Annotated in this window: 54 protein-coding genes and 1 pseudogene (1 of these 55 cut by a window edge); 32 read left to right on the forward strand and 23 right to left on the reverse strand. The window is 70.5% G+C overall.

Features of this window, described 5'->3' with window-relative positions; translation table 11 throughout:
• Positions 1-41, reverse strand: the 5' portion of a protein-coding gene (locus AB0I71_RS03785) for a DUF4956 domain-containing protein (RefSeq protein ID WP_357581715.1). 559 nt of this gene lie to the left of the window's left edge; the window shows 41 of its 600 coding nt (coding positions 1-41); its start codon is at positions 39-41; its stop codon lies off the left edge, out of view.
• 602 nt (positions 42-643) lie between these two features.
• On the opposite strand from AB0I71_RS03785, the gene AB0I71_RS03790 reads away from it, so the two are divergent.
• The 4 genes from AB0I71_RS03790 to AB0I71_RS03805 all read left to right on the forward strand — a co-directional run bounded on the left by AB0I71_RS03790 (position 644) and on the right by AB0I71_RS03805 (position 7,087).
• Positions 644-2,314, forward strand: a complete 1,671-nt coding sequence (locus AB0I71_RS03790) for a cellulose binding domain-containing protein (protein WP_357581716.1) — start codon at positions 644-646, stop codon at positions 2,312-2,314.
• 244 nt (positions 2,315-2,558) lie between these two features.
• Positions 2,559-3,932, forward strand: a complete 1,374-nt coding sequence (locus tag AB0I71_RS03795; RefSeq protein WP_357581717.1) for an endo-1,4-beta-xylanase — start codon at positions 2,559-2,561, stop codon at positions 3,930-3,932.
• A gap of 437 nt (positions 3,933-4,369) precedes the next feature.
• Positions 4,370-5,536 carry a cellulose binding domain-containing protein gene (locus tag AB0I71_RS03800; protein WP_357581718.1) on the forward strand — a complete coding sequence of 389 codons (1,167 nt, stop codon included), beginning with the start codon at positions 4,370-4,372 and terminating at the stop codon, positions 5,534-5,536.
• 174 nt (positions 5,537-5,710) lie between these two features.
• On the forward strand, positions 5,711-7,087 hold the full coding sequence (locus tag AB0I71_RS03805) for a glycosyl hydrolase family 18 protein (RefSeq protein WP_357581719.1): 1,377 nt from the start codon (positions 5,711-5,713) through the stop codon (positions 7,085-7,087).
• Positions 7,088-7,496: 409 nt separating this feature from the next.
• Here the strand turns inward: AB0I71_RS03805 and AB0I71_RS03810 are convergent, their stop codons facing one another.
• Complete coding sequence (locus AB0I71_RS03810; RefSeq protein WP_357581720.1) at positions 7,497-8,273, reverse strand: IclR family transcriptional regulator; 777 nt, start codon at positions 8,271-8,273, stop codon at positions 7,497-7,499.
• A 46-nt stretch (positions 8,274-8,319) separates the two neighbouring features.
• On the opposite strand from AB0I71_RS03810, the gene eda reads away from it, so the two are divergent.
• Positions 8,320-8,958, forward strand: coding sequence for a bifunctional 4-hydroxy-2-oxoglutarate aldolase/2-dehydro-3-deoxy-phosphogluconate aldolase (eda, locus tag AB0I71_RS03815; protein WP_357581721.1), 639 nt, complete (start codon positions 8,320-8,322; stop codon positions 8,956-8,958).
• On the forward strand, positions 8,955-10,058 hold the full coding sequence (locus AB0I71_RS03820; protein ID WP_357581722.1) for a sugar kinase: 1,104 nt from the start codon (positions 8,955-8,957) through the stop codon (positions 10,056-10,058). The genes eda and AB0I71_RS03820 overlap by 4 nt, the downstream gene beginning before the upstream one ends.
• A gap of 19 nt (positions 10,059-10,077) precedes the next feature.
• Here AB0I71_RS03820 and AB0I71_RS03825 read toward each other — a convergent pair whose 3' ends face one another.
• Together AB0I71_RS03825 and AB0I71_RS03830 are read right to left on the reverse strand one after the other, a co-directional pair.
• Positions 10,078-10,920 carry an SgcJ/EcaC family oxidoreductase gene (locus AB0I71_RS03825; RefSeq protein ID WP_357581723.1) on the reverse strand — a complete coding sequence of 281 codons (843 nt, stop codon included), beginning with the start codon at positions 10,918-10,920 and terminating at the stop codon, positions 10,078-10,080.
• A gap of 66 nt (positions 10,921-10,986) precedes the next feature.
• A complete protein-coding gene (locus AB0I71_RS03830) occupies positions 10,987-11,976 on the reverse strand; it encodes a sigma-70 family RNA polymerase sigma factor (protein WP_357582005.1) in 990 nt (329 codons plus the stop codon).
• A gap of 178 nt (positions 11,977-12,154) precedes the next feature.
• Between AB0I71_RS03830 and AB0I71_RS03835 the strand changes: the two genes are divergently transcribed.
• Positions 12,155-12,655 (forward strand): DinB family protein, encoded by a 501-nt coding sequence (locus AB0I71_RS03835; protein WP_357581724.1) that lies wholly within the window; start codon positions 12,155-12,157, stop codon positions 12,653-12,655.
• A 118-nt stretch (positions 12,656-12,773) separates the two neighbouring features.
• On the forward strand, positions 12,774-13,631 hold the full coding sequence (locus tag AB0I71_RS03840; protein WP_357581725.1) for a DUF4253 domain-containing protein: 858 nt from the start codon (positions 12,774-12,776) through the stop codon (positions 13,629-13,631).
• 10 nt (positions 13,632-13,641) lie between these two features.
• Here the strand turns inward: AB0I71_RS03840 and AB0I71_RS03845 are convergent, their stop codons facing one another.
• A complete protein-coding gene (locus tag AB0I71_RS03845) occupies positions 13,642-14,493 on the reverse strand; it encodes an endonuclease/exonuclease/phosphatase family protein (protein ID WP_357581726.1) in 852 nt (283 codons plus the stop codon).
• Positions 14,494-14,676: 183 nt separating this feature from the next.
• Positions 14,677-16,071 carry a short-chain fatty acyl-CoA regulator family protein gene (locus tag AB0I71_RS03850; RefSeq protein WP_357581727.1) on the reverse strand — a complete coding sequence of 465 codons (1,395 nt, stop codon included), beginning with the start codon at positions 16,069-16,071 and terminating at the stop codon, positions 14,677-14,679.
• A gap of 215 nt (positions 16,072-16,286) precedes the next feature.
• Here AB0I71_RS03850 and aceA point away from each other — a divergent pair, with 215 nt between their 5' ends.
• Complete coding sequence (gene aceA / locus AB0I71_RS03855) at positions 16,287-17,558, forward strand: isocitrate lyase (RefSeq protein ID WP_281562635.1); 1,272 nt, start codon at positions 16,287-16,289, stop codon at positions 17,556-17,558.
• Positions 17,555-19,165, forward strand: a complete 1,611-nt coding sequence (aceB, locus tag AB0I71_RS03860) for a malate synthase A (protein ID WP_357581728.1) — start codon at positions 17,555-17,557, stop codon at positions 19,163-19,165. The genes aceA and aceB overlap by 4 nt, the downstream gene beginning before the upstream one ends.
• Positions 19,166-19,228: 63 nt before the next feature.
• Here aceB and sthA read toward each other — a convergent pair whose 3' ends face one another.
• From sthA to AB0I71_RS03880, 4 genes are all read right to left on the reverse strand, one after another.
• Complete coding sequence (gene sthA, locus AB0I71_RS03865; RefSeq protein WP_357581729.1) at positions 19,229-20,632, reverse strand: Si-specific NAD(P)(+) transhydrogenase; 1,404 nt, start codon at positions 20,630-20,632, stop codon at positions 19,229-19,231.
• Positions 20,633-20,763: 131 nt separating this feature from the next.
• Complete coding sequence (locus AB0I71_RS03870; RefSeq protein WP_357581730.1) at positions 20,764-21,735, reverse strand: ATP-binding protein; 972 nt, start codon at positions 21,733-21,735, stop codon at positions 20,764-20,766.
• A gap of 21 nt (positions 21,736-21,756) precedes the next feature.
• Positions 21,757-22,905, reverse strand: coding sequence for an LLM class flavin-dependent oxidoreductase (locus AB0I71_RS03875; protein WP_357581731.1), 1,149 nt, complete (start codon positions 22,903-22,905; stop codon positions 21,757-21,759).
• Positions 22,895-23,287 (reverse strand): SCO5389 family protein, encoded by a 393-nt coding sequence (locus AB0I71_RS03880; RefSeq protein ID WP_357581732.1) that lies wholly within the window; start codon positions 23,285-23,287, stop codon positions 22,895-22,897. The genes AB0I71_RS03875 and AB0I71_RS03880 overlap by 11 nt, the downstream gene beginning before the upstream one ends.
• 132 nt (positions 23,288-23,419) lie before the next feature.
• On the opposite strand from AB0I71_RS03880, the gene AB0I71_RS03885 reads away from it, so the two are divergent.
• Both AB0I71_RS03885 and AB0I71_RS03890 read left to right on the forward strand, forming a co-directional pair.
• Complete coding sequence (locus tag AB0I71_RS03885; protein ID WP_357581733.1) at positions 23,420-24,061, forward strand: biliverdin-producing heme oxygenase; 642 nt, start codon at positions 23,420-23,422, stop codon at positions 24,059-24,061.
• On the forward strand, positions 24,058-24,372 hold the full coding sequence (locus AB0I71_RS03890; RefSeq protein ID WP_357581734.1) for a DUF2470 domain-containing protein: 315 nt from the start codon (positions 24,058-24,060) through the stop codon (positions 24,370-24,372). The genes AB0I71_RS03885 and AB0I71_RS03890 overlap by 4 nt, the downstream gene beginning before the upstream one ends.
• A 20-nt stretch (positions 24,373-24,392) precedes the next feature.
• Here the strand turns inward: AB0I71_RS03890 and AB0I71_RS03895 are convergent, their stop codons facing one another.
• Both AB0I71_RS03895 and AB0I71_RS03900 read right to left on the reverse strand, forming a co-directional pair.
• Positions 24,393-25,352: a TIGR03557 family F420-dependent LLM class oxidoreductase gene (locus tag AB0I71_RS03895; protein ID WP_357581735.1), complete on the reverse strand. Its 960-nt coding sequence runs from the start codon at positions 25,350-25,352 to the stop codon at positions 24,393-24,395.
• Positions 25,353-25,396: 44 nt separating this feature from the next.
• Positions 25,397-26,191: a MerR family transcriptional regulator gene (locus AB0I71_RS03900; protein WP_357581736.1), complete on the reverse strand. Its 795-nt coding sequence runs from the start codon at positions 26,189-26,191 to the stop codon at positions 25,397-25,399.
• A gap of 56 nt (positions 26,192-26,247) precedes the next feature.
• Here AB0I71_RS03900 and AB0I71_RS03905 point away from each other — a divergent pair, with 56 nt between their 5' ends.
• The 5 genes from AB0I71_RS03905 to AB0I71_RS03925 all read left to right on the forward strand — a co-directional run bounded on the left by AB0I71_RS03905 (position 26,248) and on the right by AB0I71_RS03925 (position 30,938).
• Positions 26,248-26,967 (forward strand): hypothetical protein, encoded by a 720-nt coding sequence (locus tag AB0I71_RS03905; RefSeq protein WP_357581737.1) that lies wholly within the window; start codon positions 26,248-26,250, stop codon positions 26,965-26,967.
• A gap of 96 nt (positions 26,968-27,063) precedes the next feature.
• Positions 27,064-27,681, forward strand: coding sequence for a class I SAM-dependent methyltransferase (locus tag AB0I71_RS03910; protein WP_357581738.1), 618 nt, complete (start codon positions 27,064-27,066; stop codon positions 27,679-27,681).
• A 36-nt stretch (positions 27,682-27,717) separates the two neighbouring features.
• Positions 27,718-28,080 (forward strand): metalloregulator ArsR/SmtB family transcription factor, encoded by a 363-nt coding sequence (locus AB0I71_RS03915; RefSeq protein WP_357581739.1) that lies wholly within the window; start codon positions 27,718-27,720, stop codon positions 28,078-28,080.
• Positions 28,077-28,574 carry an SRPBCC family protein gene (locus AB0I71_RS03920; protein WP_357581740.1) on the forward strand — a complete coding sequence of 166 codons (498 nt, stop codon included), beginning with the start codon at positions 28,077-28,079 and terminating at the stop codon, positions 28,572-28,574. Before AB0I71_RS03915 ends, AB0I71_RS03920 begins: the two co-directional genes overlap by 4 nt.
• A 102-nt stretch (positions 28,575-28,676) precedes the next feature.
• Positions 28,677-30,938, forward strand: a complete 2,262-nt coding sequence (locus AB0I71_RS03925) for a catalase (RefSeq protein WP_357581741.1) — start codon at positions 28,677-28,679, stop codon at positions 30,936-30,938.
• Positions 30,939-31,019: 81 nt separating this feature from the next.
• On the opposite strand, the gene AB0I71_RS03930 is transcribed toward AB0I71_RS03925, so the two are convergent.
• Together AB0I71_RS03930 and AB0I71_RS03935 are read right to left on the reverse strand one after the other, a co-directional pair.
• A complete protein-coding gene (locus tag AB0I71_RS03930; RefSeq protein WP_357581742.1) occupies positions 31,020-31,766 on the reverse strand; it encodes a hypothetical protein in 747 nt (248 codons plus the stop codon).
• A complete protein-coding gene (locus AB0I71_RS03935; protein WP_357581743.1) occupies positions 31,763-32,320 on the reverse strand; it encodes an RNA polymerase sigma factor in 558 nt (185 codons plus the stop codon). The genes AB0I71_RS03930 and AB0I71_RS03935 overlap by 4 nt, the downstream gene beginning before the upstream one ends.
• A gap of 81 nt (positions 32,321-32,401) precedes the next feature.
• Between AB0I71_RS03935 and AB0I71_RS03940 the strand changes: the two are divergent.
• A pseudogene (locus AB0I71_RS03940) lies at positions 32,402-32,710 on the forward strand (SRPBCC domain-containing protein); the annotation flags it as partial.
• 3 nt (positions 32,711-32,713) lie between these two features.
• Here AB0I71_RS03940 and AB0I71_RS03945 read toward each other — a convergent pair.
• The 4 genes from AB0I71_RS03945 to AB0I71_RS03960 form a co-directional block, all read right to left on the reverse strand.
• The gene (locus tag AB0I71_RS03945; protein ID WP_357581744.1) at positions 32,714-33,940 is read right to left on the reverse strand and encodes a multidrug effflux MFS transporter; all 1,227 of its coding nucleotides are present in this window, start codon (positions 33,938-33,940) and stop codon (positions 32,714-32,716) included.
• A 234-nt stretch (positions 33,941-34,174) separates the two neighbouring features.
• Positions 34,175-35,428, reverse strand: coding sequence for a GMC oxidoreductase (locus AB0I71_RS03950; protein ID WP_357581745.1), 1,254 nt, complete (start codon positions 35,426-35,428; stop codon positions 34,175-34,177).
• A gap of 178 nt (positions 35,429-35,606) precedes the next feature.
• Positions 35,607-37,292 (reverse strand): sodium:solute symporter family protein, encoded by a 1,686-nt coding sequence (locus AB0I71_RS03955; protein WP_357581746.1) that lies wholly within the window; start codon positions 37,290-37,292, stop codon positions 35,607-35,609.
• Complete coding sequence (locus AB0I71_RS03960) at positions 37,289-37,642, reverse strand: DUF4212 domain-containing protein (protein ID WP_357581747.1); 354 nt, start codon at positions 37,640-37,642, stop codon at positions 37,289-37,291. The genes AB0I71_RS03955 and AB0I71_RS03960 overlap by 4 nt, the downstream gene beginning before the upstream one ends.
• Positions 37,643-37,946: 304 nt before the next feature.
• Between AB0I71_RS03960 and AB0I71_RS03965 the strand changes: the two genes are divergently transcribed.
• From AB0I71_RS03965 to AB0I71_RS03985, 5 genes are all read left to right on the forward strand, one after another.
• A complete protein-coding gene (locus AB0I71_RS03965; RefSeq protein ID WP_357581748.1) occupies positions 37,947-38,360 on the forward strand; it encodes a hypothetical protein in 414 nt (137 codons plus the stop codon).
• 144 nt (positions 38,361-38,504) lie between these two features.
• Positions 38,505-39,212 carry a hypothetical protein gene (locus tag AB0I71_RS03970; protein WP_357581749.1) on the forward strand — a complete coding sequence of 236 codons (708 nt, stop codon included), beginning with the start codon at positions 38,505-38,507 and terminating at the stop codon, positions 39,210-39,212.
• Between the two features lie 86 nt (positions 39,213-39,298).
• The gene (locus AB0I71_RS03975) at positions 39,299-39,817 is read left to right on the forward strand and encodes a sigma-70 family RNA polymerase sigma factor (RefSeq protein ID WP_357581750.1); all 519 of its coding nucleotides are present in this window, start codon (positions 39,299-39,301) and stop codon (positions 39,815-39,817) included.
• On the forward strand, positions 39,807-40,568 hold the full coding sequence (locus tag AB0I71_RS03980) for a hypothetical protein (protein WP_357581751.1): 762 nt from the start codon (positions 39,807-39,809) through the stop codon (positions 40,566-40,568). Before AB0I71_RS03975 ends, AB0I71_RS03980 begins: the two co-directional genes overlap by 11 nt.
• A gap of 176 nt (positions 40,569-40,744) precedes the next feature.
• Complete coding sequence (locus AB0I71_RS03985) at positions 40,745-43,564, forward strand: DEAD/DEAH box helicase (RefSeq protein ID WP_357581752.1); 2,820 nt, start codon at positions 40,745-40,747, stop codon at positions 43,562-43,564.
• 107 nt (positions 43,565-43,671) lie between these two features.
• Here the strand turns inward: AB0I71_RS03985 and AB0I71_RS03990 are convergent, their stop codons facing one another.
• Together AB0I71_RS03990 and AB0I71_RS03995 are read right to left on the reverse strand one after the other, a co-directional pair.
• A complete protein-coding gene (locus AB0I71_RS03990; protein WP_357581753.1) occupies positions 43,672-44,172 on the reverse strand; it encodes a hypothetical protein in 501 nt (166 codons plus the stop codon).
• 170 nt (positions 44,173-44,342) lie between these two features.
• Positions 44,343-45,515: an MFS transporter gene (locus AB0I71_RS03995; RefSeq protein WP_357581754.1), complete on the reverse strand. Its 1,173-nt coding sequence runs from the start codon at positions 45,513-45,515 to the stop codon at positions 44,343-44,345.
• 41 nt (positions 45,516-45,556) lie between these two features.
• Between AB0I71_RS03995 and AB0I71_RS04000 the strand changes: the two genes are divergently transcribed.
• The gene (locus AB0I71_RS04000) at positions 45,557-46,012 is read left to right on the forward strand and encodes a MerR family transcriptional regulator (RefSeq protein WP_357581755.1); all 456 of its coding nucleotides are present in this window, start codon (positions 45,557-45,559) and stop codon (positions 46,010-46,012) included.
• 99 nt (positions 46,013-46,111) lie between these two features.
• Here the strand turns inward: AB0I71_RS04000 and AB0I71_RS04005 are convergent, their stop codons facing one another.
• Both AB0I71_RS04005 and AB0I71_RS04010 read right to left on the reverse strand, forming a co-directional pair.
• Positions 46,112-46,918: an SDR family oxidoreductase gene (locus AB0I71_RS04005; RefSeq protein WP_357581756.1), complete on the reverse strand. Its 807-nt coding sequence runs from the start codon at positions 46,916-46,918 to the stop codon at positions 46,112-46,114.
• On the reverse strand, positions 46,915-47,763 hold the full coding sequence (locus AB0I71_RS04010; protein ID WP_357582006.1) for a fumarylacetoacetate hydrolase family protein: 849 nt from the start codon (positions 47,761-47,763) through the stop codon (positions 46,915-46,917). The genes AB0I71_RS04005 and AB0I71_RS04010 overlap by 4 nt, the downstream gene beginning before the upstream one ends.
• Positions 47,764-47,957: 194 nt before the next feature.
• Between AB0I71_RS04010 and AB0I71_RS04015 the strand changes: the two genes are divergently transcribed.
• From AB0I71_RS04015 to AB0I71_RS04050, 8 genes are all read left to right on the forward strand, one after another.
• On the forward strand, positions 47,958-48,422 hold the full coding sequence (locus tag AB0I71_RS04015; RefSeq protein WP_357581757.1) for a universal stress protein: 465 nt from the start codon (positions 47,958-47,960) through the stop codon (positions 48,420-48,422).
• A gap of 43 nt (positions 48,423-48,465) precedes the next feature.
• Positions 48,466-49,086 carry a M23 family metallopeptidase gene (locus AB0I71_RS04020; protein ID WP_357581758.1) on the forward strand — a complete coding sequence of 207 codons (621 nt, stop codon included), beginning with the start codon at positions 48,466-48,468 and terminating at the stop codon, positions 49,084-49,086.
• Positions 49,087-49,133: 47 nt separating this feature from the next.
• Positions 49,134-49,595 (forward strand): hypothetical protein, encoded by a 462-nt coding sequence (locus tag AB0I71_RS04025; protein WP_357581759.1) that lies wholly within the window; start codon positions 49,134-49,136, stop codon positions 49,593-49,595.
• A 122-nt stretch (positions 49,596-49,717) separates the two neighbouring features.
• On the forward strand, positions 49,718-51,253 hold the full coding sequence (locus tag AB0I71_RS04030; RefSeq protein ID WP_357581760.1) for an ABC transporter substrate-binding protein: 1,536 nt from the start codon (positions 49,718-49,720) through the stop codon (positions 51,251-51,253).
• Between the two features lie 18 nt (positions 51,254-51,271).
• Entirely contained in the window at positions 51,272-52,216 is a 945-nt protein-coding gene (locus tag AB0I71_RS04035; RefSeq protein ID WP_357581761.1) for an ABC transporter permease, read from the forward strand.
• Entirely contained in the window at positions 52,213-53,103 is an 891-nt protein-coding gene (locus tag AB0I71_RS04040; protein ID WP_357581762.1) for an ABC transporter permease, read from the forward strand. Before AB0I71_RS04035 ends, AB0I71_RS04040 begins: the two co-directional genes overlap by 4 nt.
• Entirely contained in the window at positions 53,100-54,083 is a 984-nt protein-coding gene (locus AB0I71_RS04045; RefSeq protein WP_357581763.1) for an ABC transporter ATP-binding protein, read from the forward strand. The genes AB0I71_RS04040 and AB0I71_RS04045 overlap by 4 nt, the downstream gene beginning before the upstream one ends.
• A complete protein-coding gene (locus tag AB0I71_RS04050; RefSeq protein ID WP_357581764.1) occupies positions 54,080-55,153 on the forward strand; it encodes an ABC transporter ATP-binding protein in 1,074 nt (357 codons plus the stop codon). The genes AB0I71_RS04045 and AB0I71_RS04050 overlap by 4 nt, the downstream gene beginning before the upstream one ends.
• 28 nt (positions 55,154-55,181) lie before the next feature.
• Here AB0I71_RS04050 and AB0I71_RS04055 read toward each other — a convergent pair whose 3' ends face one another.
• Positions 55,182-56,378 (reverse strand): epoxide hydrolase family protein, encoded by a 1,197-nt coding sequence (locus AB0I71_RS04055; protein ID WP_357581765.1) that lies wholly within the window; start codon positions 56,376-56,378, stop codon positions 55,182-55,184.
• Positions 56,379-56,636: the final 258 nt, after the last annotated feature.

Here is a 56,636-nt window from a genome sequence, read left to right on the forward strand (position 1 = left end):
ACCGCGCCGATGTCGATCGCGAACAGGATGAGCTGCGACATCTGGTGTCTTCCTCCTGGGTCGCTGTCGCGCCGGCCCGGCACCGTCCCACTCGTCGGCACGAGCTGCGGCCTGGCGACCGAACGCAACCGAAAGTCTCGGTAAACTTGCGGGAACTATTCCGAGAATAGTAATGGCGTCCATCGAATAAGGTCAATGGTTATCCGGGGTCAACCTGGACTTTTGGCGCACTCGACGCAGCCATGCCCCGCCGAATCTGGCCGATGTCGCTGGTCAGCGCTTGATTGCGTGCGGGCGGACCGAACGTGGATCGACGGTGAACCCAGGGTAAACAACACCTCCTGCCGCCACTCGCCGCGACGGCGGCCACCTCGCACGGCAGATGGTTGGCCAGGGCTGTCGCCTCGGGCGCGATTCGTTCGGGTGTGTCTCGACCGACGCCGGTCGGTCGATGCCCGCGCCGGTTCGCGCGGCGCGAGAGCCGGTCGCGGGTCGTGGTCGGGTGGTCGACCGGGGCGGGCCGATAGTCATCGAAACCGTATTGACATGTTTCGCTGTCAAGCTCGAAACTTACCCGTAGCCGGCAATCGATGTCCTTCGATCTGGCTGTCCATCCTTCGCCGTCTGCCCAATGAGGTCCCGAGTGATCACAAAGCTGGGCCGTTCCCGCGCTCGTTCGACGGTCGTCGTACTGACGGTGACAGCAATCGCTCTTGCCGCGACGACCTGGCTGGTGGCGAGGGTCGGTACGGCCCGGGCCGCTGCCGGGATCGCAGCCGCTTCGCCGGTGGAGGACGAGGGTGTCGACTGTCCGACCCCGATCCCGGGCTCGCCCACGGCGAACCCCAGGCTGCCCGACCCCTTCCGCAGGCTCGACGGGAGCCGGATCTCGACAAAGGCCGACTGGCGTTGTCAGCGAGCGGAGACCAGGCAGCTCGCGCAGCGGTACGTCTACGGCGACAAGCCGGCGAGACCGCAGACCGTCAGCGGCACGGTCTCGAACACCGCCATCACGGTGAACGTGGCCCACAACGGCCGCACCGCCAGCTTCTCCGCGAGCGTGCAACTGCCCAGCGGCGGCAGTGGACCCTATCCGGCAGTGGTGGTGCTGGGCGGGTTCGGCGCGGACACCGCCACCATCCGGTCCGCCGGCGCCGCCGTGATCAACTACGACCCGCTCGCGGTCGGGCGGGAAGGCACCCCACGCAACAACAAGCAGGGTGCCTTCTACAGCATCTACGGCTCGTCCAGCGGCAGCGGACTGCTGGTCGCCTGGGCCTGGGGCGTGAGCCGGATCATCGACGTCATCGAGCAGGCGGGCGGTGGCATCCTGCGCGCCGACGCGACGGGCGTCACCGGGTGCTCCCGCTACGGCAAGGGCGCCTTCGTGACGGGTGCGTTCGACCAGCGCATCGCGCTGACCATGCCCATCGAGTCGGGCAGTGCCGGTTCGCCGATCTTCCGCGGCATCCCGGGCGAGTCCGGCGCCCAACCGCTGAGCAGCGCGTACGGCGAGCAGCCGTGGCTGGGCGACGCCTTCGGCTCGTACACCGGCAACCCGGCCAACCTGCCGGTCGACACCCACCAGACGGTGGCCATGGTGGCCCCACGTGGCCTGCTCATCATGGACAATCCGCACATCGACTGGTTGGCGGCCCGGTCGTCAAGCGTCGCGGCACTGGCCGGAGCGGAGGTCTACCGGGCGCTCGGCGCGGGCGACAACATCAGCTACTGGTCCGACGTCCAGGACGGCACACACTGCGCCTCCCGGTCGGAGTGGCGTACCCCGTTGCAACAGCACATCCAGAAGTTCCTGCACAAGACGGGCAGCTCGGCGGGCGTCTTCCGGATCTCCAGCCGTAAGGCCGGCAACCTGTCCGAGTGGCGGGACTGGCAGACCCCGACCCTCGCCGACGGTCCGACGACGCCGCCGACCACGCCGCCGACCACCCCGCCCACCGCGCCTTCCACGACGCCACCCACCACCCCTCCGACGACGTCTCCCACCACGCCACCGGCGAGCGGCGCCTGCTCGGCGTCGGTGTCGATCAATCAATGGACCGGCGGCTTCGTCGCCACCGTACGGGTCACCGCCGGCTCCGCTCCGGTCAACGGCTGGACGGTGGCCATGACGCTGCCCTCCGGCGCCAGCGTCACCAACTCGTGGAACGCCCAACGCAGCGGCTCCAGTGGCGCGGTCACCTTCAGCAACGTCAGCTACAACGGGTCGATCGCCGCGGGGCAGTCGACCGAGTTCGGTTTCCAGGGCACCGGCACCGCCGGTGGGATGACTCCCACCTGCGCCGCCGGCTAGTTCCCCGCGCTGTGGGTCGAGCCTCTGGGCGCGACGGCGACCGCTGTCGCGTCCAGTGACGCTCCGAAACTTCCGGGGGAACTTCCGGAAATCATTGACGTGCATGAAATCTCGCTGCAATACTTCGGCCCAGTAAGACCGCTGCGCTCCCTTTGGCCGGGATCGCGTCGTCAACCCTTTTCGCACATACGCGTCCGGATTCATGCTGCCCAGAACGGGCCACCGGACCCGGAAGGAGCGTCAGATGGCCAACTCTTCCCGAGCACCCGGACGGTCGAGGCGACTGCGCACCGCGCTCGTGGTCTCAGCCGCCGTCGGTCTGCTCGCCACCGCGGGCGCCGTGGTTCTTCCCGGCAGCGCCAGCGCCGCGAGCACCCTCGGCGCCTCGGCGGCCGAGCGCGGTCGGTACTTCGGCACCGCCGTCGCGGTGAACAGGCTCAGCGACTCGGCGTACACGACCATCCTGAACCGCGAGTTCAACCAGGTCACCGCCGAGAACGAAATGAAGATCGACGCGCTCCAGCCGAACCAGGGGCAGTTCAACTACGGCAACGCCGACCGGCTGGTCCAGCACGCCCGTAGCCAGGGCATGCAGGTTCGGGGCCACACCCTGGCCTGGCACTCGCAGCAGCCCGGCTGGATGCAGAACATGTCCGGCACCACGCTGCGTAACGCCATGCTCAACCACGTGACCCAGGTCGCCACCCACTTCCGGGGTCAGATCGCGTGGTGGGACGTGGTGAACGAGGCGTTCCAGGACGGGTCGAGCGGTGCCCGCCGTGACTCGAACCTCCAGCGCACCGGTAACGACTGGATCGAGGCGGCCTTCCGCGCGGCACGTCAGGCCGACCCGAACGCCCAGCTCTGCTACAACGACTACAACATCGACAACTGGAACGACGCCAAGACCCAGGCCGTCTACCGGATGGTCCAGGACTTCAAGAGCCGCAACGTTCCGATCGACTGCGTCGGCCTCCAGTCGCACTTCACCGGCGGTTCGAACTACCCGAGCAACTACCGCACCACGCTGTCCAGCTTCGCCGCCCTCGGCGTCGACGTGCACATCACCGAGCTGGACATCCGTAACGCGCCGTCCGACGCGTACCGCAACGTGGTCAACGACTGCCTCGCCGTCGCGCGCTGCAAGGGCATCACCGTCTGGGGCATCCGCGACTCGGACTCGTGGCGCTCCAGCGAGAGCCCGCTGCTGTTCAACGGCAGCGGCCAGAAGAAGCCGGCGTACGACGCGGTGCTCGCCGCGCTGAACAACGGCACCCCGCCGCCCACCGGCAACCCGACGACCCCGCCCCCCACCGGCAACCCGACCACTCCGCCGCCCAGCGGTGGGTGCACCGCGACGGTGACGCCCGGTCAGGTCTGGGGTGACCGCTACAACACCTCCGTGACGGTCAGTGGGGCCAGCACCTGGTCGGTGGTCGTGGCCATCACCTCGCCGCAGAAGGTCTCCTCGACCTGGAGTGGCAGCTTCAGCTGGGACGGCAGCGGAAACATCATGACCGTCCGTTCCAACGGCAGCGGCAACACGTTCGGCTTCACCACGATGATGAACGGCAACTCCAGCGCCCGACCGCAGATCAGGTCCTGCACCGCAGGCTGACGACCGAGCCGAGCCACACCGGCCGTGCGGGGCTTGCCCCGCACGGCCGGTGCTCGTTCGTCCCGACGTCGCCTGGCGTCCGCGGGGATCGGGGGAGGCGAGCGTAGGCGGGATTGCCGGCGGGGCCGGCCATGGCCCCGGGTTCATTGACTGCCGTCCGGCCGCTGCCGTACCGTCGCAGCGACAGCCATCGATGCCGGACGTGGCGACCGAGCCGGCGCCGTGTCTGCCAGGCGACTCCTCGGGCACGGTCGCCGGGCGAGATGGGCCGCGATGGCCGGGTCGATGCCGCTGGCGCGCCCGGCCACGCACACGCCGCTGCCGGCTGCCGCCTCGGTACGCGATCACGACCTGTTGTGCGACGGAGGTTCCGTCGCCGTTGTGAGCGCGAACAGTTCCGGCCGCCCGGACCGCGGCCGGGACTGAAGGAGAGAGCAATGGTGAAACGGAAGCGCATCGCCCTGCTCGCCGCCGCAGCGGCCAGCACCGTCGTCACCGCCGCCGTCGGAGTGGCGGTCGCACACGCCGCGGCCGTCGGTTGCGCGGTTCGGTACACGGTCTCCGCACAGTGGCAGGGCGGCTTCAACGCCGACGTGACCATCACCAACCTCGGCGAACCTGTGTCGTCGTGGCGCCTGACCTGGGCGTACGCCTCTGGGCAGCGGGTGACGCAGGCGTGGAGCGCCACAGTGACGCAGGACCTCGCGCAGGTGACCGCGACGAACGTGTCGTACAACGGGGCGATCGGCATCAACGGCACCGCGAACTTCGGGTTCAGTGGCTCGTGGAGCGGCAGCAACCCGGTGCCGACCGCGTTCGCGCTCAACGGGGTGACCTGCACCGGCTCCAGCAACCCTGGCCCGACCCCGACCCCGACCCGCACCACTCCGCCGCCGGTGGCCGACTATCCGCCCACCGGCCGACTCTGTGCCAGCAGCGATCTGATCGACATCGGAAAGTACTGGATTCCCAACAACCAGTGGGGCGCCACCGGTGCCAGCGGCAGCCAGTGCATCTGGTCCAACGGAGGCCCGGGGGACCCCATCTACTGGGGGACCAGCTACACCTGGAGCGGCGACCCGAGCAGCGTCAAGTCGTACGCGGCGGCGATCCTCGGCTGGCACTGGGGCTGGCGGCGGCCGAACACCGGCCTGCCGGTGCAGCTCTCCGCGAACCGTGACGTCAACACCAACTGGCGCTTCAACGTCACCTCCAACGGTGCCTCGAACATGAACGTCGCGTACGACATGTGGTTCCACCCGATGGCCAACCCGGGTTCCGCGGACCAGCCCACCGACGAGCTGATGATCTGGCTCTACCGCTCCAACGCGTCGCCGGCCGGTACCCGCCAGGGCACGGTCACCATCGCGGGTACCACCTGGGAGGTCTGGCGTGGCTACGTGGGCACCTGGAACGTCTACTCCTACGTGCGGGCCAGCAACACCACGAGCGCGACACTGAACATCCGCGACTTCACGAACGACGTGGTCTCCCGGGGCTGGATGAGCAGCTCGAAGTATCTGACAAGCGTTCAGGCGGGGCCGGAGATCTTCACCGGCAGCGGCGAGGTCAACACGACGTTGTATCAGGTCACCGTCGGCTGAGCCGGACCGGCCGGGTCCGATCGAAGGACATCATTGACCACTACCGTTAAGACTCTTTAAGATTTGGCTGCCTCGAGGAACCCAGCACCCGTAACGCCACGGCCGGTCATCGGCGGCTCCACAGCGACCGGCCGTGGCGGCACGGCACCCTCACCTGCCATGGGAAGGTCCTCGATGTCCTCACCACGTCCCCGGCCACGCTCGGCCCTGGCCGCCGGTCTGCTCGCGCTGGTCACCGCCGGTGCCACAGTCGCCGTCACCCCGACCGCCGCGCAGGCGGTGGTCCTGCCCAACAACTTCAAGAGCGTGGGTTACCTGCCCTCGTGGACCGGCAACGTCAACTCGGTGCAGTACAACAAACTCACCCACATCAACTACGCGTTCGTGCTGCCCAACAGCAACGGCACCCTGCGCGCGGTGGAGAACCCGAGCAAGCTCACGTCGCTGGTGTCGCTGGCCCGGGCGAACAACGTGAAGGTCTCCATCGCCATCGGCGGCTGGAACGACGGTGACGACTCCGCCTTCGAGGCCCTCGCGGCCAACGCCAGCACTCGCACCACGTTCGTCAACAGCGTGGTCAACTTCGTCAACCAGTACGGCCTCGACGGCGTCGACATGGACTGGGAGTACCCGGACCCGGGTGCATCGGCCAACAATTTCAGCCTGCTGATGCAGCAGTTGAGCAACGCGTTGCGCCCGCAGGGCAAGCTGCTCACCGCGGCGGTTGTGGCGGAAGGCTACTACCGCGACGGCGTACCGACGTCGGTCTTCAACTATGTGGACTTTCTCAACATCATGGCGTACGACGGCGGCAGCCCACACGCCAACTACGACTGGTCGATCAACGCGGTGAACGGCTGGAAGGCCCGTGGCCTGCCGGCCGGCAAGGCCATCCTCGGCGTGCCCTTCTACAGCCGGCCCGGCTACTACACGTACACCCAGCTGGTCGGCATGGACCCGGCCAACGCCAACCGGGACTGCACCACCGTCGGCGGTGCCCAGCAGTGCTACAACGGTGTACCCACCGTCAAGCGCAAGACCCAGTGGGCGATGGCCAACGCCGGCGGGATGATGAACTGGGAACTGACCCAGGACACCGGTGGCTCGACCTCGCTGGTCAGCGCGATCTACGACACCGTGATGGGCGGCTCCCCGCCACCGACCGGCCGGACCGGCCAGATCACCGGCATCGCCGGCAAGTGCGTCGACGTCGCCGCCGCCAGCACCGCGAACGGCACCGCGATCCAGCTCTACACCTGCAACGGCACCAACGCCCAACGGTGGACCGTGGCCAGCGACGGTACGCTGCGCGCCCTCGGCAAGTGCCTGGACATCACAAGCGCCGGCACCGCCAACGGCACCCCGATCCAGCTGTGGGACTGCAACGGCACCGGCGCCCAGCTCTGGCAGGCCCAGTCCAACGGCACGCTGCGCAACCCGGCGTCGAACAGATGCCTCGACGCCACCGGCAACAGCTCCGCCGACGGCACCAGGTTGCAGATCTGGGACTGCTTCGGCGGCGCCAACCAGGTCTGGCGGCTGCCGGCCTGAGGTTCCCCGGCCAAGGTTCCGACCGGCGGCCGGCCAGTGAGGACGCTGGCCGGCCGCTCCCGACTGTGACGTTTCGTCACCGTAGCTCGCCGTCGTAGCGACTGGTAACGGATCGTGAGGATGTCGCTGACCCCGGGTATGCCCTCCACCGCCTTTGCTCTGCTTCACCCGACGCACTGACAGCTGAGCAGCGACGATCCGGCCGGCAGGGAGCCGGCGGAGGCCCAGCTTCGACACCGAGGGTCACCGTTGCGTGGGTTGAAGCAGAGCAAAGGCGACGAGGGGGTACGGGGAAGGGCGACGCATGGTTACTGAACGTGATGGATGCTGAGTTGCCTGCTCGAGGGCTGGCCAGGGGGCGGCTGGGCGGGTGGCGATCGGGTGAAGCGGCCGGGGTGGGGCGGTCGGCCTACCTGGTCAGCATGCTCCGGGCCTGGGCGAGGCCACCGACAAGTTCCCGCAGCGCCGCGACGATCGCCACTTCGAGATCCGGGCTGAGCCGGCTGACCGGCACCGAGACACTCACCGCGTCGACCGCCGGGCTGGTCAGCGGTACGGCCATCGCGAAGCACCGGATGCCCTCGGCGTTCTCCTCCCGGTCGACGGCGTGACCTGTGGTGCGCACTGCCGCGAGGGCAGCGTGCAGCGCCTCGGGCTCGGTGACCGTGTGCGGGGTGAGGCGGGCCAGCGGCCAGTTCAGCATCCGGTCGACGTCGTGGTCCGGATGCTCGGCCAGCAGGGCCTTGCCCAGCGCGGTGGCGTGCGCCGGCAGCCGGCGGCCGATCGCGCTGTAGAGCCGCAGTCGGTGCACCGACTCTCGTTTGGCGAGGTACACAACCTGGTCGCCGTCGAGCCGACCGAGGTGAACGGCTTCGCCGAAGCGACGGGACAACTCGTCGAGCACGCCGGAGAGCAGGCCGACCCGGTCGTCCCCGTCGAGGTAGGCGGCACCTACCCGCAGGGCGCGCAGGCCGAGCCGGAACCGGGTGCCGGTCTCGTCGGTGCGTACCCAACCGCGACTGGTGAGCGTGCGCAGCAGGCCGTGCAGGCTGCTCTTCGGGATGCCGAGCGCGCGGGCCAGGTCGCCGAGCGCCCAGGGCTGCGGGTGGTCGGCGAGCAGTTCGAGCAGGTCGAGGGTGCGCCCGGCCGACTTCACGGGCTGGAAGTCCTCGGGCGCGGTGGACACGGGGCCACTCTAGCGAAGGGTGTGCGCCTCCAGTAAGGTCACGTACGTGACCAACGTTCATGGTTCTGAACAGTTGTCGGTCGGTCGGGTGTTGCCCGTGGTGGTGCTCGACAACGCAGGGCTCGCCGACCCGCTCGGTGACGCCCTGGTCAAGGGTGGTCTGACCGCCGTCGAGGTGACCCTGCGTACCGCCGCCGGGCTGGACGCCATCGCGGCGCTCGCCGCCCGCGGTGACCTGACCGTCGGCGCCGGTACGGTGCTCACCGCCGAGCAGGCCGAACGGGCGATCGGGGCCGGCGCCCGGTTCGTGGTGACCCCCGGCTTCGCGCCGGCCGTGGTCCGCGCCTGCCAACAGGCCGGCGTGCCGGTGGTGCCCGGCGCCGCCACTGCCACCGAGATCCAGATGGCCCTCGACGCCGGCCTGAACGTGGTCAAGTTCTTTCCCGCCCAGCAGCTCGGTGGCGCGGCGATGATCAAGGCCCTCGCGGCGCCGTTCCGTGACGTCCGGTTCATCCCGACCGGCGGTATCACCGCCGAGGTGATCGCCGACTACCTGGCCCTTCCGGCGGTCCTGGCCGTCGGGGCGAGCTGGATGGTCTCGGCCGACCTCATCGCCGCCCAGCGGTGGGACGAGATCACCGCCCGTACGCGGGAGGCGCTGGCAGCGGCCGGGGGTGCGGCGTGAGCGTGGTGAACCCTCGGCCGAAGGCCGACTGCCACTACGACCTGGTTTCGCTCGGCGAGGTCATGCTGCGGCTCGACCCCGGAGAGGGCCGGGTTCGCACCGCCCGCCAGTTCCGGGTCTGGGAGGGCGGCGGCGAATACAACGTGGCCCGGGGTCTACGCCGCTGCTTCGGCCTGCGGACCGCGGTCGTCACCGCGTTCGCCCGCAACGAGGTCGGCCTGCTGCTGGAGGATCTGATCCTCCAGGGCGGCGTCGACACCAGTCTCGTCACCTGGCTGCCGTACGACGGCATCGGCCGCACCGTCCGCAACGGACTGAACTTCACCGAGCGCGGCTTCGGTGTGCGCGGAGCGGTCGGCACCTCCGACCGGGGCCACTCCGCCGCCAGCCAGCTCAAGCCGGAGGACGTCGACTGGGACCACCTCTTCGGCACGCTCGGGGTGCGCTGGCTGCACACCGGCGGCATCTACGCCGCCCTGTCGGAGACGGCCGCGCGGACCGCCGAGGCCGCGATGACCGCCGCCCGCCGGCACGGCACCCTCGTCTCGTACGACCTGAACTACCGGCCCAGCCTCTGGAAGGCCGTCGGTGGCCAGGACCGCGCGCGGGAGGTGAACAGCCGACTCGCCGGGCTGGTGGACGTGATGATCGGCAACGAGGAGGACTTCACCGCCTGCCTGGGCTTCCCGGTACCGGACACCGACATCCACAGTGGCGCGCTGGACGCCGGCAACTTCAAGGCGATGATCGAGGCCGTTGTTCAGGCGTACCCCAACTTCAAGGTGGTGGCGACCACCCTGCGCGGGGTACGCAGCGCGACCGTGAACGACTGGGGTGCCGTCGCCTGGGCCGGCGGCGCGTTCGCCGAGGCCACCCACCGGCCCGGCCTGGAGATCCTGGACCGGGTCGGCGGCGGCGACAGTTTCGCCTCCGGGCTGATCTACGGCCTGCTCGAACGCGACGGTGACCTGGCGCTCGCGGTGGAGTACGGTGCCGCGCACGGTGCGCTGGCGATGACCACTCCGGGCGACACGTCGATGGCCAGCCTGGCTGAGGTTGAGGCGTTGGCACGGGGAGCCGGCGCCCGCGTGCAACGCTGATGCGGACGGACCGATCCGCTCAGGGGAGCAGGTCGGTCCGGGCCGCACCGGTGGCCGGGTCGAACGGGTAGGACAGGTGCTGGTGCACCAGTTGCCAGGCGCCGTCGCGTCGGGCGAAGACCCGGGTACCGCGTGACCAGCTTTCGACGGTCGCGGCACCGGGCGGGGTGACCCGTACCCGGTTCAGGCCCCAGGCGACGGCGAGATCTCCGTCGACCACGAGCGTCTGGTCGGGTACCTCCCAGGTCACCGCGCCGTCGCCCGAGGCGTCGAGGCCGGCCTGGCAGATCTCGCGTACCGCCGGTTCGCCGAGATACCGCAGCGGCGCCTCGTGCTCGTACGACACGACATCAGCGGCGATCGGCTCCATCAGCGCGTCGAGGTTCTTCGCCGCCGTCGCGGCGAACCAACGCTGGTGCAGGTCGTGCAGCTCCCGCTCATCGGCGGCGGAATCCCGGTCGGAGGTCGAGTCGAGCGCGAACGAGTGATGTTCGTGGGTGACCACCCAGCGGTCGTCGTGGCGGCGTAGGCCCAGGGTGAGGCGCAACCGCCGGTCGGGGGCCTCGGCCAGGTCATCCTCAGTGCCGCAGCGCAGCAGGGCGTACGCGAACGCCACGTCGTCACCGGCGGTGACATCGAGCGACTCGATGTCGAACGACGCGCCCTGGGCCTGCCACCTGAAGAACGGCGGCCAGGTCTGCCGGTACGCGTCGATCCCGCGCACCCCCTGCTGCGGCGGCGGCACGTCGAACATCACGATGTCCTCGGCGTGGTCGGCGAGCACCGTGGCGAGATCCCCCTGGTGTACCGCCCTGGCCCAGTGTTCGATCAGCTCGCGGATCTGTTCTTCGTTCGTGGTCATGCTCGGCTCGGTCCTTCCGGGGTTGATCGGCTCCGTCACACCTACAACCCCGGCCGGAGCGGAAACTCACCGCCGGGCGGCGATGTCGTCCTCGGCAAGTCGGTCGGGCAGGCCGAAGGCCGAGAACGGGGCGTCGAGGAAGGAGACCACCTCGGTGATGCGGTCACCGTCAAGCGCCAGCAGGTCCAGTCCCGCTGGTCGGTAGCTTCCCCGGGTGTCGTCCCAGAGGTACGTGCCGAACGCGAGCTGCCCGTTCGCCCAGGCCGGCAGGAACCGCCAGCGGTGGGCGAGCACCGCCTCGACAAGAAAACCGCGGATCGCGTCGCGGCCCTGGTACCAGACCCGCTGCGGCGGCATCGAGTACCGCGCCTCGTCGGTCAACATCGCCACGAGGGTCTCGACGTCCCCGGTCTCCCAGGCCGCCGCGTACCGTCGGGCCAGCTCCCGCTGCGCCGGGTCGCCGATCGTGGCCAAGGTCCGTTGTTGGGTTCGGTCCGGCAGCAGGCCCGCGAGCACCGCGCGGGCTCGCCGCAACGCGCTGTTGATCGCCACGACCGAGGTGTCCAGCAGCTCGGCGACCTCTCGGGCCGGGTAGTCGAGCACGTCACGCAGCAGCAGGACGGCGCGTTGCCGGGGCGACAGGTGTTGCAGCGCGGCGACGAACGCCAGTTCCACGCTCTCCCGGGCGACCACCCGAGCCGCCGGGCCGAGGTGGTCGGCCCAGGCCATCAGCCGGTCCGGGTACGGCTCCAACCACGCCACCTCGGTCATTGGAGCCGGGTCCGGACGCAGGTCGGCGGGGAGTTCCCGGCGCTGTCGGCGCCCGATCAGTGTCAACGCCCGGTTCGTCGCGATCCGGTAGAGCCAGGGCCGGATGCCACTGTGGTCGTCGAGGCGATGCAGGCCGCGCCAGGCCCGATCCAACGTGTCCTGCACCGCGTCCTCCGCGTCGTGCGGTGAACCCAGCATCCGGTAGCAGTGTGCCCGCAACTCGTCCCGCATCGGCCCGACGAGGCGGCCGAACGCCGCACCGTCGCCGGCCTGCGCCGCCGCCAGCAGCTCCGCGCCCGACGCGTCCGCCCACCGCGGTCGCTGCCCGGGCCTCCGATCCAGCTCCACCACCAGCACGGTACGCCGGCCGCGCGGCGTCCGGTCGTAACCTGTGGGCGTGGTCCGCAGCGTCCCGGACGGCGTCGGAGCCCCGCGAACTGCGGCTTCCTGGCATGCTGTCGCGGTGCCCAAGACACCCGTATTCGCCGAGGACGTCCACGACCAGCCGCTGCGGCCTCAGTTCGAGGCGTTTCTCGACCAGCACCGGGCGATGCTCAGCAGCTGCCTGGACGGGCTGACCGAGGAGCAGGCGCGCCGGTCGTTGGTGCCGTCGCGGACCACCCTGCTCGGGCTGGTGAAGCACGCCACGTTCGTGGAGAAGGTCTGGTTCGACGAGGCGGTCACCGGCCGGTCACGCGCCGAGATCGGCATCCCCGCCACACCGGACGAGTCGTTCGTGCTCGACGACACCGACACCATCGACGGCGTACGGCGGGCACACCGGGAAGCCTGCGCCGCCGCCCGCCGCGCCACCGCGGCTCTCGATCTGGATGACCTCTTGCCCGGCAACCGGCGCGGACCGTTGCCGTTGCGCTGGGTCTACCTGCATGTGCTGCGTGAACTCGCCCAGCACTGCGGGCACGCCGAGATCCTCCGCGAGCAGATTCTCGCCGCCGCCGAGTGAACGCCGGGTGCCGGGGGCCGGCGCGACGGCCCGCGCCGGCGCCCGAACTCCGGTACGACGGCGAACCGTCCGGCTTGTCGCCGTGGGTTGTCGGACGTGGCCACTATCCTCACGCGTCGTGACCTCACAGCTGAACGAGATGCCGGCGGAGCTGTCGGAGTTGTTCGTGGCCGCCGCTCCGCGCACCCGGGCGCTGTCGGTGCCGCTCCCGCCCGGCCGGACGGTACGCGGTGACGAGGGCGACGCCGACCGACCCACACTGTGGCTCAGCAGCGACCCGGCTCCGGCCGGGCTGTGGACGCGGTCGCACGCGGCGCACCCGCAGTCGGGGTTGTGGCCGTTGCTGCTGGACGGCTACGACGGTGCTCCGACGCGTCCCTGGGACGACGGCGAGTTCTGGCCCGACCGTGTGTCATCGCCCACCGAGCATGATCCGGAGCAACTGCTCGCCGGCTGGTGGGCCAGCCAGACCGCCCCCTACGACGGCGACGACCAACTGTCAAACGATCGGCGGGCCGCGGTCACCGCACCGTACGGGCAGGACTGGCCGGGCCTGGCGCCTGCCGCCGAACCCTGGACGGCACCGGAGCGACACGCGGACCACTGGGCTGAGCAGTTGTCGCTGGCCCAACCGGCGATGCGCCTCGGTCTGGTCCCCGCCGAACGGGGCAGCGACGCCCTGGCCGCCCTCGGCTGGCAGGGCGCGGTCAACCACACGAACGATCCGGGGCGGCTGTCGGCCGTGCTGCGTAGCTGGGAGGACCGGTTCGGGGTCCGGGTGATCGGGGTCGGCTTCGCCGAGCTGTATCTGAGCGTCGCCGCGCCCCCGGAGGAAACCGCCGAGGCGTTGCGGGTGGCCGCCGAGCACTTCGCCTTCTGCCCCGACAACGTGTGGCAGGGGCAGCGGCCGTGCACCCTGGCCGCCTACGCCGAACGGATCGTCGACGCTCCGACCTGGGCGTTCTGGTGGGACTGACGGGCGGCCCTCAGTGGGCGGGGTCGCCCTGCGCGGGCAGGGTGAGTGCCACCAGGAAGGCCGCGTGGTCGGTCGTCCGTTCCATGCTGACCGACCTGGTGGACTCGATCGTCAGGTCTGCCGTGGCCATGAACTGCTGCACCCCGCCGTCGTGCCGGTGGTGGTGGTCCGCCGGCACACAGGACCGCACGTCGGGCGTGCCGCCGTGGCGCAGGTTGAGGTCGCCGCTGACCACTGTGGGCCGGTAGCGGCCGTCGGCGTGCAACCGCGGGATCGCCGTGCCGACCAGGTGTGAGCACTGGGCGAGTGCCAGCGTGGAGCTGGTGTACGCCAGGTGGGTGGTGCAGGCGAAGAAGAGGGCGCGGGCCTCGACGCAGAGCCAGGCCCGCTGTTCGGGATCGGCCGGGTCCTGTGCCGGGTAGATCCCGGCGTGCACCTCGTGCTCATCGTCGGGTGCCGCGATGTGCGTCAGCACCCCGACGCCGTACTGCTGGCCGTTGACACAGCGGTACGGCTCACCGGTGCGGCCGTTGCGTGCCGGTTGGAAGGCGGCCACCACGGTGCCGTCGTGTACGTCCGTCATCACCCGTTCCAGCAGGTCCACGTCACCTGAGCAGATCTCGTTGAGGGTGACGATGTCGGGTGACTCGGCCCGGATCACCTCGGCGGCCCGGTCGACCGAGCGGCCCGTGTAGCAGCCGGTGGCCATCCCGCTGTTGCAGAGGTTCAGCTGGAGCACCCGCAGCGCTGCGGGAGCGGCCGGTTCGACGACCGAGCAGCCGGCCAGCGACGCGGCGACCGAGACCAGAGCGACGGCGGCGGCCAGCAGTGGCCGGGGAAGGCGGATCGGACGAGAAACCATGCACCAGCCCTGGCTCGCGGAGGGGCTGAAAGTGTATCCGTACCGAGGTGCCGCGCGGCCAGCTCCGTCACGGCGGGCGATCGGGGCCGCCGGCTGGGTGACGGCCGGATGCCCGCGTGGCGTGCGGGCGGCCGACACGCCCCGCCGGCCCCGTCGGGCGGGCGGCAGGCCGCGGGACCGTGGTCAGGTCCGCAACGGGTACGGGATGAAGGTGCTGCGGTTCTCGTCCACGTCCAGCTGCCGGCTGATCGGCGGGGCGGCCCGCTGCGGGCAGGTCATCCGCTCGCAGGTCTTGCAGCCCGGCCCGATCGGGGTGGCGGCTTCGGCCGCGTGCAGGTCCATCCCGGTGGAGTAGACCAGCCGGCTGGCGTGCCGCACCTCGCAGCCCAGCCCGATCGCGTACACCTTGCCCGGCTGGCCGTAGCCGCCGTGGTGCCGGGTGATGGTGCGGGCGATCCACAGGTAACGCTGCCCGTCCGGCATGGCGGCGACCTGGGTCACCACCCGTCCCGGCGCGCCGAACGCCTCGTACACCGTCCACAGCGGACAGGTGCCACCGGTGCGCGAGAACGGGAAGCCGGTGGCCGACTGGCGTTTCGACATGTTGCCGGCCCGGTCGACCCGGACGAAGGAGAACGGCACCCCCCGCGCCCGGGGCCGCTGCAACGTGCTGAGCCGGTGACAGACGGTCTCCCAACCCATCGCGTAGTGCTGGGTGAGCAGGTCGATGTCGTAACGACGCTGTTCCGCGGCGGCCAGGAAGTGCTCGTACGGCAGGATCAGCGCCGCCGCGAAGTAGTTGGCCAGGCCGACCCGGGTGAGGATCTGCGTCTGCACGTCGTCGAACTCCTCCGACTCGACGATCTCGTCGATGACGTCGGCGAACTCCAGCAGCGCGATCTGCGCCGCCATCCGCATCGCCTCCTGCCCGGCACGTAGCGACGTGGACAGGTGCAGGGTGCGGGTCTGCGGGCGGTACCGGTGCAGCTCCCCGCCGAGGGCGGCGGCGTCCTCGCGGGTGATGTGTACCCCGTGCCGCTGCGCCAGCCGGTCGCGGAGCAGGGCGCGGACCTCGCCGCGGCGCAGTCCCATCCGGCCGGCCAGCCGCTCGGCCTCCTCGTCGAGGTCCGGTACGTAGTTCTGCCGCCGGTAGAAGAACTCGGTGACCTGGTCGTGCGGGCTGCGACCGATCCGCTCGCGGTCACCGACCAGCTCGGCGAGCTGCTCGTCGGCCTGCTGGTAGCGACGGTGCAGCTCGATGACCGCCGCGGCGACCTCCGGCAGCCGGGTGGCCAGCTCGGTGAGTTCGGTAAGACCGGCGCGTCCGGGCAGCGCCTCGCGGAGGCCGGCGACCAGCCGAGGGGTGTCGTGCGCGGCGAACACGGTCGGGTCGACGCCGAACAGCTCGGTGATGCGCAGCAACACCGGGACGGTCAACGGCCGGCTGTCGTGCTCGATCTGGTTGAGATAGCTCGGGGAGATGCTGAGGTGCCGGGCCAGCTCCGTCTGGCTGAGCCCACGCTCCTCCCGCATCCGGCGCAACCGCGCCCCGGCGAAGGTCCTGGCGACGGCCCTCACCTCCCTGATCCGGCGACCTGATCGGGCCACATTAGCACTGCTGCGAATAGGCGCTTTCACAACTTTGCAAAATCGCGTGTTGACTTTTCAATAATTGGCTTTTTCCGTCTCTCGACCACCTTCGGCATGTCGTGTGACCGTGACTGCACACCCGGCGGCCGGCGTCTCGCGCAGCGTCACCAGGTGACGACGGAATTCGAAGGGAATGAGCAACGATGGTTACCGCGGTCGAGCAGTTGCAGCACGAATGGGACACCAACCCGCGCTGGCGGGGTGTGCGGCGCAGCTACCGCGCCGAGGACGTGGTGCGGTTGCGTGGCGCGATCCAGGAGGAACACACCCTGGCCCGGCACGGGGCGAACCGGCTGTGGCGGCTGCTGAACAGTGAGGACTACATCCACGCCCTCGGCGCCCTCACCGGCAACCAGGCCGTGCAGATGGTCCGGGCCGGGCTCAAGGCGATCTACCTGTCCGGCTGGCAGGTGGCCGCCGACGCCAACCTGGCCGGGCACACCTACCCCGACCAGAGCCTCTACCCGGCCAACTCGGTGCCCGCGGTGGTGCGTCGGATCAACAACGCCCTGCTGCGCGCCGCACAGATCACCACCGCCGAGGGGGACACCTCAGGCATCGACTGGCTGGCGCCGATCGTCGCCGACGCCGAGGCCGGCTTCGGCGGCGTGCTCAACGCGTACGAGCTGATGAACGCGATGATCGCGGCCGGTGCCGCCGGGGTCCACTGGGAAGACCAGCTCGCCAGCGAGAAGAAGTGCGGTCACCTCGGCGGGAAGGTGCTCATCCCCACCGGCCAGCACATCCGCACCCTGGAGGCGGCGCGGTTGGCCGCCGACGTGGCGGGCGTGCCGTCGGTGGTCATCGCCCGCACCGACGCGCAGGCCGCCACCCTGCTGACCACCGACGTCGACGAGCGGGACCAGCCGTTCGTCACCGGCGAGCGCACCGCTGAGGGCTTCTACCGGGTTCGCAACGGCGTCGAGCCGTGCATCGCCCGTGGCCTGGCGTACGCGCCGCACGCCGACCTGCTCTGGATGGAGACGAGCACGCCGGACCTGGAGGTCGCCCGTCGCTTCGCCGAGGCGATCAAGGAGCAGTACCCGGACCAGTTGCTCGCCTACAACTGCTCGCCGTCGTTCAACTGGCGCAAGCACCTCGACGACGCGACCATCGCCAAGTTCCAGCGGGAACTCGGCCACATGGGATACAAGTTCCAGTTCATCACCCTGGCCGGCTTCCACGCCCTCAACTACTCCATGTTCGACCTGGCCCGGGGGTACGCGGCCGACGGCATGTCGGCGTACGTCTCGCTCCAGGAGCGGGAGTTCGCGGCCGAGCCGGCCGGCTACACCGCGGTCAAGCACCAGCGCGAGGTGGGTACCGGTTACTTCGACCTGATCAGCACCGTGCTGAACCCCGCCGCCGAGACCACCGCCCTGCGGGGGTCCACCGAAGAGGAGCAGTTCGCGTGAGATACGAGATCATCGGCCCGATGGCCGACCGGTTCGACGAGGTGCTCACGCCCGAGGCGCTGGAGTTCCTGGTCGCGCTGGACAGCGAGTTCGCCGCCCGTCGGGTGGTCCTGCTGGACACCCGCCGGGCCCGCCGCGACCGCTACGCCACCGGCCAGCTGCCCGACTTCCTGCCGGAGACCGCAGCTGTCCGCGACGATCCGACCTGGCAGGTGGCACCGCCCGCACCTGGCCTGGAGGACCGGCGAGTGGAGATCACCGGGCCGCCGGACCGCAAGATGACCATCAACGCGTTGAACTCCGGCGCCAAGGTGTGGCTCGCCGACTTCGAGGACGCCACCGCGCCGACCTGGCACAACGTCGTCGGGGGGCAGCTCAACCTGATCGACGCCCTGGACCGTCGGATCGACTTCACCGACGCGCGCGGCAAGCGGTACGCACTCGGTGCGGAGCTGGCCACCATCGTGGTCCGGCCGCGCGGCTGGCACCTGGTGGAGAAGGGGATCGTGGTGGACGGGCGGCCGATCTCGGCCAGCCTCGTCGACTTCGGCCTGTACCTGTTCCACTGCGCCCGACGGCAGCTCGACGCCGGCGCGGGGCCGTACTTCTACCTGCCGAAGCTGGAGAGCCACCGCGAGGCGCGGTTGTGGAACGACATCTTCGTCTTCGCCCAGCGCTACCTCGGACTGCCGCAGGGCACCATCCGGGCCACCACGCTCATCGAGACGATCACCGCCGCGTTCGAGATGGAGGAGATCCTCTACGAGCTGCGTGAGCACTCGGCGGGCCTGAACGCGGGGCGGTGGGACTACATCTTCAGCGTCATCAAGAACTTCGGTCAGTGGCCGGACTTCGTCCTGCCGGACCGCGCCGAGGTGACGATGACCGTGCCGTTCATGCGGGCGTACACCGAACTGCTGGTGCGGACCTGCCACCGGCGTGGCGCGCACGCCATCGGCGGGATGGCCGCCTTCGTCCCGGCCCGCGACCCACAGGTCAACGAGATGGCGTTGAGCAAGGTGCGGGCGGACAAGCAGCGCGAGGCCGGCGACGGTTTCGACGGCTCCTGGGTCGCCCACCCCGGCCTGGTGGAGACCTGCCGGGAGGTCTTCGACGGCGTGTTGGGCGAGCGCCCGAACCAGCTCGACCGACGCCGCGACGAGGTGACGGTCACCGCCGCCGAGCTGCTCTCGGTGGACAAGACCCCGGGTCAGGTCACCGAGGCCGGGGTGCGGGCCAACGTCGCGGTGGCGCTGCGCTACATCGACGCCTGGCTCGGCGGCGCGGGAGCGGTGGCGCTGTGGAACCTGATGGAGGACGCCGCCACCGCCGAGATCGCCCGTTGCCAGCTGTGGCAGTGGCTGCACCACGGCACGCCGCTGGCCGGCGGGGGATCGGTGACCGAGGAACTGGTCCGCTCGATGCTCGCCGAGGAACTGGCAGCGGTCACCGAGGGACGCGAGGAGGCTGAGCGGGAACGCGCCGAGCAGGCCGCGCGGATCGTCGAGGAGACCGCCCTCGGTGAGGACCTGCCGTCGTTCTTCACCACCAGCGCGTACGCCCGGCACCTCGGGCCCACGCGGGAACTCGCGCTGGCTGCCGGCTGAGTCGGCGTCAGCGCGCGGGATGGGCGCCGGTCGGGTTTGGGCCGACCGGCGCCGTCGCGTCCGTCAGCCGTCGATGCGGGTGATGTTGCGGATCTTGTTGGACGCGTCCAGAGCGGCCACCTTGTACGCCTCGGCCAGCGTCGGGTAGTTGAACACCGTGTCGACCAGGTAGTCCACAGTGCCGCCGCAGCCCATCACGGTCTGCCCGATGTGGACGATCTCGGTGGCGCCGGTACCGAAGACGTGTACGCCGAGCAGCCGCCCGTCCTCCGGTGAGACGAGCAGCTTCAACATGCCGTACGAGTCACCCACGATCTGGCCACGCGCCAGCTCGCGGTAGCGGGCGATGCCCACCTCGAACGGCGTCGCGCTGTCGGTCAGTTCCTCCTCGGTCTTCCCGACGAAACTGATCTCCGGGATCGTGTAGATGCCGATCGGCTGCAACTCGTGCATCGGACGGTCCGGCTCACCACAGGCGTGCTGCGCGGCCAGCCGTCCCTGCTCCATCGACGTCGAGGCCAGCGCGGGAAAGCCGATCACGTCGCCGACGGCGTAGATGTTCCCGACCGCGGTGCGGTAGTTGGCGTCGACCTCGATGCGGCCGCGCCGGTCCGCGGTCAGCCCGGCCGCCGCCAGGTCCAGCCCGTCGGTCTGGCCCTGCCGGCCGGCCGAGTACATGACGGTGTCCGCGACGATCTTCTTGCCGCTCTTGAGGACGCACAACGCGGCGGTCTGGTGCTTCTCGACCGCGGCGACCTCCTCGCCGAAGCGGAACGTCACGGACAGGTCCCGCAGGTGGTACTTCAGCGACTCGACGACCTCCTCGTCGCAGAAGTCGAGCATCCGCTCCCGGCGCTCGACCACTGTGACCTTCGTGCCGAGCGCGGCGAACATCGAGGCGTACTCCATGCCGATCACGCCCGCGCCGACCACGACCATGCTTCGGGGTACGGCCTGGAGATTGATGACCCCGTCGGAGTCCACGATCGTCCGGTCGTCGAAGTCGACGCTGTCCGGTCGGGCCGGCCGGGTGCCGGCGGCGATGATGGCCTTGTCGAAGGTGACCTTGGATTCGCGTCCGGAGTCACCGTCCACCCAGACCGAGTGGGCGTCGGCGAACCGCCCGGTGCCGGTGATGACCGCGATCCGGTTGCGCGCCAACTGGTTGCGGATGACATCGGTCTGTCGGTTGATGACGTGCTGGGTCCGGGCGGCCAGGTCACTCACCGTGATCTCGTCCTTGACCCGGTAGCTGCTGCCGTAGAGGTCCCGCTGGCTCAGGCCGGTCAGGTAGAGCACGGCCTCGCGGAGGGTCTTGGACGGCACGGTGCCGGTGTTGATGCACACCCCGCCGAGCATGTCGCGCCGCTCCACCAGGCCGACCCGTCGGCCCAGCTTGGCGGCGGCGATGGCGGCCTTCTGACCGCTGGGCCCGGAGCCCAGCACCAACAGGTCGTAGTCATACACGATCACCAGCGTCGCAAGATGTCGCGGCCAGCGCCAGACCTGTCGCGTACCCGGCAGGTGACGTTAACCAGGTTGGAACAAAGCCGGCGTGCTGCCGGGCGCGACGCCTGCCGGCCCGGCAGCGTGGTGCCTCAGGCGTGCGGCGTGGTTCCGGCGAGGGCGACCGATCCCAGTTGGAAGTCCGGGTCGATCTGCGTGGTGAGGTCGACTCCCGCGCGTTCGTTGGCCCAGGCCTCGGCGTTGCGCCTGTGGAACTCGTGGGCCCACCTGGTGAATGCCGCCCAGTCCTGGTCGGTGCCGTCGACGGCGTCGGCCATCAGGCCCAGCGTGGCCCGGTTGGCATCCTCGAGTTCGTGCAGCGGGCCGACCGTGCCGCGCTCGGCGCGGCGCACGTACGCCGACCGGCTCATCCAGGTCAGCAGGTCGGCGCCGACGTGCTCGCGGAGGAACTCCACGTCGGCGGCGTCCTCGACCTTGTTGCCGATCACCGACAGGGCCACCCCGTAGTCGCGGGCGTAGCCGGCGTACTGACGGTAGACGCTGACGCTGCGTACCGTCGGTTCGCAGACCAGGAAGGTGCGGTCGAAGCGGGTGAACAGCCCCGAGGCGAACGAGTCGGCACCGGCGGTCATGTCCACCACCACGTACTCGCCGGGCCCGTCGAGCAGGTGGTTCAGCAGCAACTCCACCGCGCCGACCTTGGAGTGGTAGCAGGCCACGCCGAGATCCTCGGCGCTGAACTCGCCGGTCGCCGCCAGCCGCACGCCGCCGACGGTGGCGACGCACTCCGCGTAGATCGGGTTCTCCTCCACCACGCGCAGCAGCCGGGAGCCTCGTCCCGGCGGGGTGGTCTTCACCATGTGCGCAGCCGAGGCGATGCGCGGGTTGTCGCCGCGCAGGTACTCCTTGATCGCCGGCAGGTGCTCACTCAACGGCCGCATCTCGCTGACGGCGGCCGGCCCACCCAGGGCCACGGCGAGATGCTGGTTGATGTCCGCGTCGATGGCCAGCACCGGACGACCTTCGGCGGTGAGATGGCGGGCGTGGAGCGCGGCGAGGGTGGTCTTGCCACTGCCACCCTTACCGACGAAGGCGATCTTCATCGGCACCCCTCCACCCAGATGCTAACGGTAACCGTTTCCATGAACCCCATGGTATCGGGTCGCGTCGGCGAGCGGCGCCGAACCCGCCGACCGGCTCGCCGGTGTCTGTGGCGTCCGCTGCCGTTGGTCTCCCGGAGCGAGGTCGAGCACGTCGGTGGCCAGCTGGCTGATGTTGGCCAGGCCGATCTCGGGCCCGCCGCCAGCCTCCACCATGAACAACAGATGGCGTACGCCGGGCAGGGCCGCCGCCCGGGCGACCGCCTGCCGGCAGCGGTCCGGTGAGCCCACCGGATGGATGTCGATCAGGTGCTTGACGTATCCGGCCGGATCCCGTTGCCCGGCCGGTGCGCCGTCCAGCCGCACGTACTCCCGGGTGCCGGCCAGCAGCGGGGGGAGTCCGTTGGCCACCACCCCTGCCGCCTCCTCGTCGGTCCGGGACACCTGGGCGAGATGGGCGCTGGCGTGACCGATGCCGGCGAGATCGTGGCCGTGCGTCGCGGCCACCCGCGCGTAGCGGTCGAGCAGCTCCGCCTTCTCGGCCAGGTCGGCGTGCAGGCCGAGCAGCAGCGGCAGGCCGTGCCGGGCGGCGAGATCGACTGTCCCGGTCGAGGTGGCCGCGACCCACACGGGCAACCGGCCGGGTGGTCGCGGCACCACCGTGACCGTACGGAACGGGAAACGGTGGTTCCCGGCCACCGTCGGCTGCCCGGACAGCCACCGGGTCAGCAGTTCCAGCGAGTCGTGGAAGCCGTGCGCGAACCGCTCCGTTCCGGTGCCGAAGACCTCCAGATCCACCCAGGGCCCGCCCCTGCCGACACCGAGTCGGAACCGCCCACCGGACAGCTCATGCAGCAGTGCCGCCTCCTCGCCCAGCGCCACCGGGTGGCGGTTGGACAGGATGCACGCCGCGGTGCCCACCTCGATGCGGCGGGTCGCTCCGAGCAGGTGCGCGGCGAAGGTGATCGCCGAGGGGCACACTCCGTAGGAGATGAAGTGGTGCTCGGCGATCCACACCCCGGCGAACCCGGCGGCCTCGGCCGCCTGTCCGTAGCTGTGGGCGGTCGCCAGAGCCTCGGCGTGCGAGTGGCCGGGGCGTTGCCCGGCGAGCAGGAACAGATGCGCGCGTACGCCCTGACCGGCCCGCCGGGCCTCGCTCGGATCAGCAGTCACGCAGCTCGGGAGACTGGTTGAGCAACTGGCCCCGCACCGAGATGAACCGGCGGTACGTGTCGGAGTCGACGGCGGACGGTCGGAACGCCGCGATCCGGTGGCAGTTCTGGAAGGCGAGCTTGACGCCGAAGTGACGCTCCAGGCTGGACCGGATGGCGTCACTGGCCAACGCGCGCAACAGTTGGCCCCGCTCCGCCTCGCTCGGCGGGGGCACGTGGTTGTCGGCGAACTCGGCGTCGGAGGACGCCAGTTCCGCCGCCACCCGGCTGACGGTCTGCCAGGCGTACGGCAGTGACTCGCGGACGCAGGCCACGAACGCCTCGTCGTCGACGGGGCCGGATTCGGCGGCCCGCAGCAGGCTCGGCGACACGGTGAGAGACATGCTCCTCCTCAGCTAACGATCACGGTTGTCATTACCGCTACATTCCGAGCACATCACGTCACTGTCGGCGGTGTCAATGCTCGCCACGTCGTCTGTAGAACGGTAGGTTAGGCTTGCCTAACAGGAGGTGTCATGGGGTTCGCGGCGCGGGTGCGGGAATTGACCAGGGCGGACCACCGGGCCGCGCAGCACGTGACGTACTTCGACGCGTTGCTGGCCGGCCAGGTGGACCGGGCCGGGTACGCCGCCCTCCTCGAACAGCTCCACGTGGTGTACCAGACCCTGGAGGAGGCCGCCGAGGCGATGCGCGACGACCCGGTGGCCGGCCCCTTCGTCGTCGACGAGCTGCACCGGTTGCCGAGCCTGGTGGCGGACCTTGAGTTCCTGGGCGGCCCGGAGCGGGTCGACCGGATCGCACCGAGCGCCGCCACCTGTCAGTACCAGGCCCGCCTGCGCGAGGTCGCCTTCACCTGGCCGGCGGGGTTCGTCGCCCACCACTACACCCGCTACCTCGGCGACCTCTCGGGCGGGCAGGTGATGGTGCGGGCGCTGCGCGAATCGCTCGGCCTCGATGCCGACGGCGTCCGGTTCTTCCTCTTCCCCGGGCTCGACCCGCGTACCTTCAAGCAGCACTACCGCGAGTTGCTCGACAACGCCCCGTGGGACGAGGTGGAACGGCAGCGCTTCCTGGACGAGGTGTCCTGGGCCTACCGGCTCAACACCGACATGCTCGACGAGTTGGGTCGGTCCGTGGTCCGGGAGAGTGCGGCGTGACGACGTCGAACCCGTTCCCGCCGGAGGTGGTGGCGGCGGTGCTGCGACACATGAACACCGACCACGCCGACGACTGCCGGGTGATCTGTCAGGGGCTCGGCGGTCAGCCGGAGGCCACGGCAGCGACGATGTCCGGCATGGACGCCGACGGGATGGACTTCGTGGCCACAGTGCACGGCGAACCCGTCGTCGTGCGGGTGCCGTTCTCCACCCGGCTCGTCGAACGCCGCCAGATCCGCGCCGAAGCGGCCAGAATGTACCGTCAGGCCTGCGCGGCGCTGGGCGTCACCCCGCGCCCCGATGCGAGCTGACCACCCTGCCGTTACGCCGGTCAGTTGAGGGTACGGAGTCGGGGGGCGAGGACGTCCTGGAAGAAGTCGAGGAACCCGTCGGGATCGGGACCGGCGTTCTGCAGCACGACGTGGTCGAAGCCCGCGTCGACGTACGTCCGCACCGCCTGGACGTGCACGTCCGGGTCGGGACCGACGGCGAACTGCTGCCGGATGTCGTCCTCGGTGACGGTGCGCGACGCAGCGTCGAAGTTCACCGGGTTCGGCAGTTCGCTCATGACCTTCCAGCCGGTCACCGCCCAGCGGCTGGTCTCCCAGGCCGCCCGTACCGCCTGCCGCTCGTCGGGTGCCCAGGCGAGCGGGACCTCGGCGTAGCGGGGACCCTGCCCGCCGAGCCGCTGGTAGGTCTGCACCAGGTCGGCCTCCGGTTCGGTGGCGAACAGACCGTCGCCGAGTTCCGCGGCGATGGTCACGGACGCCTCACCACTGGCGGCGACTGCGATGACCGGTAGTTCATCGGGCAGATCGAACACGCGGGCGTCGTCCAACTGGAGATGCTTTCCCTCGTACGAGCGGTAGCCGCCGGACCAGAGCAGCCGGATGATCTCCAGCGCCTCGCGGAGTCGCTCGTGGCGCCCCCGGACCCCGGGGAAGCCCTGGCCCACGACGTGTTCGTTCAGGCGCTCGCCGGCACCGACGCCGAGGGTGAACCGGTTGTCGGAGACCAGGGCGAGCGTGGCGGCGGCCTGGGCGATGACCGCCGGGTGGTAGCGCACGCTCGGGCAGGTCACCCCGGTCGCCAGTTCGATCCGGTCGGTCCGGGCGGCGATCGCTCCGAGCACCGTCCAGGTGAACGACGAGTGGCCCTGGCTGTCCAACCAGGGGTGGAAGTGGTCACTCATCTCGACGAAGTCGAACCCGACCTGCTCGGCGCGTACCGCCTGCCGGATGATCTCGTTCGGCCCGAAGCCCTCGCTGGACAGCTTGTATCCGATCCGCATCAGATCTCCCGATCATGAACCAGCCCGTCCCTGCCACCTTTGCACTAGTTCGCCGGTTTGGCGGATGAATTCTGCGACGTGGCGGCGGCCGGTGACGGGTCGGTCGGGTCGGTGCCATCCGGTCGGCACCCGGTCGAGGACCGCACCGGTATCTCCAGCACGGTGGCGGTGGCTCCGTCGCCGTCGACCAGGTGGTCCTCCGTGGTGGGGCCGGCGGGGGAGAGGTGCTGACGGAGCAGCCAGGCGAACAGGTCCTGCCCGGCGCGAACCACACCGCAACCCTGCGGGACGACCGCGCGGATGACGGCGCGAGCCGGCAGGCTGAGCTCCAGGCCGGGCCCATCGGTCGTCACGGCCATCGTGAAAGCGCCCGTGGGAACGCCGGTCAGCCAGGTCACCAGGGTCGACGACGGTGCCGGGCACAGCGCCGCCACCTCGGCCGCGTCGGCCACCCGCAGCCGGCGTACGCGCAGCCGACGCGGCCCGACGCGGGTCTGCTGTGGGAGGATCGGGCTGTTCGTCGCGAGCCGGTCCTCGGCTGCCGCCACGGTTTCGGCCATCGCGGCGATGTCGCGGCGCAGCGCCGCCACCGTGTCGGTCAACGCCTGGTGCAGCTGGGGCTCGGGGGCGTCCGCCAGCTCGGCGATCCGGCGCAGCGACAAACCGAGTCGTTGCAGACCCCTGATGCGTTCCAACCGGGTCAGTTCGGCCACGCCGTACCACCGGTAGCCGGTGGTCGCGTCCACCGCCGCGGGCCGGAGCAACCCGACCTTGTCGTAGTGGCGCAGGGTGCGCTCCGACACCCCGGACATCCGTGCCAGCTCTCCGATGCGCCACATGGATCCTCCTCGTGGCTTGACCTTGCCGCTGCGTCAAAGTCCTAGCGTCGGCGCCCATGAGATGGGCTCACCAGATCGATCCGGCCCGGCTGACCGGTGTCCTGCTGCTTACCTCCGTGACGGCAATGGTGGCCGGTGCGGCGGTAGTCGTGCCATCCGGACTGACCCTGAATCCGAGCGATCCGGCCGCCACGCTGGCCGCCGTGCACGCCCGCGCCGGACTGCACCTGACCGAGTTGGCCCTCGACGTCCTCGGCTGGCTGGCGCTCACCGGCGCAGCCCTCTCGGCGTTGGCTGCCACGGCCCGGGCCGGGCAGCACCGGGCGGTGCTGCCCGGCGGGCTGCTGGCCGCCGCCGGGCTGGCAGGTCTGCTGCACGACGCGGGGAACCTGGCCGTCACGCAGCTGGCCGCCGATCCCAGCGATCCGTCGGCTGTCGCCGCGGCCAGGGCGATCCTGCTCACCGCGAAGTGGACAGTCAACCTGGCCGGGCTGCTCTGGGTCGCCGCCACGACGGCCGCCGTGGTCTGCGTACCGATGCCGGCCGGACTGCGGCGCGCCGGTGCGTTCGCCGCGTTGTCCGGCCTCGTCGCGGTGGTGCTGCCCTGGACCACGGGCGTGGCCGGTCCGTCGGCGACGCTGGAGCAGGTCGGCTACCTTCTGCACCTGCCGATCATGATCTGGTACGGGATGCTGGGCTGGCGCCTGCGACGCGGGGCGATCGGGCCGCTTGTGACGGCGTCGCCAGCCGCCGGGCACCGGATCGTGCCGGGTTGATGAGCACCGCCGTGCCACGATGCGGTTCGGTGGCCGGCCAGGATCCTGGTCACCGCGTGCCGGCCGCTTGCCGGGCGGAAGGGACGGGAGCGACGGATGCCACGACGGGAGCGACTGGTCCGGTACTGGGACGGCCAGGCCGCGGGCTACGACCGGAAGGTCGCCTCGGTCGAGCGACGCCTGCTCGCCGACAGCCGGCGCTGGGTGTGCCGGCGGGCGACCGGGTCGACGCTCGAAGTGGCCGTCGGCACCGGCCTTAACCTTCCGTACTACCCCGACGAGGTGGACCTCGTCGGGGTCGACTGGAGTCCACGGATGGTGCGGGCCACCCGGCAGCGTGCGCTCGGGCTCGGCCGGGCGGTGACGCTGATGCCGGCCGATGCCACGGCGCTGCCGTTCGCCGACGGCAGGTTCGACACCGTGGTGTCCACCTTCGCCCTCTGCTGTGTCCCCGACGAACGTGCCGCCCTCGCCGAGTTCGTCCGGGTGCTGCGGCCCGGCGGCAGCCTGCTGCTCGCCGACCATGTCGTCGCGTCCAACGTGTTGCTGCGAACCCTCCAGCATCTCGTCGACCTGGTGAGCGTGCCGACCCAGGGGGAGCACTACACCCGACGTCCGCTGAACACCCTGCGACACCTCGATCTCACGGTGGTCGCTTCGGAACGCCTCACCTACGGCGCCATCGAACGCGTGCACGCCCGGCGGACGACCTGACCGACAGAAACGTAACTCATCGGTTACGCTTTAGCGGTGGACGACGTTGCCGCCGCGATCGCGGACCCGGTCCGCCGGCGCATCCTCGAACTGCTGCGCGAACGCCGGCTGCCAGCCGGGCGGATCGCCGAGGAGTTCGAGATCAGCCGCCCGGCGATCAGCCGGCACCTGCGCGTGCTCCGCGACAGCGGCCTGGTCCGCGACACCGTCGTCGGCCGCCAGCGGTTCTACGAGCTGGATCCGACCCGGTTCGCCGAGCTGGTCCGGTGGCTGTCCCGGTTCACCCGGACCGACCGCTGGGAACGTCACTTCGACGCCCTGGAAACCGAGGTCTACCGTGCCCGCCGCGACCGCCGTACCGGCGACTCGCCATCCGCCCCACAGGAGCGAACCGCATGACCCGCACACCGACCGGCCGACTCTTCGGCGCCGAGAACGGCGTCGACCTGGTTCTCACCCGTACCTTCTCCGCCCCGATCGACGACGTCTGGGCCAGCCTCACCGAACCGGAACGCACGGCACGATGGTTCGGGCCCTGGGAGGGCGACGCCGCGCCCGGCCGGACGGTCCGGGTGCGGATGGCCTTCGAAGAGGGAGCGCCCTGGTCCGACCTGCGGATCGACGCGTGTGAGCCGCCCCGGCGGCTGGCCGTGTCGATGCGCGACGAGTACGGCCACTGGGTGCTGGAACTGCTGCTGACCTCCGACGGCGAACGGACCGAGCTGCGCTTCGTGCAGCACCTCGACGACGCCACCGGCATCGGTGAGGTGGGCCCGGGCTGGGAGTACTACCTCGACTGCCTGGTGGCCGCCCGCGACGGCGCGGCGCTGCCGTCGTTCGACGACTACCACCCGCCGATGAAGGCGTACTACGAGCAGCTGCGGCCAGAGTGATCGAGGATACCCACATCCGCGCCTTTCGCTCCGTTTTGCTCGGTCTACCCCGGGTACCGCCCTGACATCTGGCTCTCGTGCCCCAGGGAGGTACCTGTCGAGATGAATGCCCGCAACCCCGCCAAGGCGGTAAAGGATGTCGTGGAGGCCGCGGCGGAGAAGGTGACCGACGCCCTCACCCCCGAGGTGCCCGGTGCGCCGGGCAGCGCGCCGCCGACGCTCGATGAGCCGACGACGCCGCACGAACCGCTGCCGCCGAAACCAGAGCAGGGCGCCCCGCAGACCCGTACGCCGACCGGCGCCGAGACCGGCGCGCCGGCCAGCGCCAACGGTCAGCAGGGCGCCTTCCTCACCACCGCGCAGGGCGCGCGGTTGCGGGACACCGACCACTCCCTCAAGGCCGGTCCGCGCGGGCCGGTCCTGCTCCAGGACCACCACCTGCGGGAGAAGATCACCCATTTCGACCACGAGCGCATCCCCGAGCGGGTGGTGCACGCCCGCGGCGCGGGCGCCCACGGCGAGTTCACCGCGTACGGCACCGCCGAAGCCGTCACCCGGGCGGGCTTCCTGAAGAAGGGCCGGACCACCGACGTCTTCGTCCGCTTCTCCACGGTCCTCGGTTCACGCGGCTCGGCCGACACCGTCCGCGACACCCGGGGCTTCGCCACGAAGTTCTACACCGACGAGGGCACCTTCGACCTGGTCGCCAACAACATGCCCGTCTTCTTCATCCAGGACGCCATCAAGTTCCCCGACATCATCCACGCCGGCAAGCCGCACCCCGACCGCGAGATCCCGCAGGCCCAGAGCGCGCACGACACCTTCTGGGACTTCGTCTCGCTGCACACCGAGGCGCAGCACCACACCATGTGGAACATGTCCGACCGGGGCATCCCCCGCTCCTACCGGACGATGGAAGGCTTCGGCGTGCACACCTTCCGGCTGGTCAACGCCGCCGGGGAGACGGTGCTGGCCAAGTTCCACTGGAAGCCGAAACTGGGTGTGCACTCCCTGGTCTGGGAGGAGGCCCAGCTGCTCAGCGGCATGGACCCGGACTTCCACAGGCGTGACCTCTACGACGCCATCGAGGCCGGGGCCTTCCCCGAGTGGGAACTCGGCCTCCAGATCTTCCCGGACACCCCCGAGGAGACCTTCGCCGGTATCGACCTGCTCGACCCGACGAAGATCGTGCCGGAGGAACTCGCACCGGTGCAGCCGGTCGGCAAGTTGACGCTGAACCGCACCCCGAGAAACTTCTTCGCCGAGACCGAGCAGGTCGCCTTCCACGTGGGACACCTGCCACCCGGCATCGACGTCACGAACGACCCGCTGCTCCAGGGCCGGCTCTTCTCGTACGTCGACACGCAGCTGACCCGACTGGGCGGGCCGAACTTCTCCCAGATCCCGATCAACCGACCGCACGCCGCGGTCAACGACATGCTGCGTGACGGCTTCCACCAGCACGCCGTCCACGCCGGTGTGGCCCCGTACCGGCCGAACTCCCTCGACGGCGGCAACCCGTTCCCGGCCGGCGACGACGACCACCCGTTCGTCGACGTGCCGGTGCAGGTCGCGCAGGCTCCCAAGGTACGCGCCAACCCCGCCTCGTTCGACGACCACTTCAGCCAGGCCCGCCTGTTCTGGCTGAGCATGTCTCCGGTCGAGCGGGAACACATCATCCGGGCGTACACCTTCGAACTGGGCAAGTGCTACCACCAGGCGATCAAGGAACGTCAGCTCCAGTGCCTGGCCAACATCGACCCGGTGCTCTGCGAACAGGTCGCCACCGGTCTCGGGCTGCCCGCGCCGGAACCGACAGTGCCGTTGGCCGACGTCGAGCCCAGCCCCGCGCTCTCCCAGGTCGGACGGCAGTGGCCGGCCGACGGCCGGATGGTCGGCATCGTCGTCGACACCGAGGCCGACCTGGACAGCGTCCGGGCGGTCCGCGAGGCGGTCTTCGCCGCCGACATGGTGCCGCTGCTGATCGCGCCGCACGGCGGAACGATCGGTGACCTGCCCGCCCAACGGAGCTTCGCCACCGGCCGCTCGGTCGAACTCGACGCGCTCCTGCTCGCCTCGGCGCCCGCGCCGGCACCCGACGCGTTGCCGGCCCGCGACGCCAAGGCGGGCGCGCCCGGCTCGACCACGGTCGACCCCCGGGTGCTGCTGATGGTGGAGGAGTGCTGGCGGCACGCCAAGGCCATCGGCGCGTGGGGGACCGGCGTCACCGTGCTGGAGCAGGCCGGCGTCACCGGCACCCCCGGCGTGGTCACCGCCGACTCCGCCAGCGATGTCCTAGACACCGTGCGGGACCTGATGGCCAACCACCGCGTCTGGGAAAGATTCCCCGCCACCGTCGCCTGACCCACCTCCAGATCAGAAGATCTTGGTCCGTGAGCGCCCCCAGGAGGGCGCTCACGGACCAAGATTCATATGGCTTGGTTCTCAACGGACCACACGGGGCTCGAGGCCGGTCAGGTCGGGCAGCGATCGTTCCGCGATCACCGTGCCGGTCGCGTCATAACCGACAAGCGTCGGCGGGTCGATGGTCCTGTTGGCCACGTACCAGAAGACAAAAAGTTCGTCCGTGAGCATCGCCGGCCGGACGGTCCCGTCGGAGAGCAGGAGTTCCGCCCGCGCCACGTTCCCGGCGTTGACCCACATGGTGTGCCGGTCGTTCGCGTCGGTCGATGCGCCGGTGCTGGCGAACGGCTCCGAGTCTTCGGGCCGGGCGCACTGGCCACCAGCGAGCGTGAAGTTCGCCGGTGCCGGGCGGTCCAGGTCGCCGGGCGGCTCGAACAAGGGGGCGACGCAGGTGGTGCCGTCCGGGGCGGTGGCGGACCAGACCGACAGCACCAGGCCGTCGGGGCCTGGCGTCTGGGCCACCCGCCGGGCCTGTTGAGCGTTCACCGTGTCTTTCGCTTCTGCGGACCAGAACGACAGCGGGCCGGTGAACGACTCCGGCAGCAGCCCACCGGCGGCGGCGACGCCCGCACCGGAGGCCACGAAACCGACGGTCAGCGTGGCGGTGAGCAGCATCCGTCGGCCACCCGTGCGCCGAACGGGTGGAGGCAAGGCGTTCAGTAGCCGATCCAGCGCGGCCTCCCGGGCCGTTGTCGGCCACTGGTCCGTCACGGTGGTGCCCGGCCTGAGCTTCTCCAGAGTGTGGATCAGGTCGCGCTTGTCGGTCATGCGGTGCCTCCAGCGAACGGGACCGGACGTGGGGTCTTGGGGTCGGCCCGGACAGGCGGGTCGGTGTCGAGCCGCCGCCGAGCCCGGGAGAGCCGTACGTGAAAGGTCGGAACCGAACAGCCGGCGACCCTGGCCGCCTGCCTCGGGGTCAGGCCGTCCCAGGCGACCAGCAGCACTGCTTCCCGCTCGGTGGGAGTCAGCGCGGCAAGCCGGGTCAGCACCTCCGCGCGTTCGGTGGCGAGCACGTCGGCGGCGGTCGCTGGCTCGGCGACGTGCCGGAACCGCTCCAGTTCGACGGCCACCCGGGACTGTCGGTGCGCCGAGCGGCGCAGGTTTGCGATGGTGTTGCGGGCTACCACCAGCAGCCAGGGCAGGGGGTCGTCCGGCACCCTCGCCAGTCGTCGCCAGGCCACCAGGAACGTCTCCGACACCACCTCCTGGGCGGTGTCCGGATCCACGTGTCGCAGGGCGTACGCCATCACCCGGGGTGCGTACTCGGTCCACAGCGTGACGAGTCGCTGCTCCTGCTGCTTGGCTGAATCGTCGCGTTCCACACCAGGTAGTGTCCGAGCTGGGCCGGAACTTACCGCGATCCCTAGGATCGGGCAACGTGGCGAAGAAGCGGGAGGAGGTTCCGCGTCTCGCTCAGCTATGCGGCCCCGGACGGGGTGGGCAAGTCGGCGCCGCAGACGGGCACCTACCACGGGCACTTCGCCCGGCTGGTGCCGGACGAGCGGGTGGTCGAGGTGCTGGAGTTCGAGACCGAGGATCCGGCGCTGCGGGGCGCCATGACGATGACCACCACGCTTACCGATGCCCCGGGTGGTGGGACGGACGTCCTGGTGGTGCACGAGGGCATCCCGGACGCCGTCCCGGACACTGACAACGAGACCGGCACCCGGATGGCGCTGGCGAATCTCGCCCGGCTCGTCGAGGCGGCCTGACTGTCAGTGGGCCGCGACGGGCACCGCGTCGACCGGCTCCGGCACGGCCAACTGGCCGGGGCGGACCACCACGAGGAGCACGACCAGCGCGGCGGCCATCCCGCCGGCGATCACCAGGGCCATCGCCACGGCGCCGGTGCCGAACACGCCCACCAGCGGCGCGGCGAGCGCCCCGATGCCGAACTGCACCGCGCCGAGCAGGGCGGAGGCGGTGCCGGCCGCCTCACCGTGCCGGGTCAGGGCCAGCGCGGGGGCGTTCGGCAGCGCCAGACCGGCGGTCGCGAGCACCACCCAGAGTGCGGCGAGCAGGGCCGCCAGGCCACCGATCCCGGTCGCGGCGAGGCCGAGCAGCACCAGGCTGGCGGCGGAGCCCACGATCAGGGCGGTCACCAGGATCCGCTGCGGGGACCAGCGGCGCAGCAGGCGTACGTTGCCCTGGGTGGCCGCGATCAGCCCGATCGCCCCGGCACCGAAGGCCAACCCGAACTGCTGCTCGTCGAGGCCGTACTGCCCTTGCAGCACGAACGAGGACCCGCCGACGTAGGCGAACAGGGCCGCCATGGCCAACCCGGCCACCAGCACCAGCCCGACGAAGGCGCGGTCACGCAGCAGCGAACCGTAGAGCCGGACGGTGGGCAGCACACCGCCGCGCCGGCGCCGCAGCGGCGGCAGCGTCTCCGGCAGGCCGAGCATCGCGACCAGCAGCAGCAGTACGCCGAAGACCGCGAGGGCGGCGAACACGCCGCGCCACTGCGTCCACCGCAGCAGTTCGCTGCCGAGGGTCGGCGCGAGGATCGGGGCGGCGCCCATCACGAGCAGCAGCCGGGACAGCAACTGGGCGAAGGCCGAGCCGCTGAACAGGTCGCGGACCACGGCCATGGCGATCACGGCAGCCGCCGCCGCGCCCAGGCCCTGGACCACCCGCAGCGCACCGAGCACCGTGATGTTCGGGGCGAGCGCGCAGCTCACGGAGGCGACGATGTGTAGCGCGGTGCCCGCGATCAGCGGTGCGCGCCGCCCGACGGCGTCGGACAGCGGACCGATCAGCAACTGCCCCAGGGCGAGGCCGATCAGGGTGCCGGTGAGCGTCAGTTGGACCGCCGCCGAGGTGGTGTCGAGGTCGTCGACGATCGAGGGCAGCGCCGGAAGGTACATGTCGATGGTCAGCGGGCCCACCGCGATCAGCGAGCCGAGGACGAGGATGAGACGCAGGCGCTGACGCCGGCTCATCAGGTCTCCCGGCATCAGCGAAGCTGGTGGCGCGGCGGTGTCGACGGCGCTCACCGGGAGGTCTCCGGCCGGCCTGGTGCCGGCGCGGACCGTGGTGCGATGGTCATATCTGGCTCCAACCCTCTACTGGCGCGCTGATTCCCACCTGATCAAGAGGTAACTCAACTCACACCCACGGCGAGCTGCTGCATCTCCCGGTTCGTCCGGGTGCCGAGGTGGTGGCGAGCGTAGGAGTCAGGCAGCGCGCATGAGGTCGGCCGCCCGCCAGGCCAGGGCCATCACCGGGGCGTTGAGGTAACCGGAGACCAGGATCGGCAGCACCGAGGCGTCCACCACGCGCAGGCCGGCCACGCCGCGTACCCGCAGCTGCGGGTCGACCACATGGTCGTCGTCGGGGCCCATGGCGCAGGTGCCGACCGCATGGTAGCCGCAGTAGCCCAGTGCCAGCCCGGCCTCGATGATGTCGCCGTCATCGCGCACCGCGGTACCGGGCAGGGTCTCCGCCGAGATCCGCTTGGCGAGCGGTGCGGTGGCGAACAGCTCCCGGGCACGCCGGAAGGCGCCGGTCGCGGTCCGTCGGTCGTGGGCCGCGTCGAAGTAGTTGGCGATGATCCGGGGTGGGGTTGCCGGGTCGGCCGAAGTGATGGCGAGGCTGCCCTCGCTCTCCGGCCGGGTCACGGTGATCTGGGCCATCAGCCCCGACTCGGATTCCAGCTCGATCGCCCGGCCAGGCCGTCGAGGCGCCGCCGAGAACGGCGCGATCAGCAGCTGAGCGTCGGGATGCGCGACCTCCGGCGCGGAGCGGATGTACGCGCCGAGGTCGTACACCGGCAGGGCGAGTGGTCCTCGGCGGGTCAGCAGGTAACGCAGCATCTCGCGGGCCTGCCCCAGCGGGCCGTTCAGCCGTGGGTTGTAGCCGGCCCGTCCGGTCAACCGGAACTGCATCGGGGTCGTCCGGTGCTCGCGCATACCGGTGCCCACCCGGGGCCGGTCCAGCAGCGCGGTCACGCCGGCCTCGCGTAGCACGTCGGCGGGACCGATCCCGGAGACCTGCAGAAGCTGCGGCGTGGCGAGTGCGCCGGCGGCGAGCACCACCTCGGCGGTGGCCCGGCGATCGACCGTGTTCCCGCCCTGGCGGGTGCGTACGCCGACGGCGCGGCCGTGCTCGATCAGGACGCGCAGCACGACCGTGTTGACGAGGACGGTCAGGTTGGGCCGGTGGCGAACCGGGTGCAGGAAGGCGTCGGCGGCGCTGCTGCGGCGGCCGTCGCGGATCGTCGCTGTCAGGTAGCCGATGCGTTCGTCGTCGGTGGCGTTCAGGTCGTCGACCCGGCGCCAGCCCAGTTCCTCGGCGGCGGCGATGGTGTCCTCGCAGACCTCGTCGGTGCCGGTGGCGGTGGACAGGCGCAGCGGCCCGTCGGCACCGCGTACGTCGGACGCGCCGAGCGGGTGATCCTCCAGCCGTTTGAAGATCGGTCCGGTAACCACCCTCTGCGAGGCATCGACCAGCTCCGCGCTGCTGCTGGTGCAGCAACAGCTGGCACCCAGGAACGACAAGGATGGCGGCGCGCCGCACCCGGCTCACCGGAACGGCCGGTCGCCGGCCCCAACGTCGATGGTGGGGCCGGCGACCGGTGGTTCTCTGGCGAATATGGGGTGGGGTGGCTCAGGCCGCGTCGGTGGCGGTGCCGGCGGTCACCTCCCGCCGGGCGGCCGGGTAGCGGATGCTCTCCACCATCTCGACGATCTCGTCCGGCGGTGGCGCCGTCATCTTCGACACCACGATGGTGACGACGAAGTTGACGATCGCACCGATGGTGCCGATGCCCTCCGGGCTGATGTCGAAGATGTGCGGGTTCGCGGCGGTGCCGAACACCGGCAGCGTGTAGATCATGTAGCTGGCGGTGAAGAGCATGCCGGTGATCATGCCGGCCGCCGCGCCTCTGGCATTACATCGTTTCCAGAAGATGCCGAGCACGATGACGGGGAAGAAGCTCGCCGCGGCCAGGCCGAAGGCGAAGGCGACCACCTGCGCCACGAACGCCGGCGGGTTGATGCCGGCGTAGATGGAGATCAGCACCGCCAGACCCATCGCGATCCGACCGGCGAGCAGCCGCTGCTTGTCGGTGGAGTCCCGCTTGACCCGACGGAAGTACAGGTCGTGCGAGAAGGACGACGAGATCACCAGCAGCAGGCCGGCTGCCGTGGACATCGCGGCGGCCAGGCCGCCGGCCGCCACCAGACCCACGATCGGTGCCGGCAGGCCGGCGATCTCGGGGCTGGCCAGCACCAGGATGTCGTTGTTGACGATCAGGTCGGCACCGGAGGTCGGGCTGTTGCTCACCGTGTTGATCGTCGACGCGCCGTCGCTGACAGTCACCAGACCTGTCGCCGCCCAGTTCTCGATCCAACTGGGCAGCGCGTTCGCGGAGACCCCGTTGACGTCTTGGAGCAGGTTCAGCTTGGTGAAGGCGCCCACCGCCGGGGCGGTGGTGTAGAGCAGGGCGATGAAGAGCAGCGCCCAGAAGGCCGAGTACCGGGCACCCCGCACGCTCTTCGTGGTGTAGAACCGGACGATCACGTGTGGTAGACCGGCGGTGCCGATCATCAGGGACATGGTCACCAGGAACACGTCGATCTGTGGCCGGGCCGCGAACGCCTCGGTGTACTGGCTCAGGCCCATCTCGACGCTTATCGCGTCGAGTTCGGCGAGGATCTGCCCGAACGACACCTGCGGGACCGGTATGCCGGTCATCTGCTGAGCCACCGCGAACGCGGGAATCAGGTAGGCCACGATCAGCACGGTGTACTGCGCCACCTGGGTCCAGGTGATGCCCTTCATGCCGCCGAGCACCGCGTACAAGCCGATGATCACGGCGGCGACGATAACGCCGCCGGTGACGTCCAGGCCGAGGAAGCGGCTGAAGACGATGCCGCCACCGCGCATCTGCCCCACCACGTAGGTGAAGGAGATGATGATCGCGGCCACGGCGGCGATGGTGCGGACGGTCTCGGAGTATCGGTCACCGACGAATTCGGGCACCGTGAACTTGCCCCACTTGCGCAGATAGGGCGCGATCAGCAGGGCCAGCAGCACGTAGCCGCCGGTCCAGCCCATCAGGTAGATGGTGCCGTCCGATCCCAGGAACGCGATCAGGCCGGCCATCGAGATGAACGACGCCGCCGACATCCAGTCGGCGGCGACCGCCGCACCGTTGGCGATTGTCGGAATTCCCTGGCCGGCGACGTAGAAGCCGGCCGTCTCCTTCACCCGGCTGCGCCAGGCGATGTAGAGGTAGACGGCGAAGGAGGCGCCGATGAAGATGAGGGTCCAGATCTGGATCTGACTCATTTCCCGGCCACCTCGGTCTCCTGCTCGTCAACGCCGAACTGGTTGTCGAGGCGGTCCATCATCTTCGCGTACACCAAAATCAGAATGACGAAGACGTAGATCGATCCCTGCTGGGCGAACCAGAAGCCGAGCGGGAATCCGGCGATGACGATGTTGTTGAGCGGTTCGACCAGCAGGATTCCGAAGCCGAACGAGACGATGAACCAGATGGCCAGCAGGATCACCATGAGCCGCAGGTTCCGGCTCCAGTACTCCTTGCGCCAGCCGTTGTCCGGCGGGGATGCCGGTGGTGGTGCCGACGGTGGCGGTTCACCGCCACGGGTCTCCTTATCGGGGGTTACCTCGGTCATGTTCTGGTGCCTCCTAGTCGGTATGGAACCGGCTGCTCGACGCGGTTGTGCGGTCGGTCACACCTTTAGTCTGGGAAGCGAACGTGACGCAGCCTGGCCAGGCAAGAGTTGATCCGCCAGGTGCGGCTTCGGGTCGCTGAGCGGTCCGTTGGACCCCGTGAACGGTTGAGCGGTCCGCACCGGAGCGCCGTATCGTCCCGCTTTGTGGTTTTTCGTGGACCTGGCCCGGCCGTCCACCGACACCGCCCTACCGCTCACCGATCTGCCCGTTCGGTCAACGGCGCCGAGCGCCTAGCATCCGGACATGGCCGACACCGCATCCACCGCCGCCCCGGTTCGCCGGCGCGTCTTCCACGCCGGCAGTCTCGGCATGATCGTCGGCGGCGTGCTCGCGCTTGTCGGCTCGCTGCTGCCCTGGGTCATCACCCCGTTCGGTTCGCTCTCCGGGGTGGCCGGTCCGGGCCTGTGGACACTGAGCATGGCGTTCCTCGCCGTCGCCGGGGCCCTGCTGCCGTACCGGAAGGTGGCCATCGCGCACAGCCTGATCCCCGGGCTGGTTGTCGCCGCGATCGCCGGGTGGCAGGCGGCCCGCCTGATCAGTCTCAGTGCCAGCACCGGCGCCTGGGGGCAGCTGATGCCCGGCATCGGGCTGGTCATGGCCGCCGGTGGCGCGGTGGTCCTGATCCGCACCGGTATGCGGCTGGTCGCGCTGCGCTGACAACGGCCCCCTGTCAGCCGGTCGCACACAATCTGGCCGAGGCGTGAAACCTTCCGCCGCCCGTACGCGTCATCCCGCTGAATCGACCGAGGATCACCTGCCATCAGGCGGGTGGCCCCGGTGCGGAGCAGCTCGGGAGGAATCGTGTTGCTGGGTAGATGGCTCGCCGCTGCGGGCCTGGTGGTGCTGACCGGCACCGCCGTGGGGGTGTACAGCATGGGTCCGGCCTCCGGCGACGGGGCGACGGATGGAGTGCGGACGTCGGGTGACGGTCCGGTCGGCGTGGCAGCGGGGGAGACCACGCCGGCCGGTGACGCTCCGGCCGGCGTGGCGGCGGCGGGAGCGCAGCCGCCCGGTACCACGCCGGTGGCCGCCGCGCCACGGCCGACCACCGTCAAGGACCCGCTGCTGTCCGGCAAGCGTCGGGTCACCATCGTCCGGGTGGGCGCCTTCGAATCGGGGTTGGCCCTGCTCGACGACGGCCGGTTGGCCGAGGTGGACGACGACCAGGGCCGGCAGGTGTTCGTGCCGACACCTGTGGGCTCGGGACAGTTCCTCATCAAGGCGTACTACGGTGGCGGCACCGGGCAGCCGGTCTGCTGGCAGGTACGCAACCCGGGCGACGGCCGGCCGCTGTACGTGCGGGGAGCCACCTGCCGGGCCGGCGACCCCGCCCAACGCTTCGAGATCACTGCCGTGGCCGGCGGTGGTCCCCGTGAATACCTGATCAGCAACCGGTGGGCGTACCTGCGGGACTCCGCGCGATCCGGCCTGATCATGGAGGAGTTGGGGGACGCCCCTCCGGCGAGTAGCTTCCGGTTCACCGACACCGGACCGGCACCCCGACGGTAAGGCGCGGTGACGCCCCCGGCCAGGGCCGGGGGCGTCCGTCCGCGGGGGAAACACGACCAGCAGCGACAGTACGGGTGGGAACGTGAGTGAAACGCGACGCTGAGGAGTTCGACGCCTTCTACTCGGCGTCGGCCCAGCGGGTCCTGGGCCACCTGTCCGCCATGGTCGGCAGCCGGGCCGAGGCCGAGGACGCGGTGGCGGAGGCGTACGCCAGGGCCTGGGACCGCTGGGCATCGGTACGGGAGTGCGACAGCCCGGAGGCCTGGGTTCGCCGCGTCTCGTACCGGATCGCGGTGAGCGCGTGGCGCAAGACGGTGAACCGGCTCCGTGCGCACCGTCGGGAGGTGGCCGGCCAGGACGTCGAGATGACATCTGTCGATCACGTGGCGGTGGTGTCGGCGCTGCGCCGCATCTCCGCCGAACAACGGCGCGTGGTGGTGCTGCACCACCTGGTCGGGTTGAGCGTGACCGAGATCGCGACGGAGATCGACAGCAACGTGAACACCGTCAAGACGCGGCTCGCCCGGGGACGCCGGGCGCTGGCCGCTCACCTGACCGACGGCGAGTACGAGACCACCGGCGGGGGAGGCAGTAATGGGTCCTGAGCCGCATCTCGACGAGGCCCTGCGCGCGTTGGCCGGGCACGGCCGGCAGGGGACCGTACCGGCTGCCGCCGACATCCGCCGCCGAGGCGACACCCGCCGTCGCCGCCGCCGGGCCGCTGGCACCGCTCTGGGTGTCGTACTCGTCGGACTGCTCGGTGCCGGCGCTGTCCTGGCCCGTCCCTCCGGGGACCCGGACTCGCTGCCGGTCGGGCCGGCCGGCCCGACGACGGCGTCGGCCACCGCGTCGGCCAGCCCTGACCCGGCCGGAACGTCCGGTCCACCGGGCGGTCCTTCGAGCAGCGACCCGCTGCTGTCGGGGCGGCGGCAGGTGACAATCGTCCGGGCTGCCGAGCAGAGTGGCGGGCTGTCGCTGCTCGACGACGGCCGCCTCGCCGAGGTCGACGGCGACGAGGGCCGCCAGCTCTTCGTGTTCACGCCCCAGGGCTCCGGCACCTACCTGGTCCGGGCCGCCGAGCGGGCCGACGAGCCGACCGACGTCTGCTGGGAGATGCGGTCGTCGGGGAGCCAGCCGCTGCGGGTGGTGGCGGCCACCTGCACCCCGGAGGAGCCGAGGCAGCAGTTCACGGTCGTCCAGGATGGGCAACGCGGCGGCGAGCCGACGTACGCGATCAGCAGCCACTCGGCCTACCTGCAGAACTCACCGACCCGTGGCCTGATCCTGGAGGAGTTGGGCGACGCACCGCTGACCACGCGGTTCCGGCTGGTCGACAACGGGGCCGCGCCGAGATGACCGGCTGGTGCCCGAGCGGGCAGCGCGGGTGCCGTCCGGGCGGACCAGCCCACCAAACGGGCCACGCTTTGCGGTGAGGTTCTACCTGCTCCGCCGATCATGCAGTTGTGGCACCTGAATTGTGGTTAATGCGCCACTTTGGTACGTGCCACAACTGCATGATCGGGTTACGCCGCATGGTGCGGCGGGCGGGTGGGTACCGGGCCCGGGTGAGCCTGGACCGGACCGAGCGGGAGGAGTTCCGCCGCATCGTGGCGGACTTCAGGCGATGGGGCCAGCTGGCCAAGGGGGTGCAGAGCTGGCACCGGGCTGTCCAGGACGCGGCCAGCAGCGCCGAGGGAACCATGCGCGCCCGCAGCGTCGTGGTCGACAGGTCCGGCCGGGCCGCGTGGCGGGTACTGCCGCTCCGGGAGAGCGACCGCGAGGTCGCCCGGCGACTCCGGGAACGAGCCATGCTCCCGGCGACCACCGCCGCCGACCGTGCCCTGCTACGCCTACTCACCGAGGACGCTCCCAGCGCCGTCGCCGACCTCGCACCCATGCTCGACGTACGCCGGCATTTCACCGGGCCGGCCAGGAAGCGGTCGGCGGCCACCGCCGCGACGTTCCTGCGTCACCGGCACGCGGAGGTCATCGCCGCCGACGGCCCCGAGCGTCTGGCGCACCTCGGCGTCCACACAGCACCCCCCGACCCGGCTCGGGCCCGCCTCGACGACCTGCTCGACCCGACCCTCCGCTTCGCTCTCCTCGCGGAGCGCTCCGGCCGGGCGCCGGAACTCGCGGAGCGCTCCGGCCGGGCGCCGGACCTGGCCGAGCGGACGAGCCCGGAGCTGGAGCCGGCCGAGCGGACCGACTCGGCGCCCGAACTGGTGGATCGGTCGGTCTTCAGGGGCCTGCCGGCGGCCCTGGCCTCAATCGACAAGATCCTGGCTGGCGAGGCCTCGTACCGGTCGGCGGCACGTGAAGCGGGCGAGAAGGTCAGACAGGTCGAGGTGCAGCGGGTCCTGCGGGACATGCCGGTGGAGGCGTTGCGCACCGTCACCCGCGACCGGTTCCGACTCGGGCCACTGGCCGACGCGGGAATCAACGCGGTGCAGGACGTGCTGCGCGCCGGCGCGTCCCTTCAGACGCTTCCCGGGGTGGGGGAGACCTCAGCCCGTCGCATGATCGGAGCAGCCCGCACCCTTCGGCAGACCACGTACGACGACACACCGGTGCGCATCGACATCGACCACCGCCACCCGGAGACCACGCACCTGCTGCGGTGCCTCGCCGAGTGGGACGCGCACCGGCGCACGCACGGCGCGGCCGCCGACCTGGAACGCGCCGCCGAACTCGCGCCGCTGGCGAGCGCCATCGATCGCAGGACCAGTCACCTCCTCGTGGTGCCGACCCGGGGGCTCGCCGCCACCGGGCTGCGCGACAGCATTCAGATCGTCGAACGGCGAGCCGAACTGCTCGGCAGGTCGTCCGCATCCGGCCGGCGGCGGGTGCGCGTCGATCCGTGGGACGACTTCCTCAGCCGACCCGCCGACTACTTCGCCATGCTCGCCGAGCTGGGGTTCGCCACCGACGACGAGAACGCGGTGCACGGCGACCTCCCGGACGAGATCATCCAGGCGGTGCGCGACCAGGCACTCGATGGTGAGCACCTGACCGCTTCCCTGCGCGGTTATCAGAGCTTCGCCGCGCGGTTCGCCATCGTCCAACGCAAGATCATCATCGGTGACGAGATGGGCCTGGGCAAGACCGTCGAGGCGATCGCGGTCCTGGCGCACCTGCGCAGCAGGGGAAGCACTCATTTCCTGGTGGTGTGCCCGGCGGCCGTGGTGACCAACTGGATCCGCGAGATCACCGGTAAGTCGAAGCTGCGTCCACACCGGGTGCACGGCCCGGAACGCGATGCCGCGGCCCGCTCCTGGCTGCGGCACGGGGGCGTGGCGGTCACCACCTACGAGACCCTCGCCTGGTGGGAGCCGGAGCTGCGGGAATCCCCCGACCTGGCGTGTGTCGTGGTCGACGAGGCCCACTACATCAAGAACCCGCAGGCGCAACGGACGATCAGGACGAAGGACCTCGTCGCGCGTGCCGAGCGGGCGATCCTGCTCACCGGTACGCCACTGGAGAACAAGGTCGAGGAGTTCCGCAACCTCGCCTCATACCTACGCCCCGACCTCACCGTCGACGCCACCGACCTGTCACCCGCGCGGTTCCGACGGCAGATCGCACCGGCGTACCTGCGCCGCAACCAGGACGATGTGCTCGATGAACTGCCCGAACTCATCGAGGTCGAGGAGTGGCTGCCGATGTCCTCGGCGGACACCACGCGCTACCGGGAGGCGGTCAAGCGTGGAAACTTCATGCAGATGCGCCAGGTGGCCATGCTTCAGGCAGCCCAGTCCACAAAGATGCAGCGACTCATGGAGATCTGCCGGGAAGCGGCGGAGAACAACCGCCGGGTCATCGTGTTCTCCCACTTCAGGGCGGTACTCGACAGGGTTGCCGAGGCCCTTCCCGGTCCGGTGTTCGGGCCACTGACCGGATCGGTGCCTGCCAACCACCGTCAGCAGATGGTGGACGAGTTCTCGGCCGCCCGTGGCGGTGCCGTCCTGGTGGCCCAGATCGTGGCCGGTGGCGTCGGGCTCAACATCCAGTCCGCGTCCGTCGTCGTCATCTGCGAACCTCAGCTCAAGCCGACCACCGAGGCGCAGGCCATCGCCCGAGCCCACCGGATGGGGCAGGTCCAGTCGGTGCAGGTCCACCGGCTGCTCTCCGAGGATGGCGTCGACCAGCGGATCACCGAACTACTGGCCGGCAAGCGGCGCATCTTCGACGAGTTCGCCCGGGTCAGCGACATGGCCGACGCCAGCCCCGAAGCGGTGGACCTGTCCGAGGCCGAACTCGTCCGGGAGGTCCTCGCCGCCGAGCGCCACCGGCTGTTCGAGCACCCACCCGAACTCCCCACCCAACACGTCCCAGGGCGCGTGCCGTCGTGATCCACAAAGGATCTGTGGCAGTGAAGGTGTCAGCCGCCCTGCGTGCCGTCCACCGCGACTGCCACAGATCGAGCGGTGTCCGCGTGCCGCCGACGGGGCTGATGGACTCAGTCGACTCGGAGTGAACGGGTGATCGCTTCGGCGAGCGCCGGGTCGCCGGACACGGCGATGAGGACCACCCGCTGGTCGGGGACCACCACCACCTGCCGCGTCCGGCCATCCGGCAGCACATCGCCGCCCCGAAGGACGGGATGGCCGGACGCTTCGCCCGCCTCGGTCGCGAGCTGGGCCACCGGGTCGAGTTCGAGATTCGCGCGCCGTATCTCGGCGTAGTCGACGCGAGGGGGCGGCACCACGGCGCAGCCCGCGATCAGGTCGACATCCACGATGTACGTGTCGCGCATCGGCGTACCACATTTGGTGGCATTGCGCGGCCACCCCGCCGGCACCGAGATCCGCACCCCCGTGCTGACGACCTCCTGCTGGCGGGTTGGGCCGCGATCACGTACGGCCGCAGTCACCACCGTGGCGAGGGTGAGAACCGCCCCAATCGCGAGGGCGGCCACCGCTACCCGTGCGCCCCTGCGTCTCCTCAGGTCGAGGCTCATTCATGCCCCTCGCCAGTTGTCCGTCCGTCAGGCGGCCCAGAGTCGGCCCGGACCAATCTATCCGTCCGCCGCAGACGGGGGGCGCGCTGTACGGCCGTCGTTGCGATTCGTTCGCGCTCAGCTCGACAGGGCCGGCACCAGGCAGGGCCGGAGAGCGCCGGCCTCGCCTGTCACTGCCGAAGCAACACGTCGGCCGACGCCACGCGCGACGACGAGACCCGGGCGAGGCGGGTGGCGACGAGGGTGGCGGCCAGGACGGAGACGGCGGCGACCGGGCCGATCCAGGACGGGCCGAGGCCGACCGCGAGCACCGTACCGCCGAGCCCTGCGCCGAGGGCTCCGGCGGCGCCGGCGACCGAGATGTTGACGGCGGCGACCAGGCCGGTGGTGGCCGCGTCGACCTGGCCCATCAGCCAGGTCTGGACCAGCGGCACGACCAGGAACGCCGCCGCGCCCAACAGGGCCAGCCCGGCCAGCGCCAGCGGGGCGATCGGGAGCAGCAGCGGCTGGACCAGCAGGATCGCCGTCAGCGCGCCGACGGCGAGGGGCAGCCGGCGGGTGATCGCCTCGGGGCGTACCCGGCCGGCGAGCAGGTTACCGGCGATGGTGCCGAGGCCGTAGCCGACCAGGCCGACGCTGACCCAGCCGGGGGAGAGCCCGGTGACGGTGCGCAGCATCGGGGCGACGTAGGTGAAGGCGGCCACGAAACCGGTGAGCACCAGCAGGGTGACCGCGAGTCCGGCGTAGATGCCGGGACGCAACAGCGCGCCGACGCTGTCCCGGACGCCGGCCGGCGGTGGGGTGGGGATCCGGGGGCAGAAGACGACCACGCCGAGCAGGCCCAGCGCGGCCAGGCCGGCCACCGCCACGAAGGTGACAGGCCAGCCGTACGCCTCGCCGATCAGGCTGCCCAGCGGCAGGCCGAGCACGGTGGCCAGGGCGAAACCGCCGAACAGCCGGGCCACCGCGACGGTCTGCCGCTCCGGCGGCACCGAGGCCATGGCCACCTGGGAGGCCACCGCCATGAACAGCGCCTGTGCCAGCGCCGAGCCCAGCCGGGCCGACAGCAGCATCGGGTACGAGGTGGCCATGGCGCTGGCCACCGCGGACACCGTGGCCAGTGCCATGGTGCCGGCGAGCAGCTCGCGGCGCGGCAGCCGTCGGGTCAGCACGGTGGCGATCGGACCGCCCACGGTGACCACGATCATGTACGCGGTGACCAACTGGCCGGCGGCGGCAACTGACACGTCCAGGTCGGTGGCGACCTGGGGGAGCAGGCCGACAAGCACGAACTCGGCGGTGGCCACGGCGAAAGAGCAGACGAAGAGCACATAGATGATCACAGACGGACGCTAAAGCCTGACATTGACGTTAGAGTCAAGCGATGCGGATCGGTGAGTTGAGCGCGCGGACCGGCGCGTCGGTACGGATGCTGCGGTACTACGAGGAGCAGGGCCTGCTGACGCCGCTACGCACCGACTCGGGCTACCGGATCTACCAGGACTCCGACGTCGACCGGGTGGCCCGGATCCGGTGCATGCTGTCGGCCGCGCTGCCGTCCGGAGTGGTCGGGCAGGCGTTGACGTTCCTGCTGGACGGCCGGGCGGCGATCCCCGACCAGCCGGCTGACCGCGCCCGCCTGGCCGACACCCTCCAGGCCGAGCTGGATCTGCTGACCGAGAAGATCGAGTCGCTGCGGTCCAGCCGGGACCTCCTCGCCACGATCGTCGCCGACGTACGCGGTGACGTGGTGGGCCCCGGCCATCCCGGTGACCCGGGCTGCGCGGTGGTCCGCCGGTCGGTCCGGAAGGCGGGCCCGGCGGTCGGTCCCGCCCGCTGAACTGCCGCTCAGGCCCCGCTCAGGCGTCATGGGGTTGCCGAGGGACCGTGCCGCTCGGGCCTCGCTCGGTGCGTCGTGGGTTGCCGAGGACCGCGCCGCTCAGGTCCCGCTGGGCGGCGGGGGCAGCCGCAGGCCGTGCATGCCGCCGTCGACGGCGAGCACGCTGCCGGTGGTCGACCCGGACAGCGGACTGGCCAGGTACGCGACGGCGGCGGCCACCTCGTCCGGGGTGGTGAGGCGACCGGTGGGCTGGCGGGCCCGCAACGCGGCCAGTTCCGCCGCCGGATCGTCGGCGGCGTCGAGCAGCCGACGCACCCACGGGGTGTCCGCCGTGCCCGGGTTGACGCAGTTGACCCGGATGCCGGCGGTCACGTAGTCGGCGGCCATCGCCAGTGTGAGCGCCTGCACCGCGCCCTTGCTGGCGCTGTACAGGGCCCGCTGGGGCAGCCCGAGCCAGGCGGCGATGGAGCCGATGTTGACGATCGCGGCGTGCCCGGAGGCGCGCAGGTGTGGCAGCGCGGCCCGGGTCACCCGGACGATGCCGACCACGTTGACGTCGAGTACCTGGTGCCATTCGGCGTCGGTGTCTGCCTCGATGGTGCCGACCGCACCGATGGCGGCATTGTTGACCAGGACGTCGATGCCGTCGAAGGCGTCGCGGACGGCGGCGATCGCGGACCGTACCGACGCGTCGTCGGTCACGTCGGCCGCCAGGCCCAGCAACGGCTCGGGCACCTGCTGCGGGTTCAGGTCCAGGCAGGCCACCCGGGCGCCACGCTCGGCGAGCAGGGTGGCCGTGGCCAGGCCGATGCCGGAGGCGCCACCGGTCACCACCGCCGACAGCCCGGCGAACTCACCGGTGCCGGTGACGGGTGTGCCGGCGCCGCCCTGCCCGTCGCCGGTCACGCCGCTGCCAGCGTCTGGCGTTGCCGGCCCAGGCCGTCGATCTCCAACTCCACCACGTCACCGGCGACCAGGTAGGGCTTGGGTTCCGGCTGCCCGAGGGCGACGCCGGCCGGGGTACCGGTGTTTATGACGTCGCCGGGGTACAGCACCATGAACTGGCTCAGGTAGCGGACGATCTCGGCCACCGGAAAGACCATGTCCTTGGTGGTGCCGTCCTGCCGCAGCACGCCGTTGACCCAGAGCCGCAACCGCAGATCCTGCGGATCGGGAATCTCGTCGGCGGTCACCAGCCACGGGCCGAACGGGTTGAACGTCTCGCAGGACTTGCCCTTGTCCCACTGGCCGCCCCGGTCGAGCTGGAACTCCCGCTCAGAGACGTCGTGGGAGACGGCGTACCCGGCGACGCAGTCCAACGCCGCCTCGGTCGACGGCAGGTAGCGCGCCTTGCGGCCGATGACGACGGCGAGTTCGACCTCCCAGTCCGTCCTGGTGCTGCCGCGGGGCACCAGCACCGGGTCGTCGGGACCGACCACCGTGTCGGCCGCCTTGAGGAAGACCACCGGCTCGGCGGGCAGTGCCGCCCCGGTCTCGGCGGCGTGGTCGCGGTAGTTCAGCCCGATGCAGACGATCTTCCCGGGTCGCAGTGGGGGACCGATCCGCAGGTCGGTCGGGTCCATCGGAGACAGGTCGTGCGGGGAGATGCCGGCCAGGCGAGCCAGGCCGTCGGTGGCCAGGAAGGCAGGGTCCAGGTCGTCGGTCACGCCGCTGAGGTCACGGAGTTGGCCGGCCTCGTCGAGCAGTGCCGGCGTCTCCCACCCCGGCAGGCCAACTCGCAGCAGCTTCACCGTCGCCCCCAGATACCGCGTCACGTACCAGCCGGCAAGACATGTGATGTCTATCAGGTGAGCGTGACGCCTCACAAGCCCCATGATCGACAGGGGTGGTGGGGACTTCCGACCCGTCCGGAAGGGACCTCGGCCGCTGGTCCGCCGCACGTCCGCACGCTGCACTGGAAGCAGGACGGAGAGGAGTGAGGACGATGACGTACCTGATTGTCGTCGGCGTCGATGGTTCGGATGGTGGGCGGCGGGCACTGCGGTGGGCGGTCGGTGAGGCGGCCGAGCGCAACGGCACCGTGCAGGCGGTGACCGCCTGGCGTTGGGACGGCCTGGACGGTGGCGCCATGGTCGCGCCCAACCCGATCGAGGAGGAGGAGCGGGCCACCGCACTGTTGGCCAGGGAGATCGGCGAGGTCACCCGGGGTACGTCGGCGGGACCGGTCGCGGCCGAGGTCGTCGAGGGCCGCCCGGCCGACGTGCTCACCGCCGCCGCCCGTGGCGCCGACCTGTTGGTGCTGGGCAGCCACGGACACGGCCGTCTGCGGCACACGGTGCTCGGCTCGGTCAGCGAGGAGTGCGTACGCAAGGCCACCTGCCCGGTGGTGGTGATCCCGGTGCCGGCACCGGCGCCGGCCGGTCCCGCTGTGCCGGCGGTGTCGGCCTGACCTGGGACGGCGGGGGTTGCCGGTCTCTGCCATGCTCTGGGCCGTGACGACCGGCCACCCCCGTTCCCGCCGCCGCGCCCGCCGGACCAGGTTCGGGCTCCTGTTCACCCTGGGGATCGTGATCGCCCTGGCCGTCGCGGCGGTGATCGTGCTGCGTCCGCCGGGGCCCCGCCCGCTGTTCCAGATGCCTGTCGCCTGCGGGGAGACCTGGCAGGTCGGCACCTATCCCGGGCACGGCGACTACGACGTGGATTTCTTCCCGCTCTCCGGCGACCCGTGGGGACAACCGGTGCTCGCCTCGTATGAGGGCACTGTCACCGTGGCCGGGATCAACGGGTCGCTCGGTGGTCGTACCCCGGAGAACCCGGACGGCCCCCGGGGCCGTGGTGGTGGCTACTGGGTGAAGATCGACCACGGCGGCCGGTGGGAGACCCAGTACCTGCACCTGCTGGAGCCGCCGATGGTGGAGGCCGGTGAGCGGGTGGTCCAGGGCCAGCAGATCGGCCGGATCGGCAGCACCGGCAACTCCGGCGCCCCGCACCTGCACTACGAGCAGCGGCGCGGCTGGCAGAAGGTGGAGACCTGGTTCGACGGCGCCCCGTCGGGCATCACCCACGACGACGCGGAGTACACGCTTCAGCTGACCAGCAACAACTGTCCGTAGCGGAGGTGTCGCCCGGTGATGTCGTACCCGCCTGATGGGGTACGGCCATGGGTGTTCTGTATGACTACTTCCGGGCGGCGGACGACGAAGCCGCGATCGGGTTGATGGCGGAACTCGACGGCGGTCCGGTCGCTGTGTCGGGGGGTCGCCCCGGGGTGGACGCGATCGACCTCAAGGGCATCGAGCCGATGGTCACCCTCGGCAAGCTGGTCGGCTTCGCGCGCGGGCGGGACTGGTCCACCGACGTGATCGAGCAACGGTTCATCTGGAGCTTCGGCGAGGAAGGGCCGTGGTTGGTCGTCCTCGACGACGCCGTCAGGGACACCCTGGCATCGATCACCGCCGCTCAGTCGCCCGAGCTGTCGGCGCGGTGGGGGCAGATCGAGGAGCTGGCCTGGGGTGAGCCGCTGCCGCCCGATGAACTGCTGCCGGTGATCGAGGAGATCAGCGCCCTGGCCCGCCGCGCCCTGGCCGCCGATCAGCACCTCTACTGCTGGAGCTGCCTCTGACCGCCCGGGTCACAGCTTGACGGCGAACGTGTCCGCCCGCCGGTCCGAGCCCTGCCGACCGCCGGATTTGCGGTTAGCGTGGGGCTAGATCGACTGCCGCAGAAGAATCCAGGGGGAGGACCATGTCCAGGACCAGATTCAGGTTGGCCGGCGCGACGATCGCCCTGATGCTCGCCGCCGTGGCGGGATGCAGCGGGGGCGAGGGCGTCGACGTCGACGGCAACGACGCGGCGGGCGCCGGAGGCGTGCTCAACGCCGCGATCGGTGGCGAGCCCGACCAACTCGATCCGCACAAGACGTCTGCCTACTACAGCTTCCAGGTGCTGGAGAACGTCTTCGACACGCTCGTCGAGCCGGACGCCAACCTGGAGATGAAGCCTTCCCTGGCCACCGAGTGGACCACCAGCGATGACCAACTGACCTGGACGTTCACCCTCCGCGAGGGGGTGAAGTTCTCCGACGGTTCGCCACTGACCGCCGAGGACGTCGTCTACTCGTACAACCGGATCATCGACGAGAAGCTGAACAACGCGTACAAGTTCGGCACGGTGAAGTCGATCGAGGCATCCGACCCGAAGACCGTCGTGGTGACCCTCAACGCGCCGACGCCGAACCTGCTGGCGAACCTCGGCGGCTTCAAGGGCGTGGCGATCGTCCAGAAGTCCAACGTGGAATCCGGTGAGATCACCACCAAGCCGGTCGGCAGCGGTCCGTTCGCCGTGGAGAACTACAGCTCCGGCGACAGCATCAGGCTGGTCCGCAACGACAACTACTGGGGCGAGAAGCCCAAGCTGGACGGCGTCCGGTTCACCTTCGTCAGCGACCCCACAGTCGCCCTGCAGAACCTGCGCGGCGGTGAGGTGCACTGGACCGACAACCTGCCACCGCAGCAGGTGCCGGCGCTGCTCGACGGGGACGACCCGACTGTGCAGTCGGTGCCGTCGACCGACTACTGGTACCTCTCGCTGAACCAGGCGCGCAAGCCGTACGACGACGTCAACGTCCGTCGGGCGATCGCCTTCGCGCTGGACCGTGAGGCGATCACCAAGGCCGCCAAGTTCGGGCTGGCCACTGTCAACCAGGCCGCCATTCCGCAGAACAGCGCCTTCTACTACGAGTACGCGCCGTACTCGCACGACGTGAACCAGGCGCGGCAGCTGCTCGACCAGGCCGGCGTCAGTGGCCTGAGCATGGACCTCATGGTCACCAGCGAGTACCCGGAGACGGTCACCGCCGCCCAGGTGATCGCCTCGCAGCTGGAAGCCGTCGGGATCACCGTCAAGATCCGTACGCTGGACTTCGCGCAGTGGCTCGACGAGCAGGGCGCCGGCCACTTCGACTCGTTCATGCTCGGCTGGCTGGGCAACATCGACCCTGACGAGTTCTACTACGCCCAGCACCACAGTGACGGCACGTTCAACTTCCACAAGTACGCCAACCCGAACGTCGACCGGCTGCTCGACCAGGCCCGGACGGAGACCGACCAGGCCGCCCGCAAGCAGCAGTACGACCAGGTGGCCAAGCAGATCGTGGACGACGCCAGCTACATCTACCTCTACAACCCAGACGTGGCCCAGGGCTGGTCCAAGCAGGTCAGCGGCTACGAGGTACGCACGGACCGGGCGATCCGGTTCCGCGACGTGGCTCTCGCCCGGTGACCTGGCGGGGGACCTCAGGTGGCCCGCTTCGTCATCCGTCGGCTGTTGCAGTCGGCAGTCGTACTGCTCGGCGTGACCCTCGTGGTGTTCCTGCTGCTCCAACTGGTGCCGGGTGACCCCGTCCGGGTCGCCCTCGGCACCCGCTTCGACCCGCAGACGTACGAGGCGCTGCGGGCCCGGGCGGGGCTGGACCAGCCACTTGTGGTGCAGTATTTCGACTACCTGCGGCGGGCGCTGACCGGCGACCTCGGGGTCAGCTTCCGCAGCGGACGGCCGGTCACCGCGATCGTGCTGGAGCGGCTGCCGGCGACTCTGTCGCTGGCGGTCACCGCTGTGGTGTTCGCGATGCTCATCGCCTTTCCGTTGGGGATCGTCTCGGCCATCCGCAGCGGCTCGCTCGTCGACCACGCGGCCCGGGTGTTCAGCCAGTTCGGTGTCTCGGTGCCGGACTTCTGGATGGGGATCATGGGCATCCTGCTCTTCTCCGGGGTGCTCGGCTGGCTGCCGCCGTCCGGGTACGTCGCGCTCACCGAGGATCCCGGCCGCTGGGCGTCCCATGTGGCGCTGCCCGCCGCCACGGTCGGCCTGGTGACCGCCTCGATCCTCACCCGGTTCATCCGCTCGTCGATGCTTGAGGTGCTCTCCGAGGACTACGTGCGCACCGCCGAGGCCAAGGGTCTGCGTACCCGGGTGGTGGTGTTGCGGCACGTGCTGCGCAACGCCCTGATCCCGGTGGTGACGGTGGTGGCCGTGCAGCTGGCCAGCCTGCTCGGCGGGGTGATCGTGATCGAGGTGCTGTTCGCCTGGCCCGGCATCGGGCGGCTCACCTACGACGCCGTCGCGGCCCGCGACTATCCGGTGCTCCAGGGTGCGGTGCTGCTGGTGGCGGCGCTGTTCCTCCTGGTCAACCTGCTTGTCGACATTCTCTACGCCCGGCTTGACCCGAGGATCACGGTCAAATGAGCGCGCAGCAGGTCAATCGCGAGGGACAGGTGCGTCGGGCGCTGTCCGCGTTGCGGCGCGATCCGCTGGCGTTGACCGGCAGCCTGGTGCTGGCGGTGCTGGTCGTGGTGGGCGTGGGCGGCTCCTGGCTGGCGCCGTCGGGGATCAACGAGGTTGACGTCGACCGGATGCTCCAAGCGCCGAGTTGGGCACACCCGTTCGGCACCGACGAGTTGGGCCGCGACGTCCTCAGCCGGGTCATGGTCGCCGCCCGGGTGTCGTTGCAGGTCGGCCTGGTCAGCGTCGGCATCGCGCTGGCGGTGGGGGTGACCCTCGGCCTGTTCGCCGGCTACTACCGTGGCTGGCTGGACAACGTGCTGATGCGTTGCATGGACGTGCTGTTCGCGTTTCCGGTGCTGCTGCTGGCGGTGGCGATCGTGGCGGTGCTCGGTCCGGGACTGACCACCGCGATGGTGGCGATCGGGGTGGTCTACACGCCGATCTTTGCCCGGGTGACCCGGGCCGGCGTGCTCTCGGTACGGGAACAGGTCTTCGTCCGTGCTGCGGTCTCGGTCGGCGCCTCCGACCTGCGGATCATGCGTCGGCACGTGTTGCCGAACATCGCGGCACCGTTGATCGTGCAGACGTCGCTGTCCCTGGCCTTCGCGATCCTCTCCGAGGCGGCGTTGTCCTTCCTCGGCCTCGGTGTCCAGCCACCCGATCCCGCCTGGGGCCGGATGCTGTTCGACGGGCGCGGGTTCGTCACCGAGGCGTGGTGGCTGGGATTCTTCCCCGGTGCGGCGATCTTCCTCACCGTCCTGGCGTTCAACCTGGTCGGTGACGCGCTGCGGGACGTGCTCGATCCTCGCCAGCTCACCGTCAGCGAAGCCAGGAGGAGCACCGCATGAAGCCCGTACTGGCGGTCGAGGACCTCACCGTCACCATCGGCACCCGGCGTGGGCCGGCGCACGCCGTCGCCGGGGTCGACTGGGCGGTGCGGCCGGGGGAGACCCTGGCGCTGGTCGGCGAGTCCGGCAGCGGCAAGAGCATGAGTGTGCTCGCCGCCACCGGGCTGGCGCCCCGCACCGCACGGGTGACCGGGCGGGTGCACCTGCTCGACACGGAGCTGACCGCGCTGACCGAGGAACGCCGTCGGCGGCTACGCGGTCGGCACATCGGGTTCGTGTTCCAGGATCCGATGACCTCGCTCAACCCGGTGCTCACCGTCGGCCGGCAGGTCACCGAGGCCGCCGAGGAGCACCTCGGACTCACCCGGCGGGCCGCCCGGTCCCGCGCCGTCGAACTGCTGGACCTGGTCGGCATCCCGTCCGCCGGGCAGCGGGTGGACGCGTACCCGCACCAGTTCTCCGGCGGCATGCGCCAACGGGTGGTGATCGCCATGGCGCTGGCCTGTGAGCCGGACCTGTTGATCGCCGACGAGCCGACCACGGCCCTCGACGTCACCACCCAGGCCCAGATCGTCGAGCTGGTCGCCGACCTGCAACGGCGCCTCGGCACGGCGGTCGTCTGGATCACCCACGACCTCGGTGTGGTCGCCGGCATCGCCGACACGGTGGCGGTCATGTACGGGGGCCGGATCCTCGAACAGGGGCCGGTCGACACCGTCTTCGGTGCGCCGTCGCACCCGTACACCAGGGCTCTGCTGGCCGCCCGCCCGGACCCGGCGGCCGGCGGCGCGGATCTGGTCACCATCGCCGGTGCGCCACCCAGCCCGTTGGATCTGCCGGCGGGTTGTGCCTTCTGGCCCCGTTGCCCGGTGCGGGGTGACGCTCGCTGTGAGCACGAACTGCCGCCGCTGGTACCGGTCTCGGCCGGGCACCAGGTACGAACCTTCTACCCCCAGGGAAGCGACGGGGAGCGCCGATGAGCGAGCGGCAGCAAGCGGATCACCAGCTCAGCACGGTCGTGTCGGCCGAGGGCACGGCGCACGCCGCGGTGCCGAAGCAGCGGGAACCGGGCGAGGTGGTCGCCGAACTCGACGATCTGGCGGTGTGGTTTCCGACGCCGGCCGGCGTCGTCCGGGCCGTCGACGGCGTTTCGTTGCGGGTACGGCGGGGCGAGACGCTGGGGCTGGTCGGTGAGTCGGGCAGCGGCAAGTCCACCACCGGGCTGGCCCTGCTGCGGCTCGTGGATCCCACCTCCGGCACCGTCCGGGTGGCCGACCAGGACGTCACCCGGTGGTCCCGGCGGCGATTGCGTGCGCTGCGTCGCCGGGTGGCCATGGTGTTCCAGGACCCGCAGGCGTCTCTGGACCCTCGGCTCACCATCGGGGCGAGCATCGCCGAGCCGCTGATCGTGCATCGGCTCACCGACGGCGGTGCGGCCCGTCGCCGTCGGGTCGACGAACTGCTCGACATGGTCGGGTTGCGTGGCGACCTGGCCGACCGGCATCCGCACGAACTCTCCGGCGGCCAGCGGCAGCGGGTCGGGATCGCCCGTGCCCTGGCCGGTGAGCCGGACCTGATCGTGCTGGACGAACCGATCGCCTCGCTCGACCTGAGCGTGCAGGCACAGATCATGAACTTGCTCCGCCGCCTGCAACGGGACCTGGGCCTGACCTACCTTTTCATCGCCCACGATCTTGCCGCCGTGGAGCACATGAGCGACCGGATGGCGGTGATGTACCTGGGGCGGATCGTGGAGAGCGGCACGCCGGCGCAGATCTGGCGGGATCCGGCTCACCCGTACACCGCCGCGCTGCTGTCCGCGGTGCCGGTCGCCGACCCGCAGGTCGAGCGGGAACGTCGCCGGATCATCCTCAGTGGTGACATCCCCAGCCCGGTGGACCCCCCGGGCGGCTGCCGATTCCGTACCCGCTGCCCGCAGGCCCGGCCGGAGTGCGCCGAGACCGACCCGGTGCTGGCCGAGGTCGCCCCCGATCACCGCGCGGCGTGCCTGTTCGCCGGGGAGGCCGTCCGAGCGATGCGCTCGCGGTGAACCCGTCGACCCGCCGACCGCCGACGGGTCAGGCTCTCCGCAGCGGCCGGAACGCGGCGCGTACCTCGGCTGAGAAGATCTCCGGCTCCTCCCAGGCCGCGAAGTGGCCGCCACGGTCCACCTCGTTGAAGTACGCGACGCCGGGATAGACCGCCTCGACCCAGCTGCGGGGCGCTGCCCAGATCTCGCCGGGGAACGCCGTGAATCCGACCGGAACCGAGACCGGTGGCGGCGGCTGGCCGGCCGCGTCGGCTGCCGCCTGGAATCGTCCGAACTCCCAGTACCACCGGGCGGCCGAGGTGCCGGTGCCGGTGAGCCAGTACAGCGTGATGTTGTCGACGATGGTTTCCCGGCTGAGCCCGCCCACCGGCTCGCCGTCGACGAACGCGCGGGACATCTTGTAGTAGCTGTCCGTGTCGTGGTCGAGCATCCAGGCCGCCAGCCCGACGGGCGAATCGAGCAGTGCGTAGCCGATGGTCTGCGGTCGGGTGGACTGTTCCAGGAAGTAGCCGAAACCGTCGGTGGTGAAAGTCGTCAACGCGTCGTGCGCCGCGCGTTCCTGTGCGGAGTTCGCCGGCAGTTGGTCCTTGAGACCGATCGCCGCGGCGAGCAGGTTGACATGGATGCCGAGAAGCCCGTCGGGTGCCTGGCGGCCCATCGCGTCCGTGACGGAGGCGCCCACGTCGCCACCTTGGGCGACATAGCGTGAGTAGCCGAGACGATTCATCAGCTGTGCCCACGCCCGGGCCATCCGGGCGGAGTCCCAACCGAGCTCGGTCGGCTCGCCGGAGAAGCCGTAACCGGGCAGCGACGGAAGCACCAGGTGGAAGGCGTCCTCGGCCTGTCCGCCGTGCGCCGTCGGGTCGGTGAGCGGGCCGATCACCCCGAGCAGTTCGATGACCGAGCCGGGCCAGCCGTGCGTCATGATCAGCGGTAGCGCGTCCTCGTGGGCGGATCGCACGTGGATGAAGTGGATCTCGACGCCGTCGATCTCGGTCGTGTACTGCGGCAGGGCGTTCAGTTTCGCCTCGCAGGCGCGCCAGTCGTGCTCGGTCGTCCAGAAGCGGGCGACCTCCTGGACTGTCGCCAGCTGCACGCCCTGGGAGCGGTCGGTGACCAGTTCGCTGCTGGGCCAACGCGTAGCCGTGATCCGGCGACGCAGGTCCTCGATCGCCTCTTCCGGGGTGTTCAGTTGGAAGGGACGGATCCCGTTGTCGTCGGACATGCTCCCACCTGTCGGGTCGGCTCGGCCGGTACCGGCTCCCGGCCGGGCTCGTACGCGCTCATCTTCACATCGGCTCGGTGGCCGAGGACCGGAAACACGAATTCGCGGTGCGGCCGAGTGGGCCGGACCAGGAGCCGTGCTCCGTTACCGGTCCGGCTGTCATGCCGCGTCGTCGACCGAGTCTTGACGGTGGCCGCCCGAACCCTGTCCACTATCCCTACATGTTTTGTCGGAAATAGCGGGGACGGGGGTGTGGTC

Origin of the sequence: Micromonospora sp. NPDC049891 (assembly GCF_040660295.1) — a bacterium.
In the GTDB taxonomy this organism is placed as follows: Bacteria; Actinomycetota; Actinomycetes; order Mycobacteriales; family Micromonosporaceae; genus Micromonospora.

Excerpts from the sequence above, each read along its gene's own strand:
- AB0I71_RS03795 (WP_357581717.1), top strand. The coding sequence starts at position 2,559 with ATGGCCAACTCTTCCCGAGCACCCGGACGGTCGAGGCGACTGCGCACC.
- AB0I71_RS03800 (WP_357581718.1), top strand. The coding sequence starts at position 4,370 with ATGGTGAAACGGAAGCGCATCGCCCTGCTCGCCGCCGCAGCGGCCAGC.
- AB0I71_RS03805 (WP_357581719.1), top strand. The coding sequence starts at position 5,711 with ATGTCCTCACCACGTCCCCGGCCACGCTCGGCCCTGGCCGCCGGTCTG.
- AB0I71_RS03825 (WP_357581723.1), bottom strand. The coding sequence starts at position 10,920 with ATGACCACGAACGAAGAACAGATCCGCGAGCTGATCGAACACTGGGCC.
- AB0I71_RS03845 (WP_357581726.1), bottom strand. The coding sequence starts at position 14,493 with ATGGTTTCTCGTCCGATCCGCCTTCCCCGGCCACTGCTGGCCGCCGCC.
- aceA (WP_281562635.1), top strand. The coding sequence starts at position 16,287 with ATGGTTACCGCGGTCGAGCAGTTGCAGCACGAATGGGACACCAACCCG.
- AB0I71_RS03870 (WP_357581730.1), bottom strand. The coding sequence starts at position 21,735 with ATGAAGATCGCCTTCGTCGGTAAGGGTGGCAGTGGCAAGACCACCCTC.
- AB0I71_RS03880 (WP_357581732.1), bottom strand. The coding sequence starts at position 23,287 with ATGTCTCTCACCGTGTCGCCGAGCCTGCTGCGGGCCGCCGAATCCGGC.
- AB0I71_RS03885 (WP_357581733.1), top strand. The coding sequence starts at position 23,420 with ATGGGGTTCGCGGCGCGGGTGCGGGAATTGACCAGGGCGGACCACCGG.
- AB0I71_RS03895 (WP_357581735.1), bottom strand. The coding sequence starts at position 25,352 with ATGCGGATCGGATACAAGCTGTCCAGCGAGGGCTTCGGGCCGAACGAG.
- AB0I71_RS03900 (WP_357581736.1), bottom strand. The coding sequence starts at position 26,191 with ATGTGGCGCATCGGAGAGCTGGCACGGATGTCCGGGGTGTCGGAGCGC.
- AB0I71_RS03905 (WP_357581737.1), top strand. The coding sequence starts at position 26,248 with ATGAGATGGGCTCACCAGATCGATCCGGCCCGGCTGACCGGTGTCCTG.
- AB0I71_RS03910 (WP_357581738.1), top strand. The coding sequence starts at position 27,064 with ATGCCACGACGGGAGCGACTGGTCCGGTACTGGGACGGCCAGGCCGCG.
- AB0I71_RS03920 (WP_357581740.1), top strand. The coding sequence starts at position 28,077 with ATGACCCGCACACCGACCGGCCGACTCTTCGGCGCCGAGAACGGCGTC.
- AB0I71_RS03925 (WP_357581741.1), top strand. The coding sequence starts at position 28,677 with ATGAATGCCCGCAACCCCGCCAAGGCGGTAAAGGATGTCGTGGAGGCC.
- AB0I71_RS03930 (WP_357581742.1), bottom strand. The coding sequence starts at position 31,766 with ATGACCGACAAGCGCGACCTGATCCACACTCTGGAGAAGCTCAGGCCG.
- AB0I71_RS03945 (WP_357581744.1), bottom strand. The coding sequence starts at position 33,940 with ATGAGCCGGCGTCAGCGCCTGCGTCTCATCCTCGTCCTCGGCTCGCTG.
- AB0I71_RS03955 (WP_357581746.1), bottom strand. The coding sequence starts at position 37,292 with ATGAGTCAGATCCAGATCTGGACCCTCATCTTCATCGGCGCCTCCTTC.
- AB0I71_RS03960 (WP_357581747.1), bottom strand. The coding sequence starts at position 37,642 with ATGACCGAGGTAACCCCCGATAAGGAGACCCGTGGCGGTGAACCGCCA.
- AB0I71_RS03965 (WP_357581748.1), top strand. The coding sequence starts at position 37,947 with ATGGCCGACACCGCATCCACCGCCGCCCCGGTTCGCCGGCGCGTCTTC.
- AB0I71_RS03980 (WP_357581751.1), top strand. The coding sequence starts at position 39,807 with ATGGGTCCTGAGCCGCATCTCGACGAGGCCCTGCGCGCGTTGGCCGGG.
- AB0I71_RS03985 (WP_357581752.1), top strand. The coding sequence starts at position 40,745 with ATGGTGCGGCGGGCGGGTGGGTACCGGGCCCGGGTGAGCCTGGACCGG.
- AB0I71_RS03990 (WP_357581753.1), bottom strand. The coding sequence starts at position 44,172 with ATGAGCCTCGACCTGAGGAGACGCAGGGGCGCACGGGTAGCGGTGGCC.
- AB0I71_RS04000 (WP_357581755.1), top strand. The coding sequence starts at position 45,557 with ATGCGGATCGGTGAGTTGAGCGCGCGGACCGGCGCGTCGGTACGGATG.
- AB0I71_RS04015 (WP_357581757.1), top strand. The coding sequence starts at position 47,958 with ATGACGTACCTGATTGTCGTCGGCGTCGATGGTTCGGATGGTGGGCGG.
- AB0I71_RS04025 (WP_357581759.1), top strand. The coding sequence starts at position 49,134 with ATGGGTGTTCTGTATGACTACTTCCGGGCGGCGGACGACGAAGCCGCG.
- AB0I71_RS04030 (WP_357581760.1), top strand. The coding sequence starts at position 49,718 with ATGTCCAGGACCAGATTCAGGTTGGCCGGCGCGACGATCGCCCTGATG.
- AB0I71_RS04040 (WP_357581762.1), top strand. The coding sequence starts at position 52,213 with ATGAGCGCGCAGCAGGTCAATCGCGAGGGACAGGTGCGTCGGGCGCTG.
- AB0I71_RS04045 (WP_357581763.1), top strand. The coding sequence starts at position 53,100 with ATGAAGCCCGTACTGGCGGTCGAGGACCTCACCGTCACCATCGGCACC.
- AB0I71_RS04050 (WP_357581764.1), top strand. The coding sequence starts at position 54,080 with ATGAGCGAGCGGCAGCAAGCGGATCACCAGCTCAGCACGGTCGTGTCG.
- AB0I71_RS04055 (WP_357581765.1), bottom strand. The coding sequence starts at position 56,378 with ATGTCCGACGACAACGGGATCCGTCCCTTCCAACTGAACACCCCGGAA.